Source organism: Chlorogloeopsis sp. ULAP01 (assembly GCF_030381805.1).
Classification (GTDB): Bacteria; Cyanobacteriota; Cyanobacteriia; order Cyanobacteriales; family Nostocaceae; genus Chlorogloeopsis.
On the sequence record NZ_JAUDRH010000006.1, the window covers coordinates 346,029 to 403,699 of the forward strand.

The 57,671-nt window shown below is 40.3% G+C and carries 52 protein-coding genes (2 of these 52 cut by a window edge); 19 read left to right on the forward strand and 33 right to left on the reverse strand.

The window, feature by feature from the left end; genetic code table 11:
• The 8 genes from QUB80_RS14315 to QUB80_RS14345 form a co-directional block, all read right to left on the reverse strand.
• Positions 1-145 carry the start of a hypothetical protein gene (locus QUB80_RS14315; protein ID WP_289790168.1) on the reverse strand. It extends 632 nt beyond the left edge of the window, so only the first 145 of its 777 coding nucleotides appear in the window; it begins with the start codon at positions 143-145; the stop codon falls past the left edge of the window.
• Positions 146-331: 186 nt separating this feature from the next.
• Positions 332-661, reverse strand: a complete 330-nt coding sequence (locus QUB80_RS14320; RefSeq protein ID WP_289790169.1) for an MgPME-cyclase complex family protein — start codon at positions 659-661, stop codon at positions 332-334.
• A gap of 62 nt (positions 662-723) precedes the next feature.
• Complete coding sequence (locus QUB80_RS14325) at positions 724-1,443, reverse strand: nuclear transport factor 2 family protein (protein ID WP_289790170.1); 720 nt, start codon at positions 1,441-1,443, stop codon at positions 724-726.
• A gap of 149 nt (positions 1,444-1,592) precedes the next feature.
• Entirely contained in the window at positions 1,593-2,315 is a 723-nt protein-coding gene (locus QUB80_RS14330) for a pyridoxine 5'-phosphate synthase (RefSeq protein ID WP_289790171.1), read from the reverse strand.
• 69 nt (positions 2,316-2,384) lie between these two features.
• On the reverse strand, positions 2,385-2,669 hold the full coding sequence (locus tag QUB80_RS35045) for a tetratricopeptide repeat protein (RefSeq protein WP_353962229.1): 285 nt from the start codon (positions 2,667-2,669) through the stop codon (positions 2,385-2,387).
• Positions 2,665-2,841: a hypothetical protein gene (locus tag QUB80_RS14335; RefSeq protein WP_289790172.1), complete on the reverse strand. Its 177-nt coding sequence runs from the start codon at positions 2,839-2,841 to the stop codon at positions 2,665-2,667. Before QUB80_RS14335 ends, QUB80_RS35045 begins: the two co-directional genes overlap by 5 nt.
• Positions 2,842-3,173: 332 nt before the next feature.
• Complete coding sequence (locus tag QUB80_RS14340) at positions 3,174-4,037, reverse strand: 3'(2'),5'-bisphosphate nucleotidase CysQ family protein (RefSeq protein WP_289790173.1); 864 nt, start codon at positions 4,035-4,037, stop codon at positions 3,174-3,176.
• A gap of 16 nt (positions 4,038-4,053) precedes the next feature.
• A complete protein-coding gene (locus QUB80_RS14345) occupies positions 4,054-4,962 on the reverse strand; it encodes a sugar kinase (RefSeq protein WP_289790174.1) in 909 nt (302 codons plus the stop codon).
• 196 nt (positions 4,963-5,158) lie between these two features.
• Here QUB80_RS14345 and rsmI point away from each other — a divergent pair, with 196 nt between their 5' ends.
• Complete coding sequence (gene rsmI, locus QUB80_RS14350; protein WP_289790175.1) at positions 5,159-6,022, forward strand: 16S rRNA (cytidine(1402)-2'-O)-methyltransferase; 864 nt, start codon at positions 5,159-5,161, stop codon at positions 6,020-6,022.
• 234 nt (positions 6,023-6,256) lie between these two features.
• Positions 6,257-6,436, forward strand: a complete 180-nt coding sequence (gene rpsU, locus QUB80_RS14355; protein WP_009459242.1) for a 30S ribosomal protein S21 — start codon at positions 6,257-6,259, stop codon at positions 6,434-6,436.
• Between the two features lie 236 nt (positions 6,437-6,672).
• On the opposite strand, the gene pth is transcribed toward rpsU (QUB80_RS14355), so the two are convergent.
• The 3 genes from pth to psbH all read right to left on the reverse strand — a co-directional run bounded on the left by pth (position 6,673) and on the right by psbH (position 8,211).
• The gene (gene pth / locus QUB80_RS14360) at positions 6,673-7,338 is read right to left on the reverse strand and encodes an aminoacyl-tRNA hydrolase (protein WP_289790176.1); all 666 of its coding nucleotides are present in this window, start codon (positions 7,336-7,338) and stop codon (positions 6,673-6,675) included.
• Positions 7,339-7,496: 158 nt separating this feature from the next.
• On the reverse strand, positions 7,497-7,745 hold the full coding sequence (locus QUB80_RS14365) for a TatA/E family twin arginine-targeting protein translocase (RefSeq protein ID WP_289790177.1): 249 nt from the start codon (positions 7,743-7,745) through the stop codon (positions 7,497-7,499).
• A gap of 262 nt (positions 7,746-8,007) precedes the next feature.
• Complete coding sequence (gene psbH / locus QUB80_RS14370) at positions 8,008-8,211, reverse strand: photosystem II reaction center phosphoprotein PsbH (protein ID WP_289790178.1); 204 nt, start codon at positions 8,209-8,211, stop codon at positions 8,008-8,010.
• A gap of 87 nt (positions 8,212-8,298) precedes the next feature.
• On the opposite strand from psbH, the gene psbN reads away from it, so the two are divergent.
• Positions 8,299-8,430, forward strand: coding sequence for a photosystem II reaction center protein PsbN (psbN, locus tag QUB80_RS14375; RefSeq protein ID WP_016875718.1), 132 nt, complete (start codon positions 8,299-8,301; stop codon positions 8,428-8,430).
• A 696-nt stretch (positions 8,431-9,126) separates the two neighbouring features.
• Positions 9,127-9,279 carry a PsaJ protein gene (locus QUB80_RS14380; protein ID WP_289790179.1) on the forward strand — a complete coding sequence of 51 codons (153 nt, stop codon included), beginning with the start codon at positions 9,127-9,129 and terminating at the stop codon, positions 9,277-9,279.
• A 285-nt stretch (positions 9,280-9,564) separates the two neighbouring features.
• Here QUB80_RS14380 and QUB80_RS14385 read toward each other — a convergent pair whose 3' ends face one another.
• A complete protein-coding gene (locus tag QUB80_RS14385; RefSeq protein ID WP_289790180.1) occupies positions 9,565-12,825 on the reverse strand; it encodes an alpha-mannosidase in 3,261 nt (1,086 codons plus the stop codon).
• Between the two features lie 198 nt (positions 12,826-13,023).
• Here QUB80_RS14385 and QUB80_RS14390 point away from each other — a divergent pair, with 198 nt between their 5' ends.
• Positions 13,024-14,673, forward strand: coding sequence for a hypothetical protein (locus tag QUB80_RS14390; RefSeq protein ID WP_289790181.1), 1,650 nt, complete (start codon positions 13,024-13,026; stop codon positions 14,671-14,673).
• Here the strand turns inward: QUB80_RS14390 and QUB80_RS14395 are convergent.
• The 3 genes from QUB80_RS14395 to QUB80_RS14405 form a co-directional block, all read right to left on the reverse strand.
• Entirely contained in the window at positions 14,670-17,480 is a 2,811-nt protein-coding gene (locus QUB80_RS14395; protein ID WP_289790182.1) for a DUF3769 domain-containing protein, read from the reverse strand. The genes QUB80_RS14390 and QUB80_RS14395 overlap by 4 nt on opposite strands.
• A gap of 162 nt (positions 17,481-17,642) precedes the next feature.
• Positions 17,643-17,759: a photosystem II reaction center protein I gene (locus QUB80_RS14400; protein ID WP_289790183.1), complete on the reverse strand. Its 117-nt coding sequence runs from the start codon at positions 17,757-17,759 to the stop codon at positions 17,643-17,645.
• Between the two features lie 673 nt (positions 17,760-18,432).
• Entirely contained in the window at positions 18,433-19,149 is a 717-nt protein-coding gene (locus QUB80_RS14405; RefSeq protein WP_289790184.1) for an acyltransferase, read from the reverse strand.
• A gap of 1,752 nt (positions 19,150-20,901) precedes the next feature.
• On the opposite strand from QUB80_RS14405, the gene glgP reads away from it, so the two are divergent.
• Positions 20,902-23,553, forward strand: a complete 2,652-nt coding sequence (gene glgP, locus QUB80_RS14410; protein ID WP_289790185.1) for an alpha-glucan family phosphorylase — start codon at positions 20,902-20,904, stop codon at positions 23,551-23,553.
• Positions 23,554-23,669: 116 nt separating this feature from the next.
• On the opposite strand, the gene QUB80_RS14415 is transcribed toward glgP, so the two are convergent.
• From QUB80_RS14415 to pstB (QUB80_RS14465), 11 genes are all read right to left on the reverse strand, one after another.
• Positions 23,670-24,440 carry a DUF429 domain-containing protein gene (locus tag QUB80_RS14415; RefSeq protein WP_289790186.1) on the reverse strand — a complete coding sequence of 257 codons (771 nt, stop codon included), beginning with the start codon at positions 24,438-24,440 and terminating at the stop codon, positions 23,670-23,672.
• A 334-nt stretch (positions 24,441-24,774) separates the two neighbouring features.
• The gene (rpsU, locus tag QUB80_RS14420; RefSeq protein WP_289790187.1) at positions 24,775-24,963 is read right to left on the reverse strand and encodes a 30S ribosomal protein S21; all 189 of its coding nucleotides are present in this window, start codon (positions 24,961-24,963) and stop codon (positions 24,775-24,777) included.
• Between the two features lie 117 nt (positions 24,964-25,080).
• A complete protein-coding gene (gene rbp, locus QUB80_RS14425) occupies positions 25,081-25,383 on the reverse strand; it encodes an RNA-binding regulator (RefSeq protein ID WP_289790188.1) in 303 nt (100 codons plus the stop codon).
• Between the two features lie 376 nt (positions 25,384-25,759).
• Positions 25,760-26,755 carry an L-lactate dehydrogenase gene (locus QUB80_RS14430; protein ID WP_289790189.1) on the reverse strand — a complete coding sequence of 332 codons (996 nt, stop codon included), beginning with the start codon at positions 26,753-26,755 and terminating at the stop codon, positions 25,760-25,762.
• A gap of 144 nt (positions 26,756-26,899) precedes the next feature.
• A complete protein-coding gene (locus tag QUB80_RS14435; protein ID WP_289790190.1) occupies positions 26,900-28,000 on the reverse strand; it encodes an AI-2E family transporter in 1,101 nt (366 codons plus the stop codon).
• 153 nt (positions 28,001-28,153) lie between these two features.
• The gene (locus tag QUB80_RS14440) at positions 28,154-28,891 is read right to left on the reverse strand and encodes a molybdopterin-dependent oxidoreductase (protein WP_289790191.1); all 738 of its coding nucleotides are present in this window, start codon (positions 28,889-28,891) and stop codon (positions 28,154-28,156) included.
• On the reverse strand, positions 28,857-29,456 hold the full coding sequence (locus QUB80_RS14445) for a cytochrome b/b6 domain-containing protein (RefSeq protein WP_289790192.1): 600 nt from the start codon (positions 29,454-29,456) through the stop codon (positions 28,857-28,859). The genes QUB80_RS14440 and QUB80_RS14445 overlap by 35 nt, the downstream gene beginning before the upstream one ends.
• 352 nt (positions 29,457-29,808) lie before the next feature.
• Positions 29,809-32,808 carry a beta-phosphoglucomutase gene (gene pgmB, locus QUB80_RS14450; protein ID WP_289790193.1) on the reverse strand — a complete coding sequence of 1,000 codons (3,000 nt, stop codon included), beginning with the start codon at positions 32,806-32,808 and terminating at the stop codon, positions 29,809-29,811.
• Positions 32,809-32,974: 166 nt separating this feature from the next.
• The gene (locus QUB80_RS14455; protein ID WP_289790194.1) at positions 32,975-35,386 is read right to left on the reverse strand and encodes a sucrose synthase; all 2,412 of its coding nucleotides are present in this window, start codon (positions 35,384-35,386) and stop codon (positions 32,975-32,977) included.
• 645 nt (positions 35,387-36,031) lie between these two features.
• A complete protein-coding gene (locus tag QUB80_RS14460) occupies positions 36,032-36,451 on the reverse strand; it encodes a response regulator (RefSeq protein WP_289790195.1) in 420 nt (139 codons plus the stop codon).
• 403 nt (positions 36,452-36,854) lie between these two features.
• Entirely contained in the window at positions 36,855-37,634 is a 780-nt protein-coding gene (gene pstB / locus QUB80_RS14465; protein ID WP_289790196.1) for a phosphate ABC transporter ATP-binding protein PstB, read from the reverse strand.
• A gap of 891 nt (positions 37,635-38,525) precedes the next feature.
• On the opposite strand from pstB (QUB80_RS14465), the gene QUB80_RS14470 reads away from it, so the two are divergent.
• From QUB80_RS14470 to pstB (QUB80_RS14485), 4 genes are all read left to right on the forward strand, one after another.
• Positions 38,526-39,536 carry a PstS family phosphate ABC transporter substrate-binding protein gene (locus QUB80_RS14470; protein ID WP_289790197.1) on the forward strand — a complete coding sequence of 337 codons (1,011 nt, stop codon included), beginning with the start codon at positions 38,526-38,528 and terminating at the stop codon, positions 39,534-39,536.
• A 268-nt stretch (positions 39,537-39,804) separates the two neighbouring features.
• Positions 39,805-40,731 carry a phosphate ABC transporter permease subunit PstC gene (gene pstC, locus QUB80_RS14475; RefSeq protein ID WP_289790280.1) on the forward strand — a complete coding sequence of 309 codons (927 nt, stop codon included), beginning with the start codon at positions 39,805-39,807 and terminating at the stop codon, positions 40,729-40,731.
• Between the two features lies 1 nt (position 40,732).
• The gene (pstA, locus tag QUB80_RS14480; RefSeq protein ID WP_289790198.1) at positions 40,733-41,656 is read left to right on the forward strand and encodes a phosphate ABC transporter permease PstA; all 924 of its coding nucleotides are present in this window, start codon (positions 40,733-40,735) and stop codon (positions 41,654-41,656) included.
• Positions 41,650-42,444, forward strand: a complete 795-nt coding sequence (pstB, locus tag QUB80_RS14485) for a phosphate ABC transporter ATP-binding protein PstB (RefSeq protein ID WP_289790199.1) — start codon at positions 41,650-41,652, stop codon at positions 42,442-42,444. The genes pstA and pstB (QUB80_RS14485) overlap by 7 nt, the downstream gene beginning before the upstream one ends.
• Before the next feature lie 65 nt (positions 42,445-42,509).
• Here the strand turns inward: pstB (QUB80_RS14485) and QUB80_RS14490 are convergent, their stop codons facing one another.
• Positions 42,510-42,953, reverse strand: coding sequence for an Hsp20/alpha crystallin family protein (locus tag QUB80_RS14490; protein ID WP_289790281.1), 444 nt, complete (start codon positions 42,951-42,953; stop codon positions 42,510-42,512).
• A 401-nt stretch (positions 42,954-43,354) separates the two neighbouring features.
• Here QUB80_RS14490 and QUB80_RS14495 point away from each other — a divergent pair, with 401 nt between their 5' ends.
• The 4 genes from QUB80_RS14495 to QUB80_RS14510 all read left to right on the forward strand — a co-directional run bounded on the left by QUB80_RS14495 (position 43,355) and on the right by QUB80_RS14510 (position 45,240).
• A complete protein-coding gene (locus tag QUB80_RS14495; RefSeq protein ID WP_289790200.1) occupies positions 43,355-44,437 on the forward strand; it encodes a glycosyltransferase family 4 protein in 1,083 nt (360 codons plus the stop codon).
• A 197-nt stretch (positions 44,438-44,634) separates the two neighbouring features.
• Complete coding sequence (locus tag QUB80_RS14500) at positions 44,635-44,829, forward strand: hypothetical protein (protein WP_289790201.1); 195 nt, start codon at positions 44,635-44,637, stop codon at positions 44,827-44,829.
• A gap of 169 nt (positions 44,830-44,998) precedes the next feature.
• The gene (locus tag QUB80_RS14505) at positions 44,999-45,136 is read left to right on the forward strand and encodes a type II toxin-antitoxin system RelE family toxin (RefSeq protein ID WP_289790202.1); all 138 of its coding nucleotides are present in this window, start codon (positions 44,999-45,001) and stop codon (positions 45,134-45,136) included.
• Positions 45,133-45,240 (forward strand): type II toxin-antitoxin system RelE family toxin, encoded by a 108-nt coding sequence (locus tag QUB80_RS14510; protein ID WP_289790203.1) that lies wholly within the window; start codon positions 45,133-45,135, stop codon positions 45,238-45,240. Before QUB80_RS14505 ends, QUB80_RS14510 begins: the two co-directional genes overlap by 4 nt.
• Before the next feature lie 92 nt (positions 45,241-45,332).
• On the opposite strand, the gene hemN is transcribed toward QUB80_RS14510, so the two are convergent.
• The 3 genes from hemN to QUB80_RS14525 form a co-directional block, all read right to left on the reverse strand.
• Positions 45,333-46,715: an oxygen-independent coproporphyrinogen III oxidase gene (gene hemN, locus QUB80_RS14515; protein WP_289790204.1), complete on the reverse strand. Its 1,383-nt coding sequence runs from the start codon at positions 46,713-46,715 to the stop codon at positions 45,333-45,335.
• Between the two features lie 119 nt (positions 46,716-46,834).
• Positions 46,835-47,551: a biliverdin-producing heme oxygenase gene (locus QUB80_RS14520; protein ID WP_289790205.1), complete on the reverse strand. Its 717-nt coding sequence runs from the start codon at positions 47,549-47,551 to the stop codon at positions 46,835-46,837.
• A 25-nt stretch (positions 47,552-47,576) separates the two neighbouring features.
• Complete coding sequence (locus QUB80_RS14525) at positions 47,577-47,729, reverse strand: hypothetical protein (protein ID WP_289790206.1); 153 nt, start codon at positions 47,727-47,729, stop codon at positions 47,577-47,579.
• Positions 47,730-47,935: 206 nt separating this feature from the next.
• On the opposite strand from QUB80_RS14525, the gene acsF reads away from it, so the two are divergent.
• From acsF to QUB80_RS14550, 5 genes are all read left to right on the forward strand, one after another.
• Positions 47,936-49,012: a magnesium-protoporphyrin IX monomethyl ester (oxidative) cyclase gene (gene acsF, locus QUB80_RS14530; protein WP_289790207.1), complete on the forward strand. Its 1,077-nt coding sequence runs from the start codon at positions 47,936-47,938 to the stop codon at positions 49,010-49,012.
• Positions 49,013-49,178: 166 nt separating this feature from the next.
• The gene (locus tag QUB80_RS14535) at positions 49,179-50,597 is read left to right on the forward strand and encodes a 1-acyl-sn-glycerol-3-phosphate acyltransferase (RefSeq protein ID WP_289790208.1); all 1,419 of its coding nucleotides are present in this window, start codon (positions 49,179-49,181) and stop codon (positions 50,595-50,597) included.
• 372 nt (positions 50,598-50,969) lie between these two features.
• Entirely contained in the window at positions 50,970-51,482 is a 513-nt protein-coding gene (locus QUB80_RS14540) for a response regulator (protein WP_289790209.1), read from the forward strand.
• Positions 51,483-51,694: 212 nt separating this feature from the next.
• Positions 51,695-53,029, forward strand: coding sequence for a hypothetical protein (locus QUB80_RS14545; RefSeq protein ID WP_289790210.1), 1,335 nt, complete (start codon positions 51,695-51,697; stop codon positions 53,027-53,029).
• 171 nt (positions 53,030-53,200) lie between these two features.
• Complete coding sequence (locus QUB80_RS14550) at positions 53,201-53,998, forward strand: GNAT family N-acetyltransferase (RefSeq protein WP_289790211.1); 798 nt, start codon at positions 53,201-53,203, stop codon at positions 53,996-53,998.
• A gap of 33 nt (positions 53,999-54,031) precedes the next feature.
• Here the strand turns inward: QUB80_RS14550 and QUB80_RS14555 are convergent, their stop codons facing one another.
• The 3 genes from QUB80_RS14555 to QUB80_RS14565 form a co-directional block, all read right to left on the reverse strand.
• Positions 54,032-55,915, reverse strand: coding sequence for a DUF3137 domain-containing protein (locus QUB80_RS14555; protein WP_289790212.1), 1,884 nt, complete (start codon positions 55,913-55,915; stop codon positions 54,032-54,034).
• A gap of 26 nt (positions 55,916-55,941) precedes the next feature.
• Entirely contained in the window at positions 55,942-56,463 is a 522-nt protein-coding gene (locus tag QUB80_RS14560) for a LemA family protein (protein ID WP_289790213.1), read from the reverse strand.
• Between the two features lie 552 nt (positions 56,464-57,015).
• Positions 57,016-57,671: the 3' portion of a DUF3370 domain-containing protein gene (locus QUB80_RS14565; protein ID WP_289790214.1), read on the reverse strand. The gene runs 748 nt beyond the window's last position; the window shows 656 of its 1,404 coding nt (coding positions 749-1,404); its start codon lies off the right edge, out of view; it ends in the stop codon at positions 57,016-57,018.

The window sequence follows — 57,671 nt, forward strand, 5'->3', positions numbered from 1 at the left end:
AATTTGGAGGTTGACAAACAGGAAGGTTTTGTTGCTGGGCAAAGGTAGTATTTATACCTGCCAATAACCAAGCGATCGCCAACAATAAACTACTTCCAACGGTTTTTGACAAATGTTGAGATTTCCCTAACACAGTTTTATACATATACCACCGTATTATCTTCAGGATCTGACTATAAATATATATAATTTATTTCCTAGATTTCTAGGTGGGTGAGAAAATATTCTATTCTCCACATCCCCGCGTCAAAGGACATTAGAAATAGGGAGGTGGAGTAGCGGAAAATTGTATAAAAATTTTTCTCGCTTCCCCGACTCTCCTTACTCTTGATTAGGATACAGTAGCTAAGGATGCCAAAGCGTCGGAAATAGTTTCAGAAGGAGCCTGAAACTCTCCTGTTAAAACGTACTCCAAGCGGAGTTTTAACCAAGTAATAAATTGGGAATTAGTAGAAATAATTGCTACTGCTGGCTGGGGACACTTCGCTTTCACTGCTGCCATTTCAGGCGCTTCTAGGAAAGCGGGTTGCTTGACTACCCAAAAATCTATTTCTTTTTCTTGTTCGTGGTAGTGACGGGTGCGTTCCCGCAGTACTTCCTCCATCGGTTCTTCTTCGAGTAAAAAGCGTTGAGAAGCCAAAACGTAATAGTATGTTTGCATTTTCGTTCGTTGCTAAATGATGAAAACTGGCACACAGTAAAATTTACTGTGTCCTTGTTGAATTATCTCAGCTTCAATCCCTTGAACCACGAGCCAAAAGGACAACCAGTTGCTTGCTGTTCGTTGGTAGTTTGTTTTCCGCCACTTGTCAGCTTTGCCAAGAACAAGCTGTTGTCGAAGTAGTGTTCGACAGAAAGAATTTTTAAATCCTCGGTGAGGTGGGCAACACTCATGCCGACTATCTCTACTGTTTCTCCTGTAGGTGCATAGTCTTTGTAGTATCCACTAAAAGTTCCCCAATGTCGCCACTTAAATGTAACTTTTGGTGGCGCAGAGTAAACTTCTAGCACTTCCCACAAAAATCCTTTGGGAAATGCTGTGCGGAATAGTTTACCCGAAGATTCAAAGGTTTCCTGGGAAGCCTGATAATCTTGTGTATCGCCGATAAATAAATTGTAAGTCCCAGAGGCGGACACTTCTTCGGCTGTATAGGCTTGCCCGCCGTTACTACTCATGCGAAACTTGTCATTAACAACCGATAACCATTGATCTGGGTTGGTTTTAAAAGAAGCCTCCATCTCAAAAGTTCTGACTAAGTTTTGCGCGATCGCTTCTAGAGAACCTTCAACATGATTGCATTTACTTTCTTGTGCCAAACCCACTTTTGATTCTGTGTAATCTGGGGGAGTATCGTGACGCCAAGTAGCATTAGTACTGTGTGCAATGACTGTATCTCTATCCTGTACCCAAAGTGGAAGGTTTTTAGATGGTGTTGCGTTCATAGAATTATTGGCTAAAAATTTCATTTGCTGTATAAGCAAATACCAACATATTTCTAGATTTCGCAGAGAATTTCCCCTCTAGGTTTGGAATAAGGCAGAGGGCAGGGGGCAGAGGGCAGAAGGAGAAATATGAATTGATCGCTTAAACTTTAGAACTGCCCGTGCATGGCAAGTTTCATCTCTCGAACAGCTCTTTCCATGCCGACAAGTGCTGCCCGACTGATGATAGTATGACCGATATTAAGTTCTTCCATGCCAGGAAGACAAGCCACAGGATAGACGTTCCAGTAGGTGAGTCCGTGTCCAGCGTTAACTCTTAATCCGGCTTTAATCGCTTGCTCGCACCCGGTTGCCAACAAGTCTAATTCCTGGTTGCGACTTGTTTCGTCTTTAGCCTCAGCATATCGTCCGGTGTGCAGTTCAATAAATTTTGCTTTTACCGTTCGAGATGCTTCAATTTGTGCTGGTTCTGCATCGATAAACAAACTCACTGGAATGCCAGCGCTTTGTAATTTATCAACAACCTCTCCGATTCTAGCAATTTGACCGACGATATCCAGTCCGCCTTCTGTGGTTACTTCTTCCCGCCGTTCGGGAACTAAAGTTACGTAGTCTGGTTTGAGATCGAGGGCGATCGCTACCATTTCATCTGTGGCAGCCATTTCTAAATTTAGGTGTGTTCTGACTGTCTGTCGCAATAGCCGCACATCTCGCTCTTGAATATGCCTTCTATCTTCGCGTAGATGGGCAGTGATCCCGTCTGCACCGGCTAATTCTGCCAATACTGCTGCTGCTACAGGATCTGGTTCTACCGTCCGTCGTGCTTGTCGGATGGTGGCAATGTGATCGATATTTACACCAAGTGTAGGCAACCCTAGTTTCTCCCTATTGACTGTCCACAGGAGTTGATTGTAACGGAAATATGCCTAATTTCAATATGACTACTGCTGAAGCTTTTTGATTTTGTCTAATGTCTTGTGATAATCTCGTATACTTCCTTGTTTTTGATATAGTTCAGCAGCTTTTTGATCATCGGCGATCGCTTTATCTTTTTCTCCTAACTTAGAATTAATATCAGCTCGATTGTAGTACGCATGGGCATAGTTGGAATCGATACGAATTGCCTGGTTATAATCCTCAATTGCTTTCTTATTATTTTCAAGATTTCCGTAGGCAATGCCTCGGTTACTATAAGCATCGCTGAGTCGATTGTAATTTAGCTCAATAGCCTTTCGAGCCTTGAGGGGTTTGTGTCACTGCGACAAGATTTGCTTTTTCCACTTCATCTAAGTCTTTTAATTCCCGCACAAGATTTCGCGCTTGTTTTTCTAAATCTTCTGCATCTAAATCGGGTTCTTTAAGAGCGATCGTCAATTTAACGTTAGATTTAAAAGCCATTTTGTACCTTTAATGATTATCAAGCAGTTAATGTCGATTATGCTGACGTATTCGCACTGTTGACATCACGGGTTACTTGGAACAATCCGTAAAAATCCGATTTTATTTACAAAACTTTAATAATTACGAGATCAGGTAAGATTGAGTTTAAGTGAAAACTTCTAATCAAGACTAATGCGATAATTTTTGCAGATTAAATAATCACCTAAGTACAATCAAAAATGCGATTGCACGAGCAAAAACCAGTAGTAAATGAAGAGGTATGATTGGATTGATTACTACTCGTAGATAGCTATTGAGAAAGCTTATATCGATGTTATCTATGTTATCAATTATCTAGAATTGATTTTTTCCCACTCTCTTAAAATTGTTTGTGCATCCTGACAAAGTATTTGATGGAACTGTCCATTACTAGCTAATAAACCACCCCATTGACTGATATCTCCTGTGTTGTACTGCAACGGTGTCGAGTCAAAATGAGTGAATTTACCGCCAGCTTCTGTCAAAATTAATTCTGGTGCAGCTATATCCCAATCTTTAGGAGCAGATTTACCAGAAAGAGAAATATAAACATCTGCTTGATGTTCGACAATTGTGGCAATTTTACAACCAACACTACCAACAGATTTTTGATTTTGACAAGGCAAATTTTGCAGTAAATAATTTAACCTTTCGTTGCGATGACTGCGACTGACAACGAGAGTTAAGTCTTCGATGCGATCGCGTGGCGATACTTTTAAAGCAGTGCTTTTACCATCAGAAGTTTCTACAAATGCTCCGCCATCTTTTGTTGCGTAGTACAATTTTTCTGCTTCCGGAACTGCTACTGTGGCTAGTACCGGACGATGAGCTTTGACTAAAGCAATATGAATGGCATACTCCCCAGTTTTTTCAATAAAATCTCGCGTTCCATCTAATGGATCAATAATCCATGCCCATGCTGAATTTAATTGCTTGCTTTGTTCTTCTTTGTAGGTTTCTTCGCTAATATAGACAAAATTTTCATTCCCTAAAGCTGCTTGTAGCTTATCTAAAATGTAGTTATTTACAGCTACGTCAGCAATGGTAACAGGATCGCTATCTTTATACTGTACTTCTAGAGAGTTGTAATTCTTGTGATAGTAAGAACGGAGGATATCTGCTGCTTCCCAACTGATGGAACGAGCTAATAAAAGTATTTCTTGTAAATCTTGCATTCAATTTGCCCTGTATTTAAGATTCCATCCAGCGACGCGTGCCAAAAAATTGACAGGAAAAAGCAGCAATCTTCGCTGCTGATGCTAAAGCATCGATAAAATTTTCTCGTAAGATGTAATGGCAAAAAGCACCGTGGAATATATCTCCAGCCCCCAGTGTATCAATAGCCTGAGTTTTTGGAACATCCACAACGCCAGTTTTACCCTCCTCCAACTCCTCTCGCTTGCAGGGGAACAGATGTGTGAGATATTGAATTGGTTTTTCGCCGTGGGTAATGGCGATATGAGGAATGCCAATTTGACTAAGATAGGCAAACACATCTTCTTGGGTTTGGCAGTTGGGAGGATAGAAATTAGCAGAACAAATTGCGTAATCTACCAACGGTAAGAGATTGTCAAATCCAGCTTTCCAGCTACCACCATCAATAACAATTGGAATATTTTTGGCTTTTGCCATTTGAGCGATTTCGATGCCAACTGCCATTTGATGCCCATCAATTAGCACAATATCTATATTTTGTAAAATTTCTGGCGGAATGGTTTCGCGATCAGCTTGAGTTTTGACAGCATTGATGGAAACCACAGCTCGCTCACCACTGGCTTGGGTAACAATTATAGAAGAAACTGGTGGTGGGTTGTTAGTTGTAGAATCGAGATCATTTATTGCTACTTGATATTTTTGCAAGTCCTTACGAATTAATTGCGTTAGCGGATGAGAACCAACTATACCTAACAAGGTAGAAAAATTTTGAGTTGTGTCTGTGCTACCTAAATGGCTAAAAGCGATCGCTGCATTTGTCGCCGGGCCACCTGCTGCGACAATATAGTCTGTGGCAACTATTTTCTGATTGTTCTTTGGGAGAGATTGGGCAAGGTAAATTAGATCCAAAGTTACTAAACCAACAAATAAGCCATAATTAGTCATTAGTCATTGCTAAAACTCAACTACTATCTTCTAACTAAGTAGAAAAACTAAATTAAATTAAAGTTCGTAGTAAGGGCTTTAGCCCTTAAGATCTATACGCGGAGCGATAAATCGCTTACTACGAACAAAATGCTAACTTACATTTAATTATGTCTACTTACTATCTACTAACTATTAACAAGTTAAAATTTCTTTCATGCAAACCGATCCCAAACCAAGAACACTTTACGTTGTCGGCACACCAATTGGCAATCTGGAAGATATGACTTTCCGGGGGGTACGAATTTTGCAAGCTGTAGATCTAATTGCAGCAGAAGATACACGCCACACAGGGAAATTACTACAGCATTTTCAAATTAAAACTCCTCAAGTGAGTTATCACGAACACAATCGTAATAGCCGCATCCCAGAATTGTTGAAGCATTTGGATGAAGGTAAGGCGATCGCTCTTGTCAGTGATGCGGGTATGCCGGGAATTTCCGATCCTGGGTATGAATTAGTTAAAGCTTGTACTGATGGGGGAATTACAGTAGTTCCGATTCCTGGTGCGAGTGCAGCAATTACGGCTCTCAGTGCCGCCGGGCTACCAACGGATAGATTTGTGTTTGAAGGATTTCTGTCTGCAAAAGCCCAAGGACGAAGAGAACACTTAGAATCGTTAAGCAGTGAATCTCGCACTCTCATTTTCTACGAATCTCCCCATCGTTTGCGAGAAACATTACAAGACTTAGCAGATATTTTCGGCAGCGCTCGCCAAATTGTACTGGCACGAGAATTAACGAAATTTTATGAGGAATTTTGGCGGGGAACGCTTGAGCAAGCAGTTATTTTCTGTCGCGATCGCGAGCCTCAAGGCGAATACACTTTAGTAGTGGCAGGTAAGCCACCAACTCAAGTGCAGTTTTCCGAGACAGAATTAAAAGTTGAGTTAACAAAACTAATGGCTCAGGGAATGTCGCGATCGCAGGCTAGTCGTGAGTTAGCAAAATTCACTTCTCTTCCGCGTCGCCAACTTTATCAGCTTGCTCTTGCTATTAATACATTAGAGCCACAAAACTGAGGATAAAGAATAATCTCAGCTAAGATGCTGTATAAAATAGTTTTTTGTAAAAGTTACTTTTGTAGGTTTAATGATAAAAGTTTTGAGCAAAAGGGATTTATACCCTTATTCCTTCAACTTCACAAGAGTGATCACATGACTTTAAGTCACAAGTATCTTACATAGGTTTCCTCAAGTTGAAGGCGGCATTACAATGAGAGATATTGATAATGAGGAAATGAGGACGAAGCCAGAATGACCCAGGTGGTATTAGGAGAGAATGAGGGAATAGAATCAGCACTGCGTCGCTTTAAGCGCCAGGTGTCCAAAGCTGGGATATTAGCTGATGTTAAGTATCATCGCCACTTTGAAACACCATTAGAAAAGCGCAAGCGCAAAGCAGTGGCTGCCAGACGCAAGCGGCGTTTTAAATAAACCTAATTTGGTAATGGCGTTGTTTGACAACATCAAATTAAACTAACCACAGCCCCTCTGTTATCATTTTGACAAAAAATTGGCAAGAGGAACCGTACCCTTGATGGGGTGCGGTTAATTTGCTGTGAAAAACGATAGTGATTCTATTCTGGTAAGATAGGGCAGGCTCTATTGCTGCCCATCAATCTTAAAACAGGAAAATCACATAAGTAAAACTTATAAAAATTAAATAAAATTTACACAGCTTTGGTTGTAGAATTTTCAGTCTCTAAAAGGGTTAGAGTACGACTGTTGCAACGATTCATTGCTTTTTCTACACCTTGTTTAAGAGATAATTCCACGCACTCAATTACAAACTGCAATATCTGGGATACAAACTGAGTTTCAGAGGCAGAAAATTTTCCCAAAACATGGGATACTGCACCATTTTCTACATCATTAGCAATACCTTTTGGTTTGCCAATGCCAATCCGCAAACGGGGAAAATCTTGTGTACTGAGGTGAGCGATCGCGCTTTTCATGCCGTTGTGTCCGCCAGCAGAACCAGACAAGCGCAGTCTAGTCTTTCCTAGCGGCAAATCCATATCGTCATAAATCACTAATACCGACTCAGGAGGCAATTTATACCAACTTATGACAGATTGTATTGCCTGTCCTGAGCGATTCATATAAGTCAATGGTTTCAGCAAGCGGATTTTTTCTCCGTTTGGTGCAATACCTTCCCCATATTCACCCTGAAACTTGCGATTTTCTGCTAAAGAAATTTTCCAAGCAAGCGATAGAGCATCTATAGCAGCGAAACCGATATTGTGGCGTGTTTGGTGGTATTTAGGCTCTGGATTCCCCAAACCGACAATCAGTTGGGGAATTACCAAAGCTTTTTGGGCAGTAGCTTCTGTCATCTGAATTATGAATGATGAGTTATGAATTATGAAGTAATTAAGTCATATCTAAACTTCAGCATAGCTGCCTACTAACTTGAAAATAGGGTTAGGAGAAATACCTTTTTCATGCTTGGTGATGAATTTTCTTCGTGGAGACTGCCTACTGCCTTCTATCTTCAAGCTTCTTCCTTGTGAGTTGCCTCTAATTGCTTGGGTTCTAGTTCAGCAGTAGTCTTTACAGCTTCTTCGATTTGAGCTGCTTCTTTTTGGAATTCGTTTTGAAATTCCCTAGAAGCTTCTTGAAAACCGCGAATCGCTTTTCCCATGCTACGACCTATTTCTGGCAACTTTTTGGGGCCGAAGATTAACAGTGCCACAACCATAATTAAAGCCATTTCCGGCAGACCGATACCAAATACATTCATGTTTTTATCCTGTCAACTAAAAAATTGTTGTATAAACCCACAAATTTAGTTTAGACATAGTTAGTGGTTAGTAGATAGTGGGTAGGGGCTAGTTTATTGAGATGTTTTGTTATTCTATAGAGATTATTGTTAAAACCCGCAAGGGCGCGCTGCCTCCCGTACAGTAGACAAACCAACTACCAACTCTGCCGACTTAACAAAAAAAACCCGGTCGAGCCGGGTGGAGGAGCTTTTTATGCAAGCTTTTGAACTTTTGTATTCGTTATCGCCCTAAACTCCGCCAATCTACGTTAACGTCTTGAATTGCTATTGACTTGTTATAGAGTTGGAGAATAATCAGCAAAAACACAAAAAACAGCCCCATAAAAACAGCCATCAGGGGGGTAGTACCCCAACCTGGAGCAACTTTACCGTATTCAGAGTTAAGTGGTCTAAGGATATCTCCCAACCGCGTCCGTTGTGCCATATTTCACCTTTAAGATTACTTGCCAAAGCATTTTTTAATCTTCTGTAATATTCTATAAGAATAGCACTCATAATCTATCTTTAAGTTATGGAACCCGCAACAGTTCTTAGCATTTCTGTTGGCGCAATTGTAATTGTGATTACGGCGCTGTCTATTTACACTGCTTTTGGCCCTCCTGCCAAAGAATTAAGTGACCCATTTGAGGATCATGAAGATTAAGCAAGCCTGCTTGCCAAGCTTCTATTTTTCAGTTCATCTTAAATAACCCTGCCCATAAGCTGTCTGGGTGGGGTGATTATTTGGGCTGGGGCGATCGCTTACTTACTCCAATGGGTATAAATTATAGATGTGGTAATACATCACTCTGACTTCATAGCTTTTTCGCATTCAATAAAAGATAATTTTTATCTCTGGATCTAAAGATTTTTGCGACATAATCAATTGAGCTAACGAAGATTATCTAAGTAAGAATTAGCAAAACTTGGATTTGAATTTATTACTAACGGATGATTTTTTGTTATTAATTTGTTATCTAAGCTTATATTTTTTGAAATACATATAGTAGGGTGTGTTAGCGAAACGTAACGCATCTTCCAAGCACTTTTTTGTATTATTTACATTTTTTCAAAAATTCAGTCTGATTACTATATATAAATCAGATAAATCAGAAGATTTCAAATTGTATTGAAGATAACAAAGCTGATTTAATTAAAACTTTCATTTTTATTCCTTTAGTCAGAAGGATGTGCAATTATTCGTAATTAATCTTATGAATGTACTCTAAATTGAACTCCTTCCCTAATGTTGAAAGTTGAATTTACAGTACAAAATCAAGATATTTTTGGATGATTTACATACAACAGTGTGTGATCGTAAAAAATTCAGTGTAATCCATACAAGCATTTGAGAAATAAGATGGTTCAGAAACCAACACAGCAACAAGGCTATTTCCTTAGATACCTTTCCCTTGCGCCTGTACTTGCCGTCCTTGCGGTAGTAATTGCCTTTTCAACTTGGGCTATATTTAACTTTGTCTTCCCGGATTTACTATTTCATCCGATGCCATAAAAGCTTTCTCTCAAACTCAATCATCCATTTTTCATTCATCAACTAATAGTCCACTATATTAATGTAGCTAACTAGTAAATCCTCGACTTCTACCCTTTGGGAAGCTACCCGCTCTCCGAGAAGCCGTACCTACCCTACCCTGCGGGAAGGGCTACTCTGCGAGAAGCCGCTTTGCGTCTACGCCCAACGCTGAACGGAAGTCGCTAGCTAACGCAACGCCTGACGGCGAACGCGCCTACCGCGTCTACCGGGCGTCTACAATAAGTCGGGGATTTAAGCACGGGATTAAGAATTTACAGAATTACTAACCTTCAGTTTAAAACTAGCTATTTTCCACGGATTAATAGTGACTTTTTGGGCAACAGATACAGATCCAGAAGTAGATAAGGAACACTCCAATAAATCTACTGAATCTTCTAAACTTAATCCCAAATTATTCTGCAAAAATAACTCCGCAGTCTCTCCATGACATTCATAACATCGAATAATCCAATCCTGTTCATTGTCTTCCCCTTGTTTCAACGCCATTAAAATTAAATTGTCAGCAGATAAGTCTAGAAAATTTATTCCGCTTGCAGGAAGTTGTTCCGCCGACGATAAGGATTCAAATTGGGAGTTGTGTGGATTTACCAGGACTTGCAAAGGAATATTGAATTCATAGCCACGTCGTACCGTCTGGGCTGATTTCCAGTTACCAGCGTGAGGATACAAAGCATAGGTAAATTCATGCAATCCTTGATCTGCTTGTGGATCTGGCCAGTTGGGGCTGCGTAATAAGGTTAGACGTAGTTGATTTGGTTGGCTATCATAACCGTATTTACAATCATTGAGCAAACTAACGCCATAAATACTCCCCTCGTGGTTCGTACTCAAGTCTGCCCAGCGCAAAGCAGGTACTTCCCATTTTGCTTGTTCTGCCTTTGTTTGGGGTTTAGTAGGGCGGTTAATTGCTCCACAGGGAATCTCATATGTAGCAAAATCTGCCTCAAGATTTAGAGGAAAAGCTGCCTTAACGAGTACCTGACGTTCTTGCCAGTCAACTTTGGTAGCAATTCTTAGTATCGGTGAGGCTGCTTGCAGGATGTAATCACAGCAAAACTCCGAGTTGCCAAATTGCTGCACCACACGCAAGCAGCTTTGCACTGGCCCGTTTTCTAGCCATTGAATAGATTTGAGGTGAGTTGATGGTAGAGGATGCTGGGCGTAATTAGGATCAATATTCCATGCATCCCAATATTGACCACTGTCTTGAAAAGTTTGTAATTGATTTCCACCTGCTTGGTTGAGAACTTCCTTATTATTAATCTTGTCAAAAACGCTAGATAAATTACCAGTTTGCTCGTCAATGATTACCCGTAAAAATTCATTTTCTAGAGTCAAATTTTTTGGCGGAAATTGTTCTTGCTTTTGCAAACTCAAATTGATATCTTCATAATGGGCGTTACTATTGCCTTTTTTAGACTGAGAACCACATAGCCAAAAAAGACGATAACCGACAGGTGGAATATCACTTGCCACAAATATTAGTGCTGCTTCACTCAACTGAGAAACAACTTCTTGCCCGGTAGTATCGTATATATGCCAGTCTTGCTCTAGTGGAGCGTTTGATGGTAAAGAAACAGAAACAACTTCACACCGCTGCCAATTTAAGGAATTGAACACTATTACAGGCAGACAACCAGATAGCGGTGGATCTGGGAAGCGAATTTGAGATGCGATCGCACCCAGAGAGCCTTGCAATATCTCAGTTCCAACTTTTTCTACATCCTGCCACTCTGGTAAAGCATCTTCGTAAACTTCAGTAATCGAAGAGCCAGGCAGAATATCGTGAAATTGGTTAAATAATAGCTTCTTCCATACCGCTTCCAGTTCAGCTTTGGGATAAGTTGCCCCACAGCGAATGCTTGCGATCGCAGCAAACAGTTCCGCTTGGTAAAGCAAACTTTCACAGTGACGATTCCAGCGTTTTTGATCCGCGTGGGTAGTATAGCAGCCGCGATGAAATTCAAGATAGAGTTCATCGTCCCACGTCGCGAGTGGGGAGGATGGGGTGATATTTAATTCTTGAGTATTTTTTGTTGACTGTAACTGCTTTAAATATTTCTCAACAGTCGTGAATTCCAGCCTTGGGAAAAAAGAAGATTTCTGCCAACGACGAGCAATTTCTAACATATCACGGGTGGGGCCGCCGCCATGATCACCAACACCAGGAAGCCAAAGCGAATCAGCAAAACCAGTTTGATTTTGCCATTCAAGAGCGTGTTCAGCCATTTTCACAGGTTCTATACCTTCACCAATGGGTGCAGACATAAAACTGAAGATTTCACTGCCATCCGGAGAACGCCACCAAAAAGCACCATGAGGAAACTTAGTCGTATCATTCCAACGCAGCTTTTGAGTGACAAAATACTTAATTCCCGCCTGTTGTAAAAACTGCGGTAACGTTGCACAAAAACCAAAACTATCCGGAACCCACTCCACAGCTGAAAGCTTGCCAAACTTTTCTAGCACATAGCGTTGCCCGTACAGCAACTGCCGGACAATCGACTCACCAGAAATCAAATTCAAATCCGGTTCTACCCAAAAACCGCCAACAACTTCCCAAGATCCATCTGCCACCTTTGCTTGAATTTTTCTAAACAAATCCGGACGATTTTTCTCAACCCAAGCATACAAAGCTGGAGTTGAATGGCAGAAAACTAACTCCGAAAAATCTTGCTGAAGTTTGAGAACCGACTCAAAAGTATTTTGTGCCGCCCTCCAAGTTTCACTCACCCGCCACAGCCAAGCCATATCCAAATGAGCATGACCCACCAGATAAATTTTAGAATCTAGACTTGGGATTTTAAATTTACTTAAACTTTCTCGCAAAAAAAATAGCTCTTTTTCTAACTCTCCTTTCTCCTCCTCCGTGTTCTCTGCGCCTCTGCGGTTCATTACCTCTTCCACCACCGCCGCCAAATCATCCAACTTCCCAGGTGCAAAACTTTCCAAATAACGCTGCATCACAGCCAACTCATCAGCCACAAAACCAGGATCAAGACGACTCTCATCAGTTGATTCATAAACCAAAAGCGATCGCACCAAAGCCCCATCGCAATGTCCTGGACTTACCAAACGCAAAGCCACAAAAAATTCTTCTCCTGGCGTTACTGCCGAAGAGAGTAATACCCGTGGGCAAAAATCAAACAAATCTCCCTCGGCTGCCAAAACTCCATTCACATAAACTTCAGCAGAATTTGCCCACCAAACTAACGCCAATCGCAAAGACAAACCCCCAAGTAAATAACCTTGTATATCTTGGGGAATCACAAACTTTTGAGCTAACCACAAAACTTCTTGCCCGGTAGCCCAAGCGATATGTCCTTTACCGTTTAGCTCGACAGGTGTCCAACCAGACAAAGAGGCTGAAGTTACCTCAGCAATAGTCAAATCACCTGCAAAATAATGCCAATTTAGTAGTATATTCTCTTGACAAAAAGAGCGTAATTTCTCAACTTCTGCCAAGATTAATTGCGTACTGGATTGCGACACGGGAAAGACCATATTTCCGCTATGATGGGGACACTACAAAGCTATGTTGGCATCAAAAAACGTATTTTTCGTGATAATTGTTAGTGGATAGTCATTAGTCATTGGTTATTGGTAAAACTTAACCACTAACTACTAACTACTAACAAACACAATCACATTGTTTGGTGGGAATCAAATAATTCACAAACATCTCAACAAAAATTCACTACCATGCCTCCTGCTTCCTCTGGACGTTATCAAAGCAGACTTTTTAACTTTGTCCACCAACAATCGCGGCGCTGGGGCGAAGGATTGGGACGTACTTTCCGCAATCTGCAAGTTGCTGCCACTTTGTCCCTAGAGGCACTGATGTACCCCTTCTTCCAGCTAATTCAAAAAGCTGTTGAATCAGCTGGTAAACAACTCGATGGGAGACAAGAACAAAGCAAGCCACAACTAGAAGCACATGATACCGATTCCCAACCCGAAACTCCCCTAGTAGCTGATACCCCTATTTTGCAAGTGCTGCGGGTAATAGAGTATCTGCACGCAAAGGAAGTAAGGAGGTGGCGACGCGAGGAGGTGGCGATACGGGGAGGTGGCGACGCGGGGAGATGGGGAAGAATTATCCCCCACTCCTCCACTCCTTCACTCCTCCACTCTCCTACTCTTTGCCAAATTCAGGGGATAGCTTCACAGTTATCGAATCACCAGTTGGTACTTGTTACTCGTCACAATGAAATTTTGGATATTTTGACGCCCAAGCAGCAGGAATTCTTGGAAGAGCGAATCATGACAGAGATTGCTAATTATTGGCGTCGGTGGCGCTTCATAACAGCAAAAAAAGAAACAAATATTTTAAGTGAAATTAATTATTTATTAAATAAGTTAAGTTCTAGTAAAACTGACAAAACTCTTCCTTTGCTACCTTCTAGTTTTACAGAAAATAATATCGATTACTCATATATTTTTCATCTGGAGCGATCGCTAACATTATTAGACGCTACCGTTGCCAAATTGGAATCAAATGCTTTAATACCGATTTCTCGCGCTAGTTCAGAACTGCTCCAAGTTATCCACACTCAATTATATATATTTATTTACGGTCAAGAGCAGTTCCCTGCTAGCAGTCAAACAACAGTTGCTGCCGATGATTTAAACAATCAAACACCCAAAATTCAAGCTTTGATTTGGGCAGCACTAAATTTCTTTTTTGGAGAACGCAAGAGCAAAAAACTAGAGCCGAACACGTTGAGAAATCAAGCTTCGGCTGTTCTGCCAATTACTCCTGGGATGAAACCACAAAAATTAACAAGACTCCCACAAAGTTTTCATCCCCAAACTTTGCCTCCAGGTTCTCAGATACCCAATACTTACTTAATAGATCCTTGGCTAAACGAGAGCGATTTATTTGGTGAAATTCAAGAGACTAGCAAACCTATAAACAATCAGTTAGTTGAATCTTCCCCAAACAATAATGCTGCTCTCCTCCCTAGCCAGAAACTAAATTACCCGTTTAAAAAGCTGATTTATCGTTTTAAAGCGATCGCACTACCACGACAAAAATCAAAAGCTTCTCAAAAATTAGTACAACTTCAAAAATCAGTCTTTAAATTCACTACCACTCGAAAAACATCTACAGAAGTTGTCACTGCAACCCAAACAGCATCCACTACTTTTGGGCTAGTAAAAGATGGTACTCCAACTACTCAAATCGAAGCAAAGCCTGATTGGATTGAAATCAAAGCCAAATTAATTGGCTATGAAAAGCATCCGCTAGAACTGATTCTGGAATGGTTGGATCAGGCTATGCTGTGGATAGAAAGATTGTTTATCAACATTTTTTACTTTTTGCAAGGATTTTTCCGAATTAAAAATTAATCTCGCTGCTCTACACCACCAACCACCGGCTTAACTCCAGTAAATGGATTTGTGCCACCAGTCCAATTAAAATCACTAATCCGGAAGCTAATACCACCTAATTCTAAAACTGGATTGTAACGCAAGGTGATGCCATAAGTGCGACGGCTATATTCCAAAATGTAGTCGGTGCTACGGCTTTCTCCCGTATCTATGTTAACGGATGTTTGAAAACCAAGGCGAAATGGCCCGTAGATTTGCTGTGTAATTCCAACATTCAAGATTTTAGTATCCACAACGCGGTCGAACAAAAACGGAGATTCACCACTGTTAAGTCCCTGGGAATAACTGACATTAAAAGCGGTATAGTCAAAAAAGGAACGTGAAAAATTTCCTAATTGCCCCTCTAAACCGATAGTGCCAAACAAAGAGTTTTGATTATCGCCGCTAGTGTAATAACTGGTAGTGCCAGTTACTCCAGCAAATGCTCGCAGGTAAGGAACAACTGGGTTTGGTGTGTATCGTAAACCTTCTGTGGCAGTAGCTGCTAATGGTTTGCCTTGCCAGAGTAAAATTCCTCCATTTAAGGCAACGCTGGCTTGAGCACGTCCGAGTGAGATGCGATCATTGTCTCGAATTGTTTCTAGTAAGTCTTGGCGATCGGTTCTGGCATTAATATACTGAGCACCTCCTTGATAGCTAAGGTTAATACCATTACCTAAAGGAATGACAGGAGAGGTGATCACGCCACCAAGACTACTCTGAACAGTTTGAAAACCAAGGGTACCGTTGTAGAGGCGATCGCGGTAACTGTACTCTAATGCCAAAGTGTGGGGGTTTGTAATATCACCCAATAATTGACGCAATCGTAAACTTGCTCGCAGATTGTCTTCTAGTTGACTTAAGTCAAAACTATTTAATCGCCCGCTACCCTCAACTGTTGTCCGTGGACTTAAAGTAGCATTGAGGCTTGTTCTTGCACCAAACAGCCCTGGAATATTACTAAAACCTTCTTCTACAACCTTTTGAGCTAGAAATTGAGGTGTGAAGCTCCAGCTAACAGTTTCTGTACTGATGGGTTGGAAACTGCGCTCCACAAATAAACCACCTCTATCTTGGCCATCATAGCCAATAGAAGCTAATCCTGGGGTAACTTCACGTTCCCTGCGATCAAGCACTTGCTCATCTCTAGGTATGGGTACACTCAACCCTTGATCGAATACTAAACGCTGTCCCTCTGTTTTAATGCGATCGCGTAGGGGAGTTTCTCGCGTCAAGGTGACTTTATTTGCCCTTAGAACTAATTCTGGAGGGGAAAAAGGATCATTGGTAATTTGAACATCTCTAGCTTGCCAGCCTTGTGGATAAAAATCAACGTGTGCAGCTTCAAAGCGCAATCGCCTAACTTGCCCTCCCTGTTGCTGCCCTGCTAAATTTCTAGCACGAGATCCGGTTCCGACACCAATATCAATTCCTCCTGGGCTTCCCGCCGTCAACGGTTGATTTTGTCTGATGCGATCGCTAATTGGACGAGCTGGTACTCCACTCGGTGTAATATCAGTAGGCAAGAAAGTAAAATCCTGTCCAACTGTGGGTATAAAAATTTCACCACTACCTGCTGTCAGTTCTCCACTATCTTGAATAAAGTTGTAAGTAAAACGCTCTCCCCGCAATAGTTGATCGCCCCTTGTCAGTGCCACATTTCCTTCACCAACGGCGATCAAATTATCTAAATTTACTTGCAGGCGATCGGCATCCACCACTGCTCCATCAAAACGCACAACCACATTACCTTCTGCTGTCACTACCCGTCGTTGTTCGTCGTACTCCTGCCTATCTGCTATTACTTCAACTACTCTTCTATCTTGTGGAGGTGCTGTAGGTGGTTGAGTTGGTTGTGCTGGTGTAGTGTTTGGTGTTGTAGGTGCAGGCTGCGGAGGCTGTTGTGGAATATTAGGATCAGGCGTTGGTAATTGACTTGTAATGCTGCGAGACTTAAAGACTATAGTCGAGGGCTTTGGTGATTGGCTTGTTTTACTGTGGCTGTTGAATTGGATTTTGATGGGTTGTTGTGCCAGTTGAAAAGTTTCTGAGTTTTGAGAATTTGCAGTAGCTGTATCCTTTGGTTGAGTTGGGGTTAAATTTTCAGCCGATTGTTGTAACTCTGTTGGAGATAATTGATTTATTTGCCGATGGGGAGTTAAAATCCCATCTTCTATAAGTTGCAAGTTTGGGTTGGGGTAACATTGCCTCTCACAAACCCCCTGTTCCTCCGAACTTCTGAGCGGAGGTTTCCTCCGCACCTTTATGGGAAGCCGCTTCGCGTCTACAGAGTTCTCTCCGTTCCCTTTTCCCCATTCTCTTTGATTTGGCTGAGAGATTTCTATGCGCTGCACCGGATAACCAATAGACAACGGCTCACCTAAAATCACTCTATTGTCGTTTGATTGGGCAAATTGGAGTGAGCGATCGCTAATAGACAAAGGCTCACCTAATGCCGCCGCATTTTTAGCAATAGTGGGATCTGAAAATGTAAACGGCAGGATTTCCTGCTGAGTCGGTGCAGGTAATGTCTTGGCAGCTAATAGTTCATCCTCACCTAACTGCGAAGAAGTGTATTGGTGTGGAGCATTGCCCGTATTGCTAGAAGTTTCCTTTTGTGGTGATTGTTGTTGCCCCTGAGAATTATCTTTGTTTACTGGTGCTTTGCTATCAGCATCGGTAGTTAATTTCAACTGGCGATCACTAAGGGCGATCGCTAGTAGATTCGTAGATTGTGGAGATTTGAGAACCAGAGGCGGAACGGGCGGCAGAAATGGATGAAGCATATTTCAGCATAGTCAAGCAAACAAATAGCCAAATTAAGAGCCGGAAGGACTAATTAAAAATTTTGCCTTCCGACTTTGTGCCTTCTAAACTTTAAGCAAGCCGCCCCAAAGGCGTCTATTTCTGTTCTACCTTTAGGCAATTTTGGATAACTTGTCTCGATATTACTCTAAGTCCCGACGACCGGGGTTGCGAGCTGGATCGTTTGACAAAAAGCCAAAAACAAACAGAGTTAAGAAGAAGGCAACAACAATATAAACGACGATTTTTAAAGTCAGCATGAAAGATAGCTCCTTTGGCTATGAAAAATTTTTGAGTCTGCCATGCACATAGAGATAGCTACTTTATCTTACCCAAATCTCATTCTCTTTTTAGACAAGACTGGCATAAGTGAGGAGATAAACTCCACAGCTAGCTGAGTTGGGTACTTACCACTCACCCAGGTTATCTCATTTGATTATAGGAACAGGTTGCACTTTTACAGGAAAAGAGATTGTCATGCTCTGTTGTAAGAGCTTCTTGTCATTGACTGACTAAACTTGATTCGTCACCTATAAACTGGTGCCTATTCTGACGTTTGTCCTGAGTAGATGTTTCCAGCTTTAAAATAAAGGTATATTTTTGACAATAAATTATTGGTCTCAAACAGCTAATTTTACAACTGTAATAATACTTACTTTTTAGTGACTAAAAGTACTATCTCTAGTGAAATTTCGCTAGATACATTTTTGTTATTCATGAGTAAAATTGAATACAAAAAGATTATTAGTTACCAGGTTAAACCTGGTAACTATTTTGGTAAAAAGATGCTTCTAGACTTTTGTAAATTGGGAAAAATGTAATCAAATACACAACAGAATTATAAATTTCCCTGTGTATAATTATCTTCCTGCATCTATTTTTGGTAAGGCTTTGGCTGCCTTAGTTAATAAAAAGCAGGATATATTTGCTGTTCTAAGATTTAGTCAATTTCATCTCTGATTCTCTAGGGTTGATTTGTTGTTTACTAACTCTTTTTCTAACTACTTTTGCAGGTACCCCTACAGCAATAGAGAAGGAAGGGATATCTTTAGTAACAACAGCTCCTGCCCCAATTACACTGCCTTTACCGATAGTGACTCCATCTAGAACTGTAACTCCATGCCCCAGCCAACAATCATCTTCAATAACAATTCCCTGGCGAGTTATACCTTGATCTGCTATGTAACATAATGGATCTGCAAAAGTATGATTATTGGCAAATATCCCTGAATGGGCTGCAATTAAACACCGTTTTCCAATTTTAATATTTCCTGGGCCTGTAATAGAAACACCTGGACCGATAAAAGTATCTTGAGCAATTTGTATTGATGTATTGTCTAAACAACCAATATCAACATTTCTCTCAATAGCAACTCCTTTTTCTAAGGAAAGTTTATTATTATTTCCTCTTGCATCTATACGAACACCTTTGAAAATATGCACACTATTGCCAATCTCAATACAATCAGCACCAAGAAATTCAACTCCATTTTGGATATAAACTGAACTACCAATTCGGGCAAAAATAAAACGGTATAGTAAGTTTCGCAGTTTTGGCCCGAAAACAATAGTTGGAAGTGCTCCTAAAAAGCTAATTAATAAAACTTCCTTAAAACGCTGCCATTTCTCAAAAATTTGTTGCTTATCCATCTAATTTACTCTCCACTTTTTGGCTAACTGGTCAATTCGTGTTGTTAATCTGAACACCACTATCAATCTTGCAATTGTATGTAGATATTTATCAAAGATAAAACTTTTATTTTCTGAGGAATAAACAAAATTACAATCTAATTTTTCTTTGTCACTTTTAGTGTAATTTTGAAATTCGATGAGTTTTTGATAAATATCCAACATATATATACAAAGTTGGATTCTATTTACTTGCAGTTAATATCAAGTCTATTAGCGCAGAAAATTTAATAGGTAAAACTGGTAATAGTAAAATCAATATCTACTTGTAGAATTACCAATTTCTACTCCAGAAACTTGATAATAAAGGTTTTGCTACTAACAGAGCTTTGTAAGAGAATGTGAAAGTTAGGAACGTAAATAGCAGAGCTTCCCTTGCATTAGAGATAATTTTTAGCCCAGTTCAGTACCTAGAGGCTGCTACCATCAAAGTAGTAAAACACAAAAACAAATGATTAAAATCGACTTTTGTTTTGTGATTTCTCAAGCAAAAAGAAAATATTTATATTCACCTGCTAGTACATTCAGTAATGAATACTGAATCTGCAATACCATTTGCTGCTAGACAGTTTCAATCTTCTCGACATTCACTTAGAAAAGTTGAAATTCAATCTCACTACATCTTTGGAAATATTTATTACCAACATGAGGTTCCTTGTCATTTGACCCAACAATGTAGCTGTTGAATTTTTAATACTCCTGCTTACGTACAACTAAACTTAGGGCGGAGTATCTCCTACCTCGGCCATCACATTCAACTTAACCGTAAATAGGTAAGCGCTTCCCCGATTTATGTGACGGCTTTCCTGCAGCCAGTTTGTATAAATTGCTGCTCTTATCATGATGTACGTAGATTACTACAGACCAACCAAATTACTTTTCTTTGTCTACAGATTATTTTTGAACAAAATTATGATTACCTATAGCATAAATCATTTCATTGCTACGAAATAAAAAATTAACTTAAAATTAACTTAAATATATTTGGCTATTTTATTAAGTTAAGATGAAGCTAGGATTTAAATTGATCAATTCTAAATTTAAGTTAATTAACTTAATTGATAATTGTGTGTCAATTTAAATACTTAGATATTTATCCTGGCATATTTAGAATCTATCTTTAGAATCTCTATTAATATTTCTTACTAGTTTGAATATATATTGACATCTATCTTGAGTATAAATTCAAAAGAGCTAGCTGAATTGTAACTGTCGTAAGGATGGTTTAAACCTGATTAGATGTAAAACTGACAGGGAAATTTCCTTATTTTTTATAAAGATTATTTTTTGCAAGCCTAATGTCTAATCACTATATGCTCATTGATACTTCTGGAAGTAGTGAGGTGTGATCGCTAGTAGATTCATTATTTGCTGTTCGGGTTTTTGACTCAAAGTCATTCTGAGTAAATTAGCTATAATTATCTTGGCTTTTGGCAATAAAAAGGATTGTTAATGCTGATTTGAGAGTTTTTGGGGTGTTAAAGACTGAATTATTAACCTCAGTAACCACTATATAACTGCTGTTACGATAAATCATACAATTACTTGCTATCATAGCTGTTTACTTGTTGTTGACTGTTTTGACAAGGATGAGAATTGTTTGCAAAACTTAACAATGTCAACGTTAGTTTGCAAACACAGTATAAAAAATTGGCAACATTAACAAAAGACAGACAACAATAGCGATAGCTAGACTTGGAGTTCTGCTTGCATATGCAGCCAATTCGCACATTCAACGTCTCTCCTGCTTTGCCTCCGCGACTAGAACCTCTGCGGAAGCTTGCATACAACCTGCATTGGGATTGGAACGTTGAGACTAAAGACTTATTTCGCCGTCTAGATCCCGATTTGTGGGAATCTAGCCATCACAATCCAGTTCTAATGCTGGGAACTATTAGCCAAATAAGGTTAACGGAAGTAGTAGAGGATGAAGGTTTTCTGGCACAAATGGATCGTGCCGCCTTGCAGCTAGAAGACTATCTTAAAGAGCGCACTTGGTATCAGAAAACGAGAGAAAAGGGATCGGGGGCTAGGGATAAGGGGCAAGGAGGACAAGGGATAAATTCTTCCTTGTCTTCTTTCGATCCCAAATCCTCCATCCCCGATCCTCGATCCTCAGAATGTTATGCCTATTTTTCTGCTGAATTTGGGCTTGTAGATTGTCTGCCCATCTATTCTGGAGGCTTAGGGGTACTAGCTGGAGATCACCTGAAATCGGCTAGCGACTTGGGGCTGCCTTTGGTGGGAGTGGGCTTGCTGTACCAACAAGGTTACTTTGCTCAGTATCTCAATGCTGATGGCTGGCAGCAGGAACGCTACCCAATCAACGACTTTTACAATATGCCTATACAGCTGGAACGCAATCCTGATGGTTCAGAACTGCGGATTGCGGTAGATTATCCAGGGCGCACTGTGTATGCCAGAGTTTGGCGCGTGCAGGTAGGCAGGGTACCGCTATATATGCTCGATACCAACATTGAACCCAACAATCCCTACGATCACGACATTACAGATCAATTGTACGGTGGAGATATTGATATGCGCATCCACCAGGAAATGATGTTGGGTATCGGCGGTGTGCGGATGTTGAAAGCACTGGGATATAACGTTACTGCCTACCACATGAATGAAGGACACGCAGCGTTTTCTGCCCTAGAACGCATCCGCATCCTAATTCAGGAAGAAGGGGCGAGTTATGATGCAGCGAAACAGGTTGTAGCATCTACAAATATTTTTACCACCCATACACCAGTACCAGCTGGTATTGACTTGTTTCCTCCAGACAAAGTTTTGCACTACTTGGGGCATTACGCAGATGTATTTGGTTTAAACAAAGACCAATTCTTAGCTCTGGGGCGGGAGAATACTGGGGATTTATCTGCGCCTTTTAGTATGGCAGTGTTGGCACTGAAAATGGCTACATTCTCTAATGGTGTGGCACAGCTGCATGGTACAGTATCGCGGCAGATGTTTAAAGATTTGTGGAAAGGCTTACCAGTAGAAGAAGTACCAATTAATGCTATTACTAACGGTGTTCATGCCCGCAGTTGCGTTGCTAAATTGACTCAGGAATTATACGATCGCTATTTAGGCCCCAATTGGTCATCTGCATCAACCGATCACCCATTGTGGGATCGTATGGATGCTATTCCTGATGAGGAGTTATGGCGAAATCACGAACGCTGTCGCTTGGATATGATTTTGTATGTGCGGGAGCGTCTAGTGAAACATTTGTACGATCGCAGCGCTTCTCCTAGCGAAATTGATCAAGCGCAAGAAGTTCTCGATCCTTATGTTCTCACTATTGGTTTTGCCCGCCGTTTTGCTACTTACAAACGCGCTACCCTGTGGATGCGAGATATTGAACGTATCAAGCGGCTGTTGTTGAGTAACAAACACCGTAAAGTGCAATTCGTCATTGCCGGAAAAGCTCACCCCAGAGATATTCCTGGCAAGGAGCTGATCCGCGACATTAATCATTTTATTCGCGAACAAGGCTTAGAAAAACAAGTTGTATTTGTTCCCAATTACGACATATATATCTCCCGGTTGATGGTTGCGGGTTGTGATGTATGGTTAAATACACCGCGTCGTCCTCGCGAAGCTTCCGGTACAAGTGGCATGAAGGCAGCAATGAATGGATTGCCGAATTTAAGCGTGTTAGATGGCTGGTGGGATGAAGCAGATTACGTCCGTACTGGCTGGGCGATCGGACATGGCGAGATTTACGATGATCCCAATTATCAGGATCAAGTAGAAGCAAATGCTTTGTATGACTTATTAGAAAAAGAAGTTGTACCGTTGTTCTACGATCGCGATGCTGATGGCTTGCCCAGACACTGGATTGACAAAATGAAAGATGCAATCCGCTTGAATTGTCCGTACTTCAATACGGCGCGGATGGTGGGAGAATACGCACAACGAGCATATTTCCCGGCAAGCGATCGCTACTTCACCCTGACTGAAGATGATTACACTCCCGCTAAAGAATTGGCAGATTGGAAAGCGAAACTTTATGAACACTGGTACGATATCAAAATTAAAGATGTTGATGTATCCTCAGGTACAGACATTAAAGTTAATCAAACTGTTGTTGTTAAAGCCAAGCTTGACTTAGCAACTCTCACAAACGATGACGTACAGGTAGAACTATACCAAGGTGCGATCGATGCCAATGGTGAGATTGTCAATGGCATACCTGTAATTATGGAATATCAAGGAGAAGATACACAAGGCTTAAGTATTTACACTGCTAATGTCTTGTACACTACCTCTGGTTTGCAAGGCCTATCTTTGCGTGTATTACCTAAACATAAATACCTTTCGAGTTCTTATGAGCCAAGGTTGATTGTTTGGGCACAGTAAAGGGACTAGGGGGCTAGGGATTAGGGACTAGGAAGAGGAGCAGAGGAGCAAAAACGTGATTCACAATTCCCTTTGTCCCCCCATCCTCTTTCTCCGTGTCCCCGCGTCACCACGTCTCACCTTCTTTGCGTCTTTATCCCACTCTCCCCCTCCCCCACTCCTCTTCTCTGCGGGATGACAATGTAGCCTGTGGTGCGATCGCCTAGCACCAGGTTACGTTTTTCACCCCAGTACCACCAGTAGGCAGCGACATAAGCGCAAATTAGGCTATCGAGTTTATCTTCAGCAGCTTTGAGTGCCGCACCAGTAGAAGATAAAAGAATAAATTCTTGGTTTTTACAAAAGCATAGGCTTGGTTCTAGCAAGGGTAGAGTTTTTGTAATGTAATCTTGGAGTTTTATAAGTTCTAAACGGCGCTCGGCGAGGCGTCCTTTTTTGTATTTAAGAATTCGTTCTAAGCCAAATAGATGCACTATTGCTGGGTGGGGAAAAACTTCAATTTGATATCTGCCAAATTTTTGTGGTTCGATGGTAGGTGCGTGATCAAAACCCTTAGATTCTAGTTCTAAGCCAAATTTAACCGTGCGTTCTGCAAAAGGTAAGTTGAGATTGGCTGGGTAGCATCCTGCATGATATTTCCCAAAATACTTATGAGTGAGTTTGTCGGGTAGGCGACTGCCGGTTGCGTTAGGGATGATAGTAGGTGCGTCTACAGCAATAATGCCACTTTCTTCTGGCTGTACCCAATGATCAATCCAAGTCAGAATGTCTGCTATTTGTTCTTTGCGATCAATTTCAAGTATTTGTAGTTGATTTTTTTTCCACTCCAAGCAACACAGCCCACTTGGTTGCGATTTCCAGCCTAAATCTATGCCCAAAAATTTCATTTTTTTCTATGCCACAGCAAAGCAATTTGCAGCTGTGTACTCTTTTTAAGAGTTTATCTTGAACTAGCGATCGCTCAAACACAGATCCTCGACTTTTTGGGAAAGTGGGGGATATTGCAGGGCAGAAAATGACAAAAAACCGATCGCCTCTCTCTACACAAAAAGCGATCGCATTATACTTCATCAAAAATCAAATATTTAGTTTTTAAATGGTATAGTTGTTAGATTTGCCAGAAGCCTAGTTTTTACTCATGACAATATATTTGGCTTCTGGAGTTACAGTGCTATATCTGTTCAAAAAATAATTACATGAGTTGAGCGAAGACTGTAGGTTTTAACTACGGAAACCTCTCTTACGCTGTTTTTGCTTGGCTACTGCTTTGCGCTTGCGTTTTTCCAAGGGTGTCTCAAAGTGACGATTCTTCCTCATATCAGGGAAGATCCCTGCCTTAGAAACTTGCCGCTTAAATCGACGTAAGGCTGACTCAATCCCTTCATTCTCACCTACGATGACTTGAGTCATTCTCTCTCCTTCTACTAAATGGACTTTATTTTAGATATTAGTGGCTCTGAGCGAAAAAAAAGGCAGACTCTCTTGTCTGCCTTTAAGACCTTAGAGTAAGATAATTTGTCTTAAGGCTTAATAGCGTCGAGAGTAGCCACCGCCACCACCACGTCTGCCACCAGACGAACCTCCGTCTGTCTTAGGTCTGGCTTTATTCACTTTCAAGCTACGACCCATCCATTCTGCGCTATCTAGAGCATCAATGGCTGCAGCTTCTTCGGCTTCTGTTTCCATTTCTACAAACGCAAAACCTCTCATCCGACCTGTTTCCCGATCAATCGGTACTTGAACGTTCTTGACAGAGCCATATTCTGAAAAAACACGCTTGAGGTCATCTTCTCTAACCTCATAAGATAGATTACCGACATAAATAGACATAGGATATCTCCAGAATCAACGAGTGTAGAGATTTAGATCCGGAGAGGTCTGTAATACAAGTCTTGTGAAAAACAAACAGCACAACCGAATTTAATCTTCCATAAAAAGGTTAACACAAATTTGGAATTTGTATTGTTAAGAAGTGCGATCGCTTTTCATAAATATACAAATAGTAGGATGATCGCTGGTTATGGCTAGGTAATTCTTAGGCTTAGTCACAATAGCGACGCTTTTCTTTTACTTAGTCATATAGTAATTCAATAATCAAATTGAATTACTCGTACAGACAGGGAACAGGGAAGAAGGCATAAAGGGTACTGAGTTTTTCAAAAATAAAATAGGAGTCCTATAACTATACGATCTAACAAACTAAAATTTAGAGATTTAGTTTCTCTATTGTCTGTTGTAAAATTTGACTAGAGTGTTGTAAACGCTCTAACTCAGCTTGATTGAGCGAGAGATTTAAAACTCTGGTAACTCCCTGACGATTAACTACGCAAGGTAAGCTCAGGCAAACATTTTGAATTTCATGAATATTCTGGATCAGGGTACTAACAGTTAAAACTCGATTTTGATTGCGTAAAATAGCTTGTACAATCTGAGCTATACCCAAGCCGATCGCATAGGATGTAGCTCCTTTACGTTGAATAATTTCATAGGCGGCATTTTTCACCTGGGCAAAAATATCTTGTAGAAGCGGATTGATATCTTTGCCTTGTGCTTCCGCATCCAGAAGATTCATACCCGCTATATTCACCTTACTCCAAACAGGAACTTCACTGTCACCGTGTTCGCCGATCACGTAGGCGTGTAGACTACGGGGATCTAACTCTAACTTTTGTGCCAGCAAATATCGGAAACGCGCGGTATCCAACACCGTACCCGAACCAATCACGCTAGAACTAGGTAATCCAGAAAGCTTGAGAGAAACATAGGTCATAATGTCCACTGGATTGGTAACAATTAACAAAATTGCTTTTGGACAACACCTGACAACTTCCGGGATTAAGCCCTTAAAAACTTCTACATTTCTGTTTACCAAATCCAAACGGGTTTCTCCTGGTTTTTGCTTTGCACCCGCAGTAATAATGACAATATCCGCATCTTCACCATCTGCCAAAATTCCTGCACGCACTTGTGTTGGTTCTACGAAGGGTAGTCCGTGCAGTAAGTCCATCACTTCCCCTTCTAGCTTGTACTGATTCACATCGACTATAATCATTTCATCGAAGATATTTTGGATCAGCATCGAGTAAGCACAAGCCATTCCCACTTGCCCAGCACCTACAATCACGCCTTTGCGGGGGCGGCGAATAATGGGTGAAGTGGATTCCCCCTCAGATGAAGTTGTAAATAAGTTTTCAAAAAACATATTTGCTCTGGGTGGTTTAGACAGTATCACTAATCATGTTAACGGTAAGTAGAAGGCAGGAGGCAGTAGGCAGAAGGGAATGAGGACAAGGGCAAAGAACTTAAATCACCATTTTCCTTGTCCTCTTCTGTTCCCTGTCCCCTTTCATTGCAAAGTAGACTCATTGGCTAACATCTCTGGTAATTCTTCACTCTCAATCGGATTGCTGGGATTTGCAGATATAGTAACAAAACCATCTGTTGCATCTTTAATAAAACCAGCTACAGATACGGCAATGAGTAACCCCAAAACTCCGCCCAGATAAGTTCCTACAAGTAAAGAAACTATCACCCAAATTGGTCTAAGTCCTGTAAATCTACCTAAAAGCCGGGGTGCGATCGCTTGGTCAATTAACTGATCGATAATTACTGCTACCACTAAAATCTTGACTGCTAACCAAAAGTTATGGGAAGCGATAATTAAAGTGATGATAGCCAGGCTGACAACATCACCAAAGGGAATCAAGCTCAAGATGCCAATTCCCAAACCAAAAAGTAAACCAAATCGAACGTTCAAAGCTAGAAACATTATAGTTTGTGAGACTCCCATCAACAAAGCCAGAGTCACTTGCCCGATCAAGTAATTTTGGAAATTTTGTTGAAGAGATTGCTGTATTTTTTGAGCAAAACCTAAAGGCAGTTTTTTAAATAGTCCTTCCCAAATTCTTTCACCATCTATTAAAAGATAAATAGTCAATACTACTGTAATTAATGCTTCGGAAAGACCATCAATTGTATCTATAACTATACTAAAAAGCTTATCTCCTATTTGTTCTGCTTCATTTGGTAACTGGTTGAGCAATTGAGAAAATATCTGTCTGAGATTAATATTAAATCTGTTGCCAAACACGCGATCGCTAAAAATTTGGAGATTTTGCTCACTAGAATCAATCCACTGGGGAAATAGTTTAGTCATTTCACTAAACTGTTCTAAAGCTACAGGCACCAAGGTAATGCCCAAGGCAACTAAAACCACCAAAGATGATATAAAAACTAATGCAATAGCATAATTGCGTTTAATTCCTCGTTGCTGGAGAAGGGAAACAGGATAATTTAAAATGAATGCTAGCAAACAAGCTAAGACAAGAATTGTCACTAGAGGTTGAAAATATCGGAAGACTCGAAACGCTAGCCAAATATTGAGAAAGATTAAAGGAAATAACAACGTCAAAATTAACCATTGCAACAGTTTATTTAAAGAAGGCATAATTTTAAATTAGTAATTTGAAAGGGACTAGGGACTAGGAAAAAGCAGGGGAGCACCAAGGGCTGAGGAGCAGAGGAGAAAAACTTCCCCGATCCCCAATACCCAATATCCAATCTCTAGTACCCAGTACCCAATCCCCAATACCCAATACCTTTAAAGCCCAGCAAACCATTCGTATCCTTGATCCTCCCAGTAACCTTTAAGTGGTAGTAAATGACTAACTAGTGTAATTCGAGTTACCCATTTACTCTGCTTGTAACCAAGTTTAATCGCAGAAGCCAAACGTAAAGGCGCGCCGTTATCAGGTGGCAAAGGTTCACCATTTTTTTGATAAGCTAACAAAGTTTGAGGATGCATGGCTGAAGCAATATCCCAGCTCGAATAGTAGCCATCGGCTGATTGAAAGTAGGCATACTTAACATTTTCTTGCGGCTGGGCAAGGGCAACAATATCCCGCAGACGTATACCTCCCCATTGCACGATCGCCGCCCAACCTTCTACGCATACATGACGAATAATCATTGATGTCAAAGGTAGCGATTGAATCTCTACCATATTGAGGCTCAGGGGATGATTCACTTCACCGTCAACAATCAAACGATACTTTGCTGGATCGATAATAGGAGTGCCTCTAAAGCTATTGACGATTAAAGCCTGTGGTTGAATTTCACTCTTGCTGAACTCAGGCACAGGCTTTTGCGATTTAAATATTAAAGCTTCAAATTTCTGATTGACGGGTTCAGAAAGTTTGCCCACAACATCTTCTAGTATGGGCGCACCACAGCCACCAAGCAAAAAACTCAGGCTAGATAATCCAGAAATTTGTAAAAATTGACGGCGTGTAAATTGAGAACCATTACCAAAACATCGAATCTGTAAGTTCGGAACCACCAGCTTTACTTCCCAACCACCAATGAACCATAACAAAGATAATAAATAACGGTACTGAAGAAAAGTGAACAATTCGCAGCCCCTGCCAACCGCCAAACAGATCCACTATCCAGGGAAATTGGGCTGGCTTATACATTCCAATCCCTGTAAATAATGCCAGTAGTAAGATTGGAATAATGCTTGTATAGGCTATACGATGCCAAGCATAAATCAGCCGTTTCGGATTTTGGCTTTTTTGTAATGCCTTGATATCATTGCCACCCACAAACCGATGTCGCCAGCGACGGGTAATTAAAATGTACAAACCATACCAGACAAGATTGAGCGAGAATAGCCACATCGCTGCAAAATGCCAGTGCCTACCTCCTGCCAACCAACCACCCAAGGTAAATAAAGGGGGAATGTGCAAACCCGATCTGCCACCAAACACAGGATTGGCATTATAAATTTGTAGTCCACTGGTGAGCATTATAAATAGGCTAATAATATTAAGCCAGTGAAAAATTTTAGCTCCTATGGCTTGGGTTGGTAACTTCCGACGTTTAGAGGGAAGAGTTGAAGTCATAGATATATCTTGAGCGAAGAAATAGAAAAGAAGATGTTGATATAGCAATCCTAAATGATTTATGAGAGCCAAGTACGTTATTTCTCAAACAGTAACTTCGCCAATTACTAAGGATTTTCACAAGATGTGTTTAGGTGCATCATCCTAAAGAAATATATTGTAGCTTTCGAGACTCATACTATTTCACGAAAAGGCTGATATGGATGTACACCACCGCCTACGGCACCTCCCCTTACTAAGGGGAGGTTGGGAGGGGTTGAATATTTTTGTGGAAATCACGCATAGCTCATCCGCTACATCCGCTATCTACCTTTGCTAAGTTTTGATGATATTTAAACTAACACCTTATTTTTTATACTCTCGCTTTTTGCTGCTGTTGTGTAGCTACATCGCTCAATTTTGCACGTAGTTGTGTCCAGTCAGTATCTGCGAGGTTGGGTAGAACAACGTGAGCCTCTCCCACACGCGAAATAGGGCCAAGTCCTACAGTCCACATTCCAGCCGCTAAAGCTGCTTCTATGCCTGCTTCTGCGTCTTCTACAACCACGCATTGTGCTGGCTCCAATCCTAGCTGGTTGGCTGCATACAAAAATAAATCCGGAGCAGGTTTGGGACGTTGAACGCTATAACCGTCAGCGATCGCATCTATACGATTAGCAATGCCTAGTTTCTCAACAACGGGACGAGCATTTTTGCTGGCGGAACCAAGGGCAATTTTGATCCCGGCTTGGCGCAATTCATCGAGTAAGGTGAGTACGCCAGGTAACAAATCTTTGGGCGAGATGTTTTCGATTGAATCTACATAATATTGGTTCTTGCGATCCATCATCTCTTGGAGTTTTTCTTCTGGATAATGTTTGTCTCCCACTATTCTTAATAGCGATTCTCGACGAGATACTCCCCGCAATGCTTCGTTAGCTTCTCGATTAAAGAGCAAACCTTCTTCATCTGCGAGTTTTTGCCAAGCAAGATAGTGATATTCTGCTGTATCTGTTAATACACCATCTAGATCAAAAATGAATCCTCTAATGTCTGAAGATTGGGAAGAAGACGCGGAGAGTTCTTCTCTGTTTATGTCCCCGTGTCTCCGTGTCTCCGTGTCTCCGTGTCCTATTTCTTCCATATCTGCGTGTCTCCGTGTCTCCGTATCCTCTTGTGGACGCAAATCAAATGTATGCCACTTCCCTCGCCAAAGAAAATTGAACTTTAGACGCCTCCAACCAGGAGGTAGGTGGGGATGAGCTACGGGTTCATCATTTCCGATTTGAATTCCGCCAAAACCCAAAACTACAGCTTGCCAAACACCACCAGCACTAGCACCATGAATACCATCAGCAGCATTACCCCGGACATCTTCTAGATCCACTAATGCTGCCTGCATAAATCTTTCGTAAGCTTCTGCGGTTTTGCCCAAGTCTGAGGCTAAAATAGCGTGAATTGCCGGGCCTAGAGATGAACCGTAGGAAATATCAGTGCGGGGTGCGTAGTAATCCCAGTTTTTTTCTAAGGTTTTTTGGCTGTAGGGAAACTCCTGGGATTGCCGCATCAGATACAGCAGCATTAACACATCTGGTTGTTTGAGTACCTGTCGCTTGTTGCCTTCTTCGATACCCAAGATAGCTTGCATGGACTTGGTACGCGGCTCGTATTCTTCTAGATTGATATCTTGGAGTTGGAAAAATCCCTCGAATTGTTCAATCAATCCGGTAGATTCGTCGTAGGGAATCCAAATATTGGTAATAATATCGCTCCAACGCGATCGCCTTCCTGAACTCAAATTTAGTTTTTGATCGAGTTCATTAAGTTTGTCAGGAAATTTATTACCTAGCCAATCGTAAATATAAAGTGCTTTTTCGAGATGCCATTGCACCATCCGGTTAGTAAAGGTGTTGTTATGGACAAATTCGTGATATTCATCCGCACCAATTACCTCCCGAATTTCATAGCGTTCGTATTTGGTGTTGTATTCAACCCGGCTACCCCAGAATATGGCAGTGTCTAGAATGATCTCAGCCCCACACTCCCGCATCCACTCATTATCACCAGTTGCTTGCCAATAAAACCATGTAGCGTAGGCAACATCAGCACTAATATGAATTTCGCGATCGCGGCACCAAATCCGAATGTCTTCACCATAAAAATCGTTTGGGGGCAACCACCGGGGTGTGACTTCATCGCCAGTTTCCGCACTTTCCCATGCATACATTGCTCCTTTATACCCGTAATGTACTGCCTTGCGCTGCGCTCCTGGTAGGGTATGATAGCGGTAACTCAACATATTACGTGCTAATTCGGGTTGAGTGTAGATAAAGAAGGGAAGTATAAAAATTTCTGTATCCCAAAATATATGACCGCGATAGCCAAATCCAGAAAGTGTTTTCGCTGGAATACTGACTCTGTCATTGTTACGGGGAGCGCAAATTAATAATTGAAATAGATTGTAGCGGACAGCTAACTGAGCTGTGACATCTCCCTCAATCACAATGTCGCTTTTTTGCCAAACTTCATCCCAAGCTTGAACATGAGCATCAAGTAAACTAGAGTACTCTGGCAATTGAGTAAGTTTTTCACAAGCTACTTCGACTGGGTTTTCACATTCGAGCGAAGTAAAAACTGTAACTAGTTTCTCTACTGTCACAGTTTGCCCTGGAGAAGCCAAAAAAGACGCAGTTAATGTCGGATAACCTGGTGGATTGGTGACTTGTACGGAGGCTTTTGCTCCCGATACTTCGATTCCTGTTGCCATGCCCAGTTGAATTCGGGAGGAACGAGTGCGGAGATTTAACCAAACTCCGTGTTCTACCTTACCCTGATCTAATAATTCCCAGTGGTTGAATCCCTGATTTTCTGGGTAACCATTAATACTAGCTTGAACTTCAATCGCACTCTCGCTATCTACTGGTGTTACCTGACAGCACAATCCAAGGACGTGTTGATCTGCAATGCTTGCAAAGCGCTCAAAAACAATGTCAACTATCTTATCACTAGGACTGCGCCAACGCACTTTACGGCTGAGAACACCCCGTTGCACATCCAACTGCCGTTCGTAACTTAAGATCTCGCCTCGTTCCATGCGGAAGCGATCGCCATCTACAATTACTACCAGTGGCAACCAGTCTGGGCAGTTAGCGAGTTCTGTGTAGACAATCGGAACTTCATCATAGACACCGTGGATCAAGGTAGCTGGCACTGCACGAGAATAGCCTTCCTCAAAGCTGCCCCGCGTTCCCAGGTAACCGTTACCAATCGTAAAAGTTGTTTCGCGAGAGTTAAACCGCTCTGGATCGAGGTGAGTTTCACTGACAGTCCAGTCTGTATACGTTAAATGCTGGGAATGGGCTTTTATATCCATCGTCACTGCTGTTGTTAGAAATAGACAGGGGATTGGGGATTGGGGATTGGGGATTGGGGATTGGGTACTGGGGATTGGGTACTGGGGATTGGGTATTAAGATTTCTTTATTCCTAGTCCCTAGTCCCTAGTCCCTAGTCCCTAGTCCCCAGTCCCCACCCCAGTCCCTATCGCTGCATATGCTGTTCCAAGATTGTTTCTGCTTTGGGTTTAAAGACTAGATGGTATAAAGTTTCTACATAGCGAAGCAGGGGTTCTTGGTTTTCCTGGGTAACAAAGTCCCAGAATCGATAGATTTTAGAAAGTAGTAATAACTGCTTGCTGTGTACTTGCCAGTTATACCTGTTATGAACTCGCCGGATAACTCCTTCGGAGATTTCATGCCAGTGTTCGGGATTTATGTTGCACTGGTTAATGAAATTCAAAATTCTCTTGGCTGTTCCTTCTAAGTCCGTAGGATTGAGATGAAATTCATCTTCTTCACCTTCAATCAATTCTGCCGCGCCACCAAATTCAGTGACAAAGCTTGGTAAACCAGAACTCATAGCTTCGAGAATGGTTCTCCCAAAAGGTTCAAACAAAGCAAAATGTACGTATATACCTTGACGATCTGCGATCGCTCGATAAAGTTCCCCTAGTTCCGGACTCTTGAGGCGCATTCCAATCCAGCGGACGCGACCGTGAAGATTATACTGATTAATGATGTTATGAATTCTTTCAATTTCTTCTACTTCTTCTGGCTTTGTAGCTCCAGCAGCATTTAACTTGTTGGTAACAAGAATCAAATTGCAATGCTGTTGCAATGCCTCGCTTTTACCAAAGCACTCTGCTAAACCAGAAGTATTCTTTACCGAGGTAATGTAAGATACAGCGCAGATTGGTCGTTTGTTGGGATCGTCAAGATAACCGAGAATTTGCGGTTGTTCGCTGCTAAAAAGTAGCTCATTGATTTTGGTGCGGATATTCTCATCACGCTTTTCTTTTTCGGTGTAAGAAAAGAAGATGTTTTCGTCTACCCCTGGCGGTACCAAATTGAATTTGGGACTAAACAAATTAATCCCATCAACGACATGATACAACTGGGGCATAGTAAAACATTTATACGACTCATACTGACCGAGAGCGTCAGGTGTGCCGACAATTTCGTGGTAAGATGAGGTGATAATAAAATCAGCCGCATTCATGTTGATGACATCGGCTGTGAATTGGGCGCTAAAGTGGTATTGCTCTTCTAAGTCTTGCCAATAAAGGTTACTGAATAAATGCTTGGGCTTTTCTAGGGAGTGAGCAATATTGCACAGAGTAACTTGCAGCCGTTGTGTGAGGAGAAAGGCAACTAGATTACCATCGCTGTAGTTACCAATAATTAAATCTGGGCGTCCTCCTAATTGTGCCAACAGTTCTGGTTCGGCATCAATGGCAAATGTTTCTAGGTAAGGCCAAATCTCGTATCTAGAAATCCAATTCTGGGTAACTTTGGGATTAAACTCCCGGAAGGGAACGCGCAAGATCCAACTGTTTTCAGTTCCCTCAAGTTTTTCTAAACGTAGATCGCAATAGGTTCCTTCGCAGTTAGGAATCAGGCGGGTAAGAATCAGAACTTGGGGTTGAATACCCAGTAGATCCAAACCAGCAAGCTGAATATCTTGCCGTAGTTGGTTTTCTAAACTGCGAGCTTGTTCAAGAACATAAGCTACTTGACCCATTGTCTCAGGTCTTCCGAGCACATCTTCTTGGGAGATCCAGCCGTGAATCGAAACCAGAACTACACGAAAAACTGCCGGAACACGAGAAACAAAAGCTTCTAGAATAGCAGGTTCGGGAGCATCAAGCAGGCGATCAAATAGCTCTAGGGTTTCGCATACTCGTGATGCAGTGTTACCCCAACCTGGTTCCAAGCCTAGTGTTTGCAAATTTTGGCGGAAATTTTCGTAGGGTTCTTCTGGAGGTAGCTTTCTTATTAATTTAATGGCTTGCTTAATTTGTTTGCATAATTGAGTGCCTGAGCGAATGCGATCGCTAGTTAGTAGTGGTGTACCATTATAACTTAGCCTGCATAATGCTTCATACAATACCTCAAACCAATACTGGCGGTCAATTACAACTTGAGAGCACAAATATCGGTTGAGGAAAGCTAAACCTTGACCAATGTTTCTCGGATCGTCGATGGAGGGAAAAGCTCGGTAAAAAGGGCCAAAATCTATATTGAGAATTTCACTTTGGTAGCGGTTGACAAAGCGATCGCGTGCATCAAGCAATGCCTGTGGAGGCATCTGCTCAAAGCTATTCATATTTTCTGACAATCGCCACACTTCTTGAGAAGCAATTCTCGGGCGCAACAAAAACCATGCACTGTCATCTTCTAAAAGAATTTCATGGGTATAGTGAATTAACCTACCCAAAGAGGAAGAGTGGAAAAAGTAAGCAGGCTTTTGGGATTGGTGGCAATACTCAGCAAAAGCTTGTAAAATCTCATTTCTGAGGAAGTAACGCTTACCTAAAGCGTTTAACTCTGATATTAAATAACGTAGGGCGGTTTTCTCTTCGCTGTTTAAGACAGTCTGAACCAGTTCATGCATGGCAATTTCCTGGACTTTAGCTAGCCTACCACCTCATTTTGAATCCTCGACAACTTACACTGTAGGGGCGTAAGGGTTTAGGAAGGTATGGGTGTCAGGGAGAGCCGCACCAATTAATTAGGCTGTTCTGTCTTTATCCCTACATTCCTACACTCCTATTTTTTTATGCCCGTCTCGTAGCCAGTACTTTTGAGAGTCAGGGACTTAGTGACCTATCTAAAGGTTCTAAAAGAGGTGCTTTAATACTTTTACGTTAGCGTATTGCTGCGGGCAATGGATGCACCGCCAGATGTATTACAGCATAAAACTGAAGAGTAAAAGCGGGTTTAACAGATATACTTTCGTCTTGAGCTAGAGATTGAAATAAAACCCGTTGGTACACTATTTTATAGTCTATTAATCTAAAATTAGCTTTAAATTTTGGCAGCGATCGCGCTTTAGTGTTGCTAATTCACATTTTGCACCTTGCCCCTTAAACACCTAGAACTGAAGTTCCTCTCTTATAGTTCAAGTCAGTTAAAACTGACTGAAAACTTTACCCAGTCTACTCAAGTAGACTTTAGCTTTAAGCCCTTGAACTTTATTTCTTGGCGAATAAGAGCGAGTGTGGATGCAAGACATGAGCTAAAAAGAGCTTCTGTATTCCTAGTCAGATGCATTTCGACTAAGGGTTAATGCTTTTTGCAAAGCAAGATTTGAGACAAGTTTAACCAAATCATCAGGATTAAATGGTTTCACCATATATGTAGAGAATCCTGCATTCAGAGCTAGTGGCTCTTGCGTTGCCAATGCTGTCAAAGCGATCGCTGGAATCTGTCCTTCCTCTTGTTTTAGACTTCTGACTTTGCGAATGAAAGAATACCCATCCTCAATTGGCATGGCAATATCGCTAATTAATATATCCGGTTTCCATCGCCGGATCACCTGAAAGGCTTCATGTGTTGATACCGTTGAACTGACTTGTGCATTGTATTGTTCAAAGATGAATCTGATTAACTCAAGAGTATCGGCATCATCATCTATCACCAACAGTCGCAAATTGTTTAGGACTTGGAGAATATTCATATGCCTAAACACCCTTTAATTATTTGACTGATGGGTATTGCCGCAGTCAGATTTGTTAACTTCATTCATGAAATCGTATCTAATCTCATCAAACAATCTTTTGGGCGTCTCCTCTGGTATATTGACATTTTTGACTGGAACAGATAGAGATTGCTGGCTTAAATAAGAGCATTTGCAGCAACTGTGAACGATTCTAGTCTAATTTTCAGCTTTTTTCGCCACTTTATGCTTGTTTAAATTATTAATTCTACAATTCTTATTAATTTAGTAAAACTATTGTAGCAATGTAAAGACGCACTGTTTGCATCGCCTTTACACCAAAAATGCTTGAATAAACCAAATTGATTTACGATATTGTGATGCTTAAAAAGTCTAAAAATCATATATTCATACAGCACCGCAACTAACTTAGATATCCAGAAATATAGTCACGGGTGCGCTCATCAACAGCATTGCTAAAAATTTGAGCCGTCGCTCCAAATTCAATTAATCGCCCAATACGATTATTATCAGTGCCAAAGAAAGCTGTGAAATCAGAAATACGAGCAGCTTGTTGTGTGTTGCGGGTAACCATCACAATTGTCAACTCACTGCGCAAACTATGAATTAGTTCCTCTATTTTAATAGTTGCAATCGGATCAAGCCCTGATGTTGGTTCATCCATTAATAAAATTTTTGGCTTTACTGCTAAGGTACGAGCAATGCATAGTCGCTGTTGCTGTCCACTCGAAAGTCCTAGAGCAGATTTATGCAATTTATCTTTGACCTCATCCCACAAAGTAGCATTCTTGAGAGCAGATTCAACAATTTCATCTAATTCTTGTTTTGGATGCCATCCTGCTATTTTTACACCATATGCCACATTGTCATAAATACTCATTGGGAAGAGATTTGGCTTCGGCAATACCATACCGATTTGACGACGTAACCGATTCAGGTTAACACGACGACTATAAATATTCTGAGTGAAAAATTCTACCTTACCTTCAACTTTTATTTCTCCTTCTAATTCATTCATTCGATTCAAAGCTTTAATGAAAGTAGATTTACCACACCCACTTGGCCCAATTATTGCAGTTATTTGATTTTGGTAAATATCCATCGATACTTCTGTCAAAATCTTTGCTTTGCCATAATAAAAGTTTAAGTTTTTAACTTTAATGGCAGTAATTAATTTATTCATTTTTTTAATATTAAACAAAAAATTAACATATATAATAATCTAACATTTAAATTATGATTTTAATATGTAATAAATTTTCTATAACAAAATTTTATGTTCGTAATCATGCTTAAATTAAAACGGGTAAAGTAATTAGTTTTTGCTTGATTTACTATTTTGACTGCAAATAATTATATGCGTTATAGGACTCCTATTTGATTTTTGAAATAACTTCAGTATACCTTTACCCTTCTTTCCTCTTCCCTGTCTCTACGAGTAATTCAGTAATCAAATCGGATTACTATATGAGCCAAAGTAGACTAATATCGGCATCTTACATGAATATTAAAATTTATATGTTTACTTTTTATTAAAATATTTTAAAAAGATTATAAACTGATTGTTAGTTATATTTATACTCATGTTAGTTAAAGAATTAATCTTAGATTTAATATACATTCTCTTGGAATAAAAGCCTTATTAATATTTTTATATTCAATTAATTAAAAAATCTGAGCTTGCATTGCTAAATTAATTGATTAAAAAGCTGAGTAATCTTATAGAAATTATTTTTTTAAATTTTTATATAAATTAAACTAATTATCTTGTTATCAATATTACGTTTGATTTAAAACTGAAATTATTTGAGTGAATAAGACTGAATCTCATGAAACCTCAAGTGTCTTATCCTAACTGCAAACTATACGTAGATTCTTAAAAATTTTATATTAAAATTAGCTGAGATATTGTAGTCACATTGATATTAACCTGAACTTAACTTGGACTTAACTTATTTCCATCATTTTTTTACCTGTACTCTACCTTATATTTATCATCTTTTAACCTAGTAAAACTATTCTGCTTAGGAGCAATCAAACAAAAATTTAACATTCTAAAGTGAAGAGTATCCCTGTGAAAACAATCAACTTGAAGTTCAACAGCTTGACTGTACTAGGTGTGATTTCACTGGTAGCAGCTACTTTTAGTGTATCAGTGCCTGCGGTTTACTCCCAAAACCAAGCGACAATTAACATTGATGGTTCCAGCACAGTCTTTCCTATTACCGAAGCAGTAGCAGAAGAGTTTCAAAAGGCACAAAAAGGAAAAGTTCGAGTTACTGTTGGTGTCTCTGGCACTGGCGGTGGCTTTAAGAAGTTTTGCCGGGGAGAAACTGATATTTCCAATGCTTCCCGTCCCATCCTTGCCAAGGAAATCGAAGCTTGTAAAGCAGCTGGTATTCGCTATATCGAGTTGCCAGTAGCTTATGATGCCTTAACTGTGGTTGTTAACCCCCAAAACACTTGGGCTAAGAATCTAACAGTTGCAGAATTAAAGAAAATCTGGGAACCAGAAGCACAAAACAAAGTAAGCAATTGGAGCCAAGTTCGCCAAGGTTTTCCCAATGCTCCTTTAAAGCTATTCGGCCCTGGTACAAACTCTGGAACCTTTGATTATTTTACTGAAGCCGTTGTAGGCAAATCAAAATCTAGCCGGGGTGATTTCACTGCTAGTGAAGATGACAACGTTTTAGTACAGGGTGTTAGCCGTGATAAAAATGCCCTTGGCTACTTTGGCTATGCCTACTATGAAGAAAATAAAGATAAACTGAAGGCAGTAGCAGTTAACGGTGTATTGCCATCAGAAACTACAGTGAAAAATGGCACTTATAATCCTCTGTCTCGCCCCATATTTATCTATGTCAGTTCCAAGAGCATGGATAAGCCAGAGGTGAAACAGTTTGTTCAATATTACTTGCAGAATGCAGGTAAATTTGCAACAGAAGTAAAGTATGTTGCTTTACCATCCTCGGCATACAACACTGCTTTAAACCACTTCAACAATAAGAGGTTTGGTACAGTATTTGGTGGCAAAGAGGCTGTTGGATTGAAAATTGAAGAACTACTAAGTCGTGAAGCTCAATAATCAGCTGAGTTCTCCAATCAAAATTTAGAAATAACACAAGGGAGGTGTTGCACCTCTCTTTGTCTATTCATTCACATCTTGCGCCTCGCTCCTAAAACGCTTGGAACTGAAGTACCTCTCTTAGAGCTACTGTCAGTTAAAAATGACTGAAAATCTTACCTAGTCTGATTGAGCAAACTTTAGCTTTGATCCCTTGAAATTTATTTCTTGGCGGATAAGAGCACAGATGCAAGATATGAGTTCAGAAATAGCGATCGCCAAGCCCAACATGACTGTTGCCAAAAAAACTCTACTCTTTTCAAAACCCTCTGCCAAGGTAAGGCGTGATTTGCGAGAACGAGCAGTTGAAATTGTCTTGTTTCTTGCAGCATTAACTTCCGTGGCGACTACAATCGCAATCCTCGCTATCTTACTTTACGAATCCATACTTTTTTTTCAGAAAGTACCCTTGTGGAAGTTTATTACAGATACTCAATGGACACCTTTATTTGACGACAAACACTACGGAATTTTGCCGCTCATTTCAGGAACTTTGGTAACTACGGTGGTGGCATTGTTAGTAGCTGTGCCTATAGGAACAATCGCCGCCATTTATTTAAGTGAATTTGCGCCTGTTGTAGTGCGAGAAGTAGTAAAGCCAGCTTTAGAGTTACTGGCAGGCATTCCAACTGTGGTGTACGGTTACTTCGCACTGTTGTTTGTCACACCTTTATTGCAAGTATTTCTACCCGATTTACCTGGTTTTAATATGTTGAGCGCAGGGATAATCATAGGCATTATGATTATTCCTTATGTTAGTTCGCTCAGTGAAGATGCGATGCGTGCAGTTCCCAGTTATCTGCGCGAGGGTTCCTATGCAACAGGGGCTACCCGCTTGCAGACTGCTTTACGAGTAGTGCTACCAGCATCAATTTCTGGCATATCGGCGGCTTACATTTTAGCGATTTCTCGTGCTGTCGGCGAAACAATGGTAGTAGCGATCGCTGCTGGCGGGCAACCTAATTTAACTTGGAACCCAATGGAACCTGCCCAGACAATGACAGCCTACATCGTATCTGTGAGTCTTGGTGACTTACCGCATGGCAGTTTAGAGTACGAAACCATATTTGCAGTCGGACTAACTTTACTGCTGATTACTTTGAGCTTTAATATCATTGGTCATTTTCTCACCAAGCGCTATCGAGAAATTTATTAATATGACATCTGCAAATATCCATAAGATTCGCAATATTATCAATCGCAACAAGCGAGCAGAATTTATTTTTAGCATCATCGGTTTATTGGCGATGCTAACTGGAATTATCGCCCTCATGGTACTGGTAATTGACTTAATTAGCGATGGTTTTCCTCGTCTAGACTGGCAATTTTTTACTTCATTTCCTAGTCGTAAACCAGAACAAGCAGGAATTTTTTCTGCTTGGGTGGGAAGTATTTTAGTAATGTTGGTAACGGCTTCAGTGGCAATTCCTGTCGGTATAGCCTCAGGAATTTACTTAGAAGAATACGCCAAAAAAAATTGGTTGTCAGATTTAATCGAAATTAATGTCACCAATTTAGCTGGTGTGCCATCAATCATTTATGGACTTTTGGCTTTAGGCTTATTTGTCTACGGATTAAATTTAGGGCAAAGCATTCTCACTGCTGGATTGACTTTAGCTCTATTGGTTTTACCAGTAGTCATTGTCACTACCCGTGAAGCTTTACGTGCAGTTCCCGGTAGTATTCGTGAAGCTGCTTATGCGTGTGGAGCAAGTAAGTGGCAGATGATTTGGGATCACGTCTTACGTTACTCAACAGGTACGATTCTAACTGGCATTATTGTCGCTTTGGCACGAGCTATTGGTGAAACCGCACCTTTGGTTACTATTGGTGCGCTCACTTTTATTGCCTTTCTACCAGATCCTCCCATTCAAGGACAATTTCCCTACATTTCTTTTGCATGGTTACTAGCTCCATTCACAGTTTTGCCAATTCAAATGTTTGATTGGGTATCTCGTCCTCAAGAAGAATTTCAGGTGAATGCAGCCGCAGCAGGAGTTGTGCTAATTGCCCTGACTTTAGTAATGAACGCTGTAGCAATTTATTTTCGTTATCGTCTACGTAAGAATATCAAATGGTAGAAACAACATCTCCAACTCTTGAAAAACGCATCAAAGCTGCGGTGAATTATCTTAATTTCTACTATGGTGGTAAAGTCCACGCTCTTAGGGACATTATGATGCCAGTGTACGACAAACAAGTAACAGCACTAATTGGCCCTTCTGGATGTGGTAAGACTACATTACTACGCTGCTTCAATCGGATGCACGATCTCTATCCAGGTAATAAGTACCGGGGAGAAATTTCTTTAGAACCTGATGGAATTAATCTTTTGGATAAAAAAGTCGATCCGATAGAAGTTCGGATGCGGATAGGGATGGTATTTCAAAGACCAAATCCTTTTCCTAAATCAATTTATGAGAATGTTGCTTATGGTTTGAGGGTGCGGGGTGAAAATAGGCGTAGAATTATTGATGAGAAAGTAGAGAAAGCTCTGCGCAGTGCTGCCTTATGGAATGAAGTTAAAGACCGTTTGCACGATTTGGGTACTAACTTGTCTGGCGGACAACAACAACGATTGTGTATTGCTCGCGCTTTAGCTACAGATCCGGAAATTGTATTGTTTGATGAACCAACATCAGCCCTCGATCCGATCGCTACCACTAGCATTGAAGAGTTAATCGAGGAGTTAAAGCAACAGGTAACAATTTTGATTGTCACTCACAGTATGCAGCAAGCAGCACGCGTATCTGACTATACAGCTTTTATGTATTTAGGGGAATTGGTAGAATTTAATAAAACAGAGATTATTTTTAATCAGCCCTTGAAAAAACAAACAGCAGACTATGTAAGCGGGCGTTTTGGTTAATTGGTAAAAATTTAAAGACACAGATCCCCGACTTCTCAAAGAAGTCGGGAATTTTGTTTTTCAAATTAGCCCAAGTTAATCTTCACAACCCGATTGCGAACTTCTTCAACCTTAGGCAGAGTAAGAGTGAGAATACCATCGTGAAAGTCTGCTTGTACATTATCATTCTGCACAGCAACTGGCAAATTCACAACTCGTTGGAACTTACCATAGCGAAATTCTGAATGCAGGTAGTTAGTATTTTCGGAGTGAGGTTGGCGCTGATTTTCTCCTGCGATCGCCACAGTATCACGAGTTACTTGCACATCTAAATTCTTTGCAGATATACCAGGTAATTGTATTTGTAAAATTAAGCTATCACCTGCATCAATTAACTCTACAGCAGGAGTCCAAGCTGTTGATGTATCCCTAGTTTGAGTAGTTTTTGCTGACAGTTCGTCAAATACTAAATCCATTTGCCGCTTTAAGTTTTCTAGTTCACGGATGGGTTGGTAGTAACGAATCATCATAGTATTATTTACCTCTGCATTGATAACTAATGGCTGTTTTTTAAGATTCAGCAGTTTTGCATATTTAGTCATCGCTGACACTTACAATCTTGCTATAAACTTCAAAGCAGTGAAAATACAGGGAATACGAATTTTATGGTGGTGTTTTGCACACCTGGCTATCAATAGGCTATGCAAAGGTAATTTCTTGTTAATTAGCCGAGAATATATTTAAACTTACCATTATACAAAATGTTATTTTTATATTAGGTACGGTTCCTTCTACTTAATGTGTAGTGCTTACCAGTCTTTACAAACAAATTAACATTGTTGCTAAATTTTAAACACAACCTTAACTGTTTCATTCGGAGATTAGATCAGATCAATTCCTTGAGCTATTTCTTACCAATTAGGAGTTTGATATGCGAATTGCTCAAATCGCACCACTGTGGGAAAGAGTTCCTCCTCCTGCATATGGTGGTGTTGAGTTGGTTGTTGGTTTATTAACTGATGAATTAGTCAGACGCGGGCATGAAGTGACGCTATTTGCATCAGGAGACTCAATTACTTTAGCAAAACTAGAGTCCGTTCATCCCCAGGCTTTGCGTTTAGACTCGAATATTAAAGAGTACAACGTTTACGAAACTTTGCAACTAAGCCGCGCATACCAGCAGGCAGGAGAATTTGATATTATCCATTCTCATGTAGGCTATCCAACTATAACTTACGCAGATTTCGTTACAACTCCTACAATTCACACACTGCACGGTATATTCACCCCAGATAACGAAAAAGTCTTTACAGCAGGTTGTAAACAACCTTTTGTCAGCATCTCTAATGCTCAACGGGAGCCTAGATTAGGTCTAAATTATGCTGCAACAGTTTACAATGGCATAGATGTAAAAAAACACCGTTTCTATCCCCAACCACAAGATCCTCCTTATATAGCATTCTTAGGACGAATATCTCCAGAGAAAGGAACGCACATAGCCATAGAAATTGCCAAGCGAGCAGGTATACCTCTGAAAATGGCAGGTAAGGTGGATAGGGTAGATGTAGAATATTTCGAGAGTCAGATTAAACCTCACATTGATGGTAAGCAGATAGAGTTTTTGGGTGAAGCTAGTCACTCTGAAAAGAACGCGCTATTGGGTGGAGCCTTGGCAATGCTGTTCCCTATCACTTGGCGCGAACCTTTTGGGCTGGTGATGATTGAGTCAATGGCAGCTGGAACTCCCGTAGTTGCGAAACCATTGGGATCGGTGCCAGAAGTTATTCTAGATGGTGAAACAGGTCTTTTGTGCAATAGTATCGATGATTTTGTCAATGCGATCGCTCGTGTAGAAAAAATTGATCGTTACGCTTGCCGCACTCATGTGGAGAAAAACTTTAGTATCGAAAGTATGGCAGATGGTTACGAAGCCGTTTATCAGCAAATTTTAGCAGAGAAGTTTGCCCGAAACGGTCATTCCCGCACTGTAGCAAATCAAATTATTAACGGATAAAAGCGGGTATATTTCAGCAAATACACGCCCAAGCTGACAATTACTGGAACTGGAGTTAGATTTGGAGTATTTTTTCTCTTTCTCCTTTTTCAGTTTTCTTATTTGAGCGATCGCCCCGCTTCAACTGGATAAAACACTATGCTAGTCGCTTGCTGCTAAAACTATAATTAATAGTGATTATTAACTTAAAATCAGGTATGCAGTCTATACCATCTTTGACTGATAACCAAAATCATCAAGTTTCTGGTTTACAGGAAGAGATTAAATTTTCTGGAATCCAGTTTCTCAAGAATTTTTTAGATCGTAAGACTGCTGTGCTAATAGACTTGAAAGAACATGGTGAACTTTGGGCTGAAGTGGAAGAAGAGATTGATATACCTCTGAGTATATAATTTTTAGAGGATGAGCAGGGTAATAAAACAGCAGTAATTCTTGATTTTGAACAGCACGGAGAAATTTGGGAAGATATTTACTACAGTTTAATTGCTAGTCTCCGGGCTGATGAATCGACAGTAACACTTGCGGAAGTAAAAAACTCACTAATTGAGCAGGGCAGGATGAGTGAGTGAGTGTGAAGTTATCTTGTGCCGTTCTGCTCAAAAGGAGTTGGAAGCCCTACCAACTGAGGTGATTAGTAGAATTTTTCCTAAAATTGAGGCTTTGGCAATTGAGCCACGTCAGATGGTTGTAAAAAATTGAAGGGACAGTCAAATTTTTGGCGGATTAAAGTTGGCGATTACCGAGTCATCTACAATGTGAATGATAATGCCCGCATAGTGGAAATCATTGTTGTTTCCCATTGAAGTCAAGCATACAAGTAAGCAATTTTTATCATTCGAGCCTGCGCAGGCAGGCTTTGTCCGTGTAGCCGTAGACTGAAGTCTACAGACACAATTCAAATCGCCCGTGAAAATTGCTGCTCTCGCATCTTGAGACGAGCATCAAAGAGAACGGCAATATTTCTAACTAATAATCTACCAATATCTGTAATCGCAATTTCGTCTTTTGATAAGCTCACTAATCCGTCTGCTTCGAGGCGCTTCAACCCTTCTAATTCTTTACAAAAATATTCATCAAAACGGATATGATATTTGTTTTCTATCTCTTGCTTATGCAATTTTGCGTGTGACATGATTCGCATGATTGCATCCCGTCTGAGAATATCATCCCAAGTTAAATTAATGCCTTTACTAATAGGTAAACTACCTGCATCAATTGCCTCATAATAATCATTTAATCGCTTGTGGTTTTGGGCATATGCTTCTTCCAACATACTGACTGAGGTGGCACCAAAACCAAAAAGTTCTGCTTGCGCCCAAGTGGTATAGCCTTGGAAGTTGCGCTTGAGAGTGTAATCTCGTTGAGCGATCGCGAGTTCATCATGAAGTTTGGCAAAGTGATCCATACCAATGAAGAGATACTTGTTATTCGTTAACTCCTCAACAGTCATTTTCAAAATCTCCAACTTTTCCTGCGCTGGCGGTAGCGCATCTTTAGGAATATTTTTCTGTACAGGCTTTAACCATGGTACATAGGCAAAGTTAAAGACAGCTATGCGATCGGGATCTAATTCAATAGTTTTTTTAATTGTCTGTTGAAAAGTCTGGCGAGTTTGATACGGTAGACCATAAATCAAGTCTACATTCACACTTTGAAACCCAGCTTCTCTAATCCAGCCCATCACCTCAAATAGCATTTCTTCTGGCTGGATGCGATTGACAGCCGCTTGCACTTGGGGATTAAAATCCTGAATACCAAAACTAATACGGTTAAAGCCAATCTCTTTGAGAAAGAAAATGTAGTTTTTATCTACATAACGAGGATTAATCTCCAGGGAAATTTCTGCTGCTGCATCGAAACTAAAGTGACGAGTGATATTATTCCACAACTTTTCTACCTGTTGTTGACTCAAGTAGTTTGGAGTTCCACCACCCCAATGCATCTGCACTACTTTGCGAGTTGAGTCTATTAAAGCTGCTGTGTTGTTGATTTCTTTAGCCAAATACTCTAGGTATAGCTTGGCAATATTCTTATTGTTGGAAATTACCACATTACAGCCGCAGAAGTAGCAAGCACTCTGGCAAAAGGGAATATGAAAATACAAAGAAAGAGGGGTTTTTCTTTGATTTGAAGCCGCGATCGCACTTTTAAAATCAGCTTCGGTAAATGCTTCGTTGAGTTCAGTTGCAGGTGGGTAACTGGTGTACCTCGGTGTAGGAATATCGTATTTTTTGATGATATCTAAGTCGAATTTGACTCCGGGAATTTGAAAAACCATTGAGTTGCTTCCAATTATTAGGGGTAAGAGTAGGGGTGTAGGGGTGTATGGGTGTAGGGGAGAATAGTTCCCTTATCCCCTTACACCCTTATGCCCTCACACACTTTGCTTGATTGCATTTAGTTTGCTGTAGCAACTTCGGTGCTGCCTTGGTTATGGGAGCGAGTCAGGCTATTAAACAAGACTTTACCGATCGCTTTAATTAAATTTCCTTCTAGTTCTTGCGCCATCTGCATATTAAATTTAAAAGCTTTGTTGGCTTCTGCAACAATAAATTCTGTTGTGGCATCATCAATAGTGAGTGTATCCAATGCTTGGCGATACTTTTCTTTAAAAGCCTTCTTGTCGGGAATTTGCTCAAAATTATAAAAAGCTGTGCCTTGATAACCTTCTAACTTTAGAGCTGGTTGAGCAATTTTTTGTAACATTTGTCCACCAGAAAGATCGCCCATATAGCGAGTATAAGCGTGTCCTATCAATAATTCTGGTGCAGTAGCAGATACTTCCTGAATGCGAGCAATATAACTTTGGGCAGCAGGAGAGGGCTTAACTTGCGATCGCCAATCTTTCCCGTAATAAAACTCCATGTCTTTCTCTAAGGCTGCTTGGCGATTTAGTTCGGGAAAGTAAATCGCGCTGACTGCAAAATGCTCTCGATGGCGCTCTATTTCTGCTTCTAGTTCGCTGTAGACATAGTACAAGTTACCTAAAAACTTGGCAAAACAGCCTCTGTCTACAACCCCTTTGAGAAAGCATTTCATAAATCCCACGTTTTCTGCCGCTGTATGAGATTTTTGGGTTCCTGTACGAAGCTTGATGGCTAAATTGCTACTCATGGTTACTTCCTTCTTGAAACACAAGCTAGAGAAAGCCAGACTCTACAACCTGGCTATTCTCTGTTAATGCCAGCTCTAAAAAATCACAATTGAAGCTTAGGAAAGGATCTGCATCACTACCTTTAGCAATACCACCACCGATGCAGATCCAAGCCATGTTGATTTCTACCATCATCATTTAACTATCAATAACTAAATAGTCATATAGTTATTAATATTTTTTCATGTTTCTTGGCTTTTGGGTAAATGTACATCCTGCCAGGATAAGTATTTCTGCTTTATGAAAATCATTTTTTAAAATCACTTTAAATATTTTAACAAATCATAGCCCTATAGAACCAATTCATGCTTATATAGCCTTAAAACGATTAAATTAGATTACCCATGATTAAATCTATTCCCAATTCAGAGCCAGAGTTGCTCAAGCCAGGTGTGAAAGCGCCAGTCAAGGAAACATTGTTAACACCAAGGTTCTACATTACTGACTTTGATGCAGTGGCGCAGATGGATATTTCGGTGCATAACACTGAATTGCAAGCAGTTGTAGATGAGCTACGGGCAGACTATAATCGCCATCACTTTGTACGCGATGAAGAGTTTAAGCAGAGTTGGGATTGTATTGATGGGGAGAAGCGTCTGGCTTTTATCGACTTTTTAGAACGTTCTTGCACTTCAGAGTTTTCTGGATTTTTATTGTTTAAAGAGCTATCGCGCCGGATCAAAGACAGAAATCCCCTGTTAGCAGAAGCCTTTAGTTGTATGGCACGAGATGAGGCACGCCATGCTGGATTTTTGAATAAAGCAATGGCAGATTTTAATCTTTCCCTAGATTTAGGTTATCTGACTAAAAGCCGTACTTACACTTTCTTTCCTCCTGAGTGGATTATCTACACTGTTTATCTGTCCGAGAAAATTGGATACTGGCGCTACATCATTATGTACCGTCACTTAGAGAAACATCCAGAAAACCTGTTTTATCCATTGTTCCGCTACTTTGAAAGTTGGTGTCAGGATGAAAACCGACATGGCGACTTTTTTAAAGCCCTGCTGCGATCGCAACCTCAACTGTGGAACAATTGGAAAGCAAGATTGTGGGCGCGTTTCTTTTTGTTATCGGTGTTTGCTACTCACACCTTGACAGTTTTTGAGCGGGCAAACTTTTATCAATCCATAGGCATAGATCCGCGAGATTACAATATCCAAGTAATTGACAAAACAAACGAAACTTCTGCGCGGGCATTTCCAGTAATTTTGAATGTCAATCACCCAGAATTTTTTGAGAGATTGGAGAAGTGTTCAGACAATAATCTCAAGCTGAGTGAGATTGCAAATAGCGATCGCCCGCAGGTTGTGAAATTTTTCCAAAAAGTACCCCTCATACTTTCCACAGTCGGGCATTTACTGAAGCTTTATATACTCAAACCCATTGATGCGGAATCAGTGCGAGCAACAGTGAGTTAATTGGCGATCGTTTTCCAGATACATCAGGATGTTTCTGCTCCTTAACGGATGCGATTAAATCGTGTATCCGTTAAGGTGCTGCTATTAGAGGCTATGAGTGTAACTCAGACAAATAGTTGCACTTGTAGCGCTAACGTTAATTATAAAGATCATCTGGAGAGCAACCTTGCCTAATTTGATTCAAAAAGCACAGCCAGGATTGGAGTTTATTCCCCAACAATTTAACCCAGTTGTACTCCGACTTACCCAGTGGTTGCTGCCGTTTTTGCTACGGTTTCGAGTTCGCCCGTGGTTGCCTAGCGGAATTTCGCGTGTTGAAGTTAAGAATGCAGAAGTCTTAGCAGAGCTTTATCAGCAATTCCAAGCTGGGAAAATTCGTTTTTTGATGGCATTTCGCCATCCAGAAGTGGATGATCCGCTATGTATGTTCTACTTGCTTTCTCGTGTTGTACCGCGGGTGGCTCGTCAAAAAGGAATTCGGCTGCAATACCCCATTCACAGCCACTTTATCTATGATCGGGGCATGACATTATGGGTGGGAGACTGGCTTGGTTGGTTTTTCTCCCGATTGGGAGGAATTCCAGTTCGTCGAGGTAAGCGATTGGATCTGCATGGTATCCATAATGCACGGGATTTGTTTGCCAATGGAAAAATGCCGATCGCAGTTGCTCCAGAGGGTGCAACTAATGGACATAGTGGTATTGTTAGTCCATTAGAGCCGGGTGTTGCTCAGTTAGGATTTTGGTGTATAGAAGATTTAGTCAAGGCTAACCGTTCGGAAAAAGTTTTAATTGTGCCGATTGGTATTCAATATTGCTATGTTAAGCCACCTTGGTTAAAACTTGATTGGTTGTTGAGTAAATTGGAAGCCGATTGTGGCTTGGCAGTGGAGCCAATTGACGAATTAAATGTGTCTCAACAAGAAGAGATTTATTATCAACGCCTCTTACGTCTAGCTGATTCTCTGCTAACAGAGATGGAAGATTTTTATCGGCGTTTCTACCATCAAGATTTACCTAAACATATCACTACTGATGAATCTGTGAGTCAAAATCAAACATTAATAACTAGGTTGCAACGCTTACTTGATACGGCTTTAAAAGTTACCGAGCAGTATTTTGGATTACAGGCACAGGGTAATTTTATTGATCGCTGTCGTCGTTTGGAAGAAGCTGGTTGGAGTTACATTTACCGAGAAGATTTACCAGATTTAAACGCCTTACCACCCTTGCAGCGGGGATTAGCAAACTGGGTTGCAGCTGAAGCAGATATGCGAATGCGCCATATGCGTTTAGTAGAAAGTTTTGTGGCAGTCACAGGAAATTATATTAAAGAAAAGCCTAGTGCTGAACGCTTCGCAGAAACAGCCCTACTCATATTTGATGTGGTTGCTCGGATTAAGAGTAACACAAAAATACCTGGGCGTCCTCGTTTAGGTTGGCGGCAGACACAGATAACAATCGGTGAACCTATTTCGGTTACAGAACGCTGGCCACTTTATCAAACTAACCGTACTTCTGCAAGAGTTGCTGTTACTCACCTGACGCAAGATTTACATGATGCCTTAGAAAAGTTAGTTATATAATCGCTTGTTCGATTTTCTACCAGAAGGAGAAGTGTCATTTCGAGTGTAAATTTTTGTACTTTATTTTAATAGACAAAAGTAAACCTATTGTTACACTCGAAGTTTGATTTTAAGTCCAATCAATTAGATGAAAAACTGACGAACAGCGCTGTAAGTTCTTGTAAAACAATCAAATGACGTTTACAACCTTTAACTAATTTTTCACCATCCAGTTCATATAGATCTGTTCATATACATTTATTAGATCTACTTTATAAGTCGGTTCTAATATTCTCCGATAACTAATAAAAAGAAGTATAACCACCAGAGGCTAGATGCAGCCTAGCTTCCGGTGGATTTCCCCTAATTGTGCGTGCAAATAGGAGATAATAAATGATTGTGTCGAGCAATTCTGATCGTCTTCATCTTAAAAACGATAGAAAAATATTTCAGTCTCTGGACGGTTTGCGGATACTTGTAGTTGATGATAGTGCTGATAGCTGTTTATTAGTTAGCTTCATTCTTGAGGGCTATGGTGTAAAAGTAATGACAGCAGCAACAGCCGTAGAAGCGCTAGAGGTTATAGAACGATTTAAACCAAATCTTCTGATCAGTGATATTGTTATGCCAGGTGTTGACGGCTATTCATTCATTCGTAGAGTCAGAAGCCTTAACCTGACTTTGGGAAAAATTCCGGCGATCGCTGTAACAGCTATGTGTCGAGAGCAAGATCGTAATCTTGCTCTCAGTTGTGGGTTTCAGTCTTATTTAAGTAAGCCAATAGATCCTACGGATTTAGCATTGGAAATTGTAAGATTAATTGAATTAGATTACCCTGCCATTCCCAAAAACCCAAACAGTGGTATCCACAACGCTACTTATCTTGATTGCTTACCTTGGGTTTGAATTTGTTAATTACCCAGCCTTGACATTTGTTCAAAATTAAAAACCTTTTAATTAAGCTTCTGCCTCTGGGCAGTCGCTACAACGCTCTTAACCCGCAAGGGCGCGCTGCTCTCTGCCCTCTGCCTTTCCCGATAAATATAGCAATAGTTAGATACTGTCAGCCTTGAGCAACCTATAATCTACTAAATGTTGAAAAACCGAGAGATAAAACTGTGGATGCAGTCTTAGAGCAATCGCACGCACTCAAACAAGCCTTAATTGATTTTGTCTTGGATGCAGATGGCGAACTAGCAGAGGCATTAGAAACCTATGCAGCAGCGCAGTTGCGTAACGGTTCAGGCGATACTGTTCGTCAGGAGTTGACAATTGACTCTTTTGTCACCGAGGGCAAAGTTGCAGATCAATCACCGATCCAATTGTTTATCCAAAGTCATCCTGATTTGTCACAGAGCGATCGCAGCTTACTTAACAGTTGGCATGATAGTTTTACTGGTTTATTTGCGATCGTCAAAATTCTACCTGATGGTTTTGAGTTGATGAACTGGCTCACAGCCAAACATTACATCGTTAAACCTAATAATGCCAAAACCTTACAGGAAATGTCTCGGCTCAAAGAAGGAGAAATTTTACTCACTCGTATTTCTCCTATTACCGAATCCTACTGGACATTTTCTAGTTCCTACACCCAAATGGGGAAATTAGGCAAACCAAAACTTGCAGTTGCAATAGGTAACTTCAAAGAAAACCACAAAAACCAGCTTTACAGTGATGCTCCTGATTTGTTAGAAGAAGCTTGGCAGTCGGTAGCAAAATATCATCAGCAATTTATTGAGTTTTTTGGTAGCGATGAAGTGACAATGCCCGGTTACCAACTCAATAAAAAAATAGCAGAACTTCAGGAAATAGTTGCAAAGAAGAGTTTAGAAGCAGCAGGTATTGATTCTTCTAAATCATTAGTAGAAATTGCACAAGAAGCAGGAGTTGATGAAGAAGAAATTCAAGCAGCAGCAGAAGAATTTGGTGCTGACTCCAAAGTAGTATCTCAAATATTAAAAAATAAAAGTACTACTGCCAAGATGGTAGCACCAAAAGTTGATTTGCCTACCGACTTAAAAAAGGCAGAACAAGTCACAACCCTTTCTCATCCCCGTTGGGGACAGATGTTTTTACCAACCTACAGTAAGGTAAAAGCAATTCTAACAGCAGAAGATTGGCAAAGTATCGAAGGTGCTGAGAAATTAATTCGCAATTATTTAGAAGATATAAAAATAAACGCCTTCATCTGGCATCGTTTAGCTGCCGAGTATCCAAATCAACTAGAAAAAATATTGCAAACAGTCTTACAACGCCCGCAACTTCGGCTCGAAACTGACTTGGATACAATTTTACAAGAATTCAATAAGCCCCTAGAACCAGAATTACCAGAAACTGCAAGCGTACCTTTACATCTACATAACTTATTTCAAGAAGCTGTTGCAGAAGTACACAAATCTAAAGCTAAGGATAAAGGGCAAAAGAAAGCAGCAAAAGGCTTTCAAAAACTGTGAGATGAAATTTCTAGTGCTGTAGGTGAAAACCTCAGCCCGGACTTATACTAATACTGCTCTTTATATCTCGGTTAAAATATCTTTTTATCGAAGTTGAACGATGAAGCTCAAAGGCTCAATCAGAAGGTTCTAAACTTCGCTAAACTGCTGACGAAATCGGAAAAACAAGTCATGAAGGCAGTTTGCATCCACGATCAAGACAAAATAGCAGCTTTCCTCCGCCGCCATCCGTTTCTTCATCTATATTCTCTTGGAGATTTAGATGACTTTTTTTGGCACTACACAACTTGGTACGCCTTCACACAAAATGGGGAGATTAAACAGCTTGTTTTACTCTACACCGGAACATCTTTACCCGTGCTGCTTGGGTTTACCGAAGAACCCACAGATTTGATGAAAGATTTAGTGCGTTCCATTATCTATTTATTGCCAAGACAGTTTTATGCACACTTAAGTGGGGATGTGGCGACAGTACTTGCAGATGATTACGAAGTCAGATCGCACGGTTTACACTACAAAATGGCTTTGACTAACTTAGTAAGTTTGAATGCCTTTGATACTTCAGATGTTATACTTTTGTCAGTAATAAACAAGGCTGAATTAAAAGAATTTTATCGTGTCAGCTATCCGGGAAATTGGTTTGAACCACGGATGCTGGAAACTGGGTATTACTACGGTATCCGGCGCAAAGAAGTTCTCGTTAGTGTAGCTGGTGTACATATCTACTCTCAATCTTACAAAGTAGCTGCATTGGGAAATATTGCCACACACCCACAGTTTCGCAGGCAAGGGTTAGCAGGGGTAGTGTGTGCCAAACTCTGTCAAGAACTCTCGCAGACAGTGGATTACATCGGCTTGAATGTTAAGGCTGATAACAGCAAAGCGATCGCCTGCTACACCAAATTGGGTTTTGAACCCGTCGCCACATATGAAGAATATTCCCTCCGCAATAAGATCCCCGACTTCTAGGAGAAGTCGGGGATCTGTTGACAAACCGGAAACTTACTCGCTTTTCCAGATACGTCTGTTGAGGTTCAAGTCGTCAACAATGCCGAGCATTAATTGTATGGTTTCAAAATATTCCCGCATCGGTGTAAAGCTCAACATACTATTGTACAGTTTTGGCTCAAACAAATCCTCTGAAGACTCTACGGCAATATAAATCATATTTTCTACAAAAGAAACATAGATATTTTTACCTGCTTTTTTTCTAAACTTAACTAACTTCTCCATTAAATTTGTAGATAAGATATACCGTGCTTCTACTTGGTTATCTCCGTATACTGTATATAGTTTAGAGAATTCTGGATCTTCCAGCTTGATAACTTTTCCTTGACCTATACTTATAGTATTAATGTTAGCTTTATTTAATTTTGGTAGCACGACTGTTTTACCAGGAAAAGATTTATTAAATTTAGCTCTAAAAAATAAACCTTGGAAAATAGTTTTTCTAGAAAATTCATTATTTATTACTTCTTCTTTAAATCTTTGATAATCAATTTTCTGCCCTTTAATAATTCTGCTTGTCACATAAGGAGTACCTTTAATAAATTGAAAAAGTAAAACAAGAATATATATCGGCAGCATAAAGATAAAAATACGTCTGGTAATCCAAGTAGGAAGAAATGAATTTAGGGCTTGAAGCTGTTGTGCAAAATTTAAGTATCTTGCCCAACCATGACGTACTTCTACTTGAGCAAAGATTTCAGAAAAGAAGATATTCGTTTCACCAATGTCCCCACAAATACAATCTTCTTGCAATATTTTATTAGGTTTTAGTAAACCTTGAAAAAGTTGACTATGCAAAAAAGCAGACATAGTAAAATCTGTTTCTATATCTGAGGAGACACTAGTATATTTCAATTTGTAATTGGTATTAATGAAATCAAAAATTTTTTCAATAATAATTGATTTAAAACCCCTAGCATAAGTTTCTGTCGCCGAAGTGTAAAAAGCAACTAAAACACAAAAACAGCCTAAGATAACAAGCAAAAAACAGAAGAGAATTAAGAATGATGTTTGTAATACAATTGGGAAAAACTTAAATAAAAAACCGACTGTAACAAATACAGCTACACTGACAAAAATAATAGACCTAAGAACTTCTTTTCTAGTTGTTTCAATAGTTTTTAAATCGCTGAGTAAAGTCTGCTGACAAAAACTTTTAAATTCATGCAAACTTTTGAGCCTAAATTCAACTTTTGTAGTTGTTTCTGATATTGCTATAGTTTGAGATTGTTCTTGAATCTTTGATTCAGTAGATTCTACAGCTATTTGTGTTACTGCTGTTGGTAATAAATTGGAGATAAATCGCCGCGCCCAAATCTGCGTTACTTCTTGCTCACAGGTGGTAAGTCGTTGACACAGTGCGATCGCTTGCTCTAATTGTTCGTTACCCTGATAAGCTTTCACTAACCACATCTGGGCTTGCCAGTAATCTTTCGTTCCTGGCTCGGTACTTTGACAATATTGTTCGAGCGCTTGAACTGCATCAGCATAGCGTTTAAATTTGAGCGCTTTATGCCCAGCTTGTAGTAGTTGATCTGCTTCTTCTGGCGTTAGAGTTGGCTTTTCAGGGGCAGTTTGGGTTTGTGTTGACTCCGACTTAGCAGATAAAGACGGTAGAACTCGCTGCACCCAAGCCTGTATCTGTGGATTTTGAATCGCTGCTAGTTGCTGACATAATGCGATCGCTTTTGCCTGTTCTCCAGTATGATGGTAGGCTTTGACTAAGCCCATCTGTGCTTGGATGTATTCTTTACAATTTGTCTGGGAGTTATTTTGGCATTGTTGACAAAATTTTTCTAACAAGTTAATAGCTTCTAAGTAGCGTTCTGACTGAACAGCATCTAAACCAGATTGAAAATCTCCAGATTCAGCAAACATATATTTTTGAAAAAATTATCTTTTATCTATTGCTCAAATAGATTTTTGACATCTACATTTTGTTTTTCTTCTGCTGTGGCTACAAACACTCTTCTGGAACGATAATTCATCGTAGAAGCTATCAAGTTAGTTGGAAACATTTCTAGAGAATTATTGTAATCAGTTACAGCAGAATTATAGAAGCGCCTAGCTGCTGATATCTGTTCTTCAATTTCATTTAAAGATTGTAATAGTTGGAGAAAATATTGGTCAGCTTTTAACTCTGGATATGCTTCTAGAGATATGAGGATGTTGCCTAGCGCTCTGGATATTTCATTTTCAAAATCCATTGCGCTATTCCTATTTCCATTTGCTCGTCCAGATATTGCTCTGGATCTCAGCCTTGTTATCTCTGTAAGTATGCTTTCCTCATATTTCATATAATTTTGAGCTACTGCTACCAGATTAGGGATCAAGTCACTCCTTTTTTTGAGATTTACATCAATACTGGCAAAAGCGTTATCAACTTGATTCTTCTTGGCAACTAAACCGTTATACAGCGATATCATAAATAATACAAATACAATAGGTAGTAGCAAAAAAATAATTAGAAATATTGTTAAGATGGTTTTGAGCATATTGAAAAATACGTAAAGCCAATAAATTAAAAAATGCATCTAAACCAAATCTGCATATAATCAGCCTTTGCTAACCACAGGCTATAATATCAAGTTCAGTTAATTACTTATAAATCTTTAAGCACCCCACCCACCTAACGGTACCCTCCCCTTACCAAGGGGAGGGTTAGGGAGGGGTAACACCAAGATGGTAATCATAACTAATCATGCGAACTTGATATAACTCAAGCAAATTTGGTCTATAACTCACTATCTTTTATGTATCAACTATTAATTGTTGCTAATAGCATAAATAAAATATTTGACTTTTAAAACAGTAAATGTTCGTAAAAATATCTGGATGAAGCTAAGGAAGATTTTGATAAACAAATATGTAAATTTACTGCTGTAGGTAAATTTTGCACCCTACGAGTCAGAGGCTCTAGTTCTCGTTACCAGGTTCAACCTGGTAACGAGGGTTTCGAGGCTTTGTCTCCAGGCTAATTACCGTTGTGCATCGCTAGATGAGTTAGTAGGGTTCAATGTCTGAACTGTTAACACCTGTGGTGGTGTAGCATCTGGTGGATAAAGAAAGTCTACTTGCACCAATCTTTGATCGCCTGGCTTCATGTTTAACCTTACTAAAGGTTCTCCTGGTTGCCCCCGCCTTTGCACCAAATGCACAAACCGAGTTTGCGGCTTACCTGCATCGTCGTTGTAGCGTACCTGCACTGTGCCACGGAAGAATACTTGCTGTGCTGGTGTACTAAAAAAGCGTAGCCCCGGTTTCACCAATTGATCTTCTTTTAAGGGTGTTTGTATTGATATATTTACTGTTTGGGGCGTTTTAGTATTGTTAGACAGTGGTAATTTCAGGCTGTATTGGATACCGTAATTTCCGTGAGCGCGATATGCAGTGTCAGGATAACGTGCCAGCATCGGTGCGCTTTGAATTTGATTAGTTCCCAGGGTGCCGCGATGCAAAGTACTCAACGCATAGGAATAAGCTTGACCAGACTGAGGAATCGTCAAATACTTTACCTTAGGACTATCTGTAATATTGGCTCGCCAGTGGGAACCTTGCGCTACTCCAGCTACCCGCCCATAAATTATGGGTTTGTCGGTTTTTTCTAAAGGTGTGGGTGTTTTATCTCGTGGAT

Coding starts and splice junctions, on each gene's coding strand:
- QUB80_RS14325 (WP_289790170.1), bottom strand. CDS start 1,443: ATGAACGCAACACCATCTAAAAACCTTCCACTTTGGGTACAGGATAGA.
- psbN (WP_016875718.1), top strand. CDS start 8,299: ATGGAACCCGCAACAGTTCTTAGCATTTCTGTTGGCGCAATTGTAATT.
- QUB80_RS14365 (WP_289790177.1), bottom strand. CDS start 7,745: ATGAATGTATTTGGTATCGGTCTGCCGGAAATGGCTTTAATTATGGTT.
- QUB80_RS14435 (WP_289790190.1), bottom strand. CDS start 28,000: ATGCCTTCTTTAAATAAACTGTTGCAATGGTTAATTTTGACGTTGTTA.
- QUB80_RS14560 (WP_289790213.1), bottom strand. CDS start 56,463: ATGATATCGCTGTATAACGGTTTAGTTGCCAAGAAGAATCAAGTTGAT.
- QUB80_RS14550 (WP_289790211.1), top strand. CDS start 53,201: ATGAAGGCAGTTTGCATCCACGATCAAGACAAAATAGCAGCTTTCCTC.
- QUB80_RS14520 (WP_289790205.1), bottom strand. CDS start 47,551: ATGAGTAGCAATTTAGCCATCAAGCTTCGTACAGGAACCCAAAAATCT.
- QUB80_RS14460 (WP_289790195.1), bottom strand. CDS start 36,451: ATGAATATTCTCCAAGTCCTAAACAATTTGCGACTGTTGGTGATAGAT.
- QUB80_RS14385 (WP_289790180.1), bottom strand. CDS start 12,825: ATGGTCTTTCCCGTGTCGCAATCCAGTACGCAATTAATCTTGGCAGAA.
- QUB80_RS14540 (WP_289790209.1), top strand. CDS start 50,970: ATGATTGTGTCGAGCAATTCTGATCGTCTTCATCTTAAAAACGATAGA.
- pstA (WP_289790198.1), top strand. CDS start 40,733: ATGACATCTGCAAATATCCATAAGATTCGCAATATTATCAATCGCAAC.
- QUB80_RS14345 (WP_289790174.1), bottom strand. CDS start 4,962: ATGACTAATTATGGCTTATTTGTTGGTTTAGTAACTTTGGATCTAATT.
- rsmI (WP_289790175.1), top strand. CDS start 5,159: ATGCAAACCGATCCCAAACCAAGAACACTTTACGTTGTCGGCACACCA.
- QUB80_RS14445 (WP_289790192.1), bottom strand. CDS start 29,456: ATGACTTCAACTCTTCCCTCTAAACGTCGGAAGTTACCAACCCAAGCC.
- QUB80_RS14415 (WP_289790186.1), bottom strand. CDS start 24,440: ATGAAATTTTTGGGCATAGATTTAGGCTGGAAATCGCAACCAAGTGGG.
- QUB80_RS14335 (WP_289790172.1), bottom strand. CDS start 2,841: ATGGCTTTTAAATCTAACGTTAAATTGACGATCGCTCTTAAAGAACCC.
- QUB80_RS14340 (WP_289790173.1), bottom strand. CDS start 4,037: ATGCAAGATTTACAAGAAATACTTTTATTAGCTCGTTCCATCAGTTGG.
- psbH (WP_289790178.1), bottom strand. CDS start 8,211: ATGGCACAACGGACGCGGTTGGGAGATATCCTTAGACCACTTAACTCT.
- QUB80_RS14400 (WP_289790183.1), bottom strand. CDS start 17,759: ATGCTGACTTTAAAAATCGTCGTTTATATTGTTGTTGCCTTCTTCTTA.
- rpsU (WP_009459242.1), top strand. CDS start 6,257: ATGACCCAGGTGGTATTAGGAGAGAATGAGGGAATAGAATCAGCACTG.
- pstB (WP_289790199.1), top strand. CDS start 41,650: ATGGTAGAAACAACATCTCCAACTCTTGAAAAACGCATCAAAGCTGCG.
- QUB80_RS14405 (WP_289790184.1), bottom strand. CDS start 19,149: ATGGATAAGCAACAAATTTTTGAGAAATGGCAGCGTTTTAAGGAAGTT.
- rbp (WP_289790188.1), bottom strand. CDS start 25,383: ATGTCTATTTATGTCGGTAATCTATCTTATGAGGTTAGAGAAGATGAC.
- QUB80_RS14525 (WP_289790206.1), bottom strand. CDS start 47,729: ATGATGATGGTAGAAATCAACATGGCTTGGATCTGCATCGGTGGTGGT.
- pstC (WP_289790280.1), top strand. CDS start 39,805: ATGACTGTTGCCAAAAAAACTCTACTCTTTTCAAAACCCTCTGCCAAG.
- pstB (WP_289790196.1), bottom strand. CDS start 37,634: ATGAATAAATTAATTACTGCCATTAAAGTTAAAAACTTAAACTTTTAT.
- QUB80_RS14430 (WP_289790189.1), bottom strand. CDS start 26,755: ATGTTTTTTGAAAACTTATTTACAACTTCATCTGAGGGGGAATCCACT.
- pgmB (WP_289790193.1), bottom strand. CDS start 32,808: ATGGATATAAAAGCCCATTCCCAGCATTTAACGTATACAGACTGGACT.
- QUB80_RS14500 (WP_289790201.1), top strand. CDS start 44,635: ATGCAGTCTATACCATCTTTGACTGATAACCAAAATCATCAAGTTTCT.
- QUB80_RS14390 (WP_289790181.1), top strand. CDS start 13,024: ATGCCTCCTGCTTCCTCTGGACGTTATCAAAGCAGACTTTTTAACTTT.
- QUB80_RS14380 (WP_289790179.1), top strand. CDS start 9,127: ATGGTTCAGAAACCAACACAGCAACAAGGCTATTTCCTTAGATACCTT.
- QUB80_RS14320 (WP_289790169.1), bottom strand. CDS start 661: ATGCAAACATACTATTACGTTTTGGCTTCTCAACGCTTTTTACTCGAA.
- glgP (WP_289790185.1), top strand. CDS start 20,902: ATGCAGCCAATTCGCACATTCAACGTCTCTCCTGCTTTGCCTCCGCGA.
- QUB80_RS14490 (WP_289790281.1), bottom strand. CDS start 42,953: ATGATGATTCGTTACTACCAACCCATCCGTGAACTAGAAAACTTAAAG.
- rpsU (WP_289790187.1), bottom strand. CDS start 24,963: ATGACTCAAGTCATCGTAGGTGAGAATGAAGGGATTGAGTCAGCCTTA.
- QUB80_RS14495 (WP_289790200.1), top strand. CDS start 43,355: ATGCGAATTGCTCAAATCGCACCACTGTGGGAAAGAGTTCCTCCTCCT.
- QUB80_RS14395 (WP_289790182.1), bottom strand. CDS start 17,480: ATGCTTCATCCATTTCTGCCGCCCGTTCCGCCTCTGGTTCTCAAATCT.
- QUB80_RS14555 (WP_289790212.1), bottom strand. CDS start 55,915: ATGTTTGCTGAATCTGGAGATTTTCAATCTGGTTTAGATGCTGTTCAG.
- acsF (WP_289790207.1), top strand. CDS start 47,936: ATGATTAAATCTATTCCCAATTCAGAGCCAGAGTTGCTCAAGCCAGGT.
- hemN (WP_289790204.1), bottom strand. CDS start 46,715: ATGGTTTTTCAAATTCCCGGAGTCAAATTCGACTTAGATATCATCAAA.
- pth (WP_289790176.1), bottom strand. CDS start 7,338: ATGACAGAAGCTACTGCCCAAAAAGCTTTGGTAATTCCCCAACTGATT.
- QUB80_RS14455 (WP_289790194.1), bottom strand. CDS start 35,386: ATGCATGAACTGGTTCAGACTGTCTTAAACAGCGAAGAGAAAACCGCC.